The sequence below is a fragment of the Microbulbifer sp. SE14 genome (assembly GCF_059834885.1).
In genome coordinates, this window is the sequence record NZ_JCBAJA010000034.1 from 1 (window position 1) to 52457 (window position 52457).

Sequence of the window (52457 nt, forward strand, 5' to 3'; positions counted from 1 at the left end):
GACCCGGGCCTCGATCCGGTACAGCTTTTTCGGGTCGAAGGGCACCTTTTCCTCGTGGCGCATCGTGACGCCGTCATAAAGGCGCGCCGCGCCGCCGCCGACACTGCTGGAGCCGCCACTGTAATAGCCCTGGCTGCCGCTGCCGCCGACCTTCGGCCAATAGTCGTGGTAATTGGAGTCGGAAAAGTCCTCGAAAAAGGTATTGCGCATCGAGCGGATCTGCGCCCGCTCCACCGCGGTGGCGCCGACGGTGGCGCCGCTCTCCGGTTTTCCGCTGCCGTAGATCTGCCCCCACTCCGCCAGCGATCCGGCCTTCTCGGCCACCTTGTCCAGCAGGGCCTGCTTCTTCACATAGACGTCTTTCCAGTTCGCCTTGAAGATGGTGCGGCTGATGCTGGTGGACAGCGTGGTGTCGTCCCAGGCCGGCGACAGCCCCTGCAGGTAACTGGTCAGCGCCGACAGCGCCGCCTCGTAGTCGGTTTTCTCGGTGACGATGGCGAAGGCGGTGGCGCTGGCGCTGATGCCCGGCTGCTCGTCGACCAGCTGCTCGTACTCGCGGATGGTCTGCGCCTTCTCGCTCTTGTGCAGCACGCTGTCGGCGGAGATGTCGTCCAATTCGGCCTGGGCGTTGGCCGCGTCTGCCGCTGCGGCCGCGGCCGCGTTCTGCGCGTCGGCGAAGTCCTGCTCGGTGCCCAGGGTCAGCGGGTCCACGCCCAGCAGCTGGCCCACGCCCTGGATATTCCAGGCGCTCTTGGCCGTGCCGTAGAGGGCGCGCACGGCGGCGCGGGCGTTGCTCAGGCTGGTGCCGAGGGCGACCGATACGGTGTAGCGGCGCACGTCCGGGCCGACGGTCTCCGGCGCGCGGATGTAGATGGAGGGGTCGTCCGGGTCGGTGCCGTTGATGATCACCACCTCGAAGCCGGTCAGCTGGCCGCCGGGGGCGAACTCGGTATAGGTCCAGGTGACGTCGAGCCATTTTTTCTTTTGCACGATCGGGCGACCGGCAGGCGGGCGGTGGATGCTGTCCCGCCAATCATCCTCGTAGTAGATGCGGTGTCTTTGGACCATAAATTACGTCGGCTTGCTATCGGTGATGCTCATGGTGCAACTGGAGGGCCCTGCGGGCAGGAAACCCACGCCGGTGACGTTGTAGACGTAGGGGGAAACGGCGGCGATATCCTGCTTGCCGCCGCCCCAGACATTCACCGAAACCAGCTTGATGAAAAACTGCTGGCCGACGCGGCTCTGCGGCAGCTTGTAGCGGAAGATCCCCTCATCGAGGCGCACGAACTTGCCGCCGGCGGCGTGGCTGCCGATGGCGGAGCCGTAGCAGCCGCGCTTGAGATTCGACAGATCGTAGCTGTCGAAGCCGGTGAGCGCGGCGCTCTGGTAGGCCAGCAGTTCGCCGTCCACCCAGGCCAGGGTGACCAGGTCGTTTTTGTCGTCGGCGCTGACGGTGGACAGCTCGCCGCCGCCCTCCAGCGCCACCGACAGGGTGTTGGTGGCATCGTCCACGCCGCCGCTCGGCAGGCTGGCGGTGAGGGTTCCGTGGCGCGCGCGGGTGGTGATGGAGCCCACCAGCTTATAACTGGCGTCGTCGGTGGAAATCCACACCTCGCAGCCGCCCCACAATTCCCCGCCGCTGGTGGCGAGCCAGATTTCCGCGTCGCCGCCGGTGAGGATGGCGGGCGGCTCGAAGATCGCCGGCGGGTTGGCGTAGCCCGGGTCGGCATTCACATCCGGGGCGGTGCCGTCGCCGTCCTGGACGTCGAACAGGGCCGCGTGGGCGATGCCGAAAGGCCACTCCTCGGCCTCCACCTCCAGCTCGCCGTCCTCGTCCTCGCGGATTTCCAGGATGCGCACCGGGCGCTTGTCCAGGCCCAGGTTGCTGTCGGTGAGGGTCACCAGGTCCATGGGCTCCAGCAGCGCGTAGCGCCAGCCCAGGCTGAAGGTGTAAATGTTCTTCGTGTAGACGCTGCGCTGCGCGAGGATGCGCGACAGCTGCTGCGCGTGCGCCGCGCGGGTGATCATGCGCAGGCTTTTCTTCGGCGCGCGGCGGCTGCCGAAGAGCTCCACGTCGACCGGGTCCGGCTCTTCCGCGACGTTGGCGTTGTAGTCCTGGGCGCGATCGCTGAACTCGACCGGGACGCTATTGTAGGAGTCGGTGACGGATTTGCGCGTGACCCGCACCGGGTCCTCGTCGCCGCGCACGATAAAGTCGTCGTCGGTGAGGTCGTACAGCGGCGTGACGTTGGGGTTGTAGCTGGCACCGTTGCCGCTCACCGGCTCGTCGCCGTAGGGGCGGATCTTGAGCTTGCCCTGGGACCAGACCACGTCGCTGTTGGTGGCGGTGAGCAGGTCCTCGAGGTGCTCCAGTGCCGGCTTTTGCTCGTCGAAATTCGGCGAGACGAAAAAGCCCATCGCGCGGCAGTAGTTGTCGTAGTCGGACAGGTCGCCGATGCGCGCCGCGTCCCAGCCGGCGCCGTGGTTCGGGTTGCTCAGGAAGTCCGGCACAATTTGCGCGGGGTGAGCGTCGCCGTTGTAGGGACTCTCGGCGAGGAAGGCGGTGACCTCGAAACTGTAATTGGGCAGGGAGCCGGAGGCGCCCAGGTCCAGTTGCGGGTTCGCCAATACCACGGTGCCGGCGTAGCCGACCGCCTTGCTGGGGTGCCTGCTGGTGAGCCAGCTCCAGGGCGCCTGGCTGTGATTGCCGACGAACAGCGACCAGCCGCTGCCGGTGGCGGTGCTGTTGAGCGCGCCGGTCGCCTTATCCACCCAGCACTTGCCAATGCCGTAGCTGGAAATAGGACCGTGGCACAGGGCAAACATTACCGAGGCCTCGTAGGTCCAGGACTCTGCTTTGGTGGTGGTGCTGCCACCGCCGCCCTTGCCGCCGCTGCTCTTCTGTTTTTCGACGTGCTTGATCGCGGTGAAGTCGTCGTGCCATATGAGCGAGGCCGACACGCGGTTTGTGCCGTACAGCAGCGGCAGCGGCTTGCCGTAGGTACTCGTTTGCAGCTGGATGCCGGCGAGTTTCTCGCCCGCCGGTATCGTTATGCTTGTGGATCCGCCCATGTATTACTCAAGGTTGCTGCCAGAAGCTGAACACGCGGTATTCACGCTGGCTCAAATCCAGGTTTGTGGTGGCGTCATCGAGGACGACGCCGAGGTCTATGTAGGCGTGGATGATGGTGGGCCACTGGACCACGATGGCGCCGTGGGCGAAGCAGCGGCCGAACTTCCACACGGCCACGTCACCCGGCTGCGGCGCGCCCTCGACTTTGCGCGCGTGCTCGCGCACATGGCCCAGGTAACGCTCCTCGCCGCGATGCAGGTGCCAGTCGCGCGGGTAGTCTTCCACCGTGCGCGGCGGTATCACGCCGGCCGCGGCGTAGACCTCCAGCAGCAACTGGGCGCAGTCCACGCCGGCGCCTTTGATGCGGCCGGCATGGTGATACGGCGTTCCGAGCCAGGACTGCGCCTCGGCGACGACGGCGGCGCGCTGCGCCTGCTCGTTCACTCGGCGGCCTCGGCGCCGTCGCGGGCCTGTACCCGCTCCAGCCACTGGGGTGGGCGCAGCACATAGCCCAGGTTGTGGCGATCCACATAAAAGCGGCCCTCGGCACTCGCGCAGGCGATCTCCAGTTCGGAGCAGCTGCCGCTGCCGACAATCGCCCCGCCCTCTTCGACCAGGCGACGCAGCAGCGAGGCCGGGTTGTCGATGCCGTCTTTCGGCTTATCCGTCACCGCCAGCACCTCGCTCAAGTCCCCGGCTGCTGCGCGCAGGCCACTGAGCGCACGATGCAAACCGCAACTGCAGCGGGCGTCCGGTCGGTGCACAGTGCAGTCCGCGGAGTGCAGGCGGCCGCGATTTTTATTCAGCCAGTCGATACAGCCGCGCACGGAATCGGCGCTGCTGGACAGTATGCCTTTCTGTTCTGACATGGGTTTCTCCAGGGGAATTTACCGGGCCTGTTCCGGCACCGGAACATAGGGGTAGCCGCGGAAGCGGTCGCTGTTGCTTTTGGCCGCGCAGGCCGCTTTGGTGCGGTAGCAGCCCGGGTAGACGGTGAAGCTATCGCCCGGGTTGGGTTCCACCGGCAGCGGCATGGACAGGGTGAAATTGCCCCCGGCATAGGCGCGCACCGCGCGGCGGGCGCCGGCGGCCGGGCCGCTGGTCATGGCCAGCACACCGAGGTCGAAATATTTGTCGGCCTGGCCGAGGCCGCTGACGATCTGGGTTTTGCTGGTGCCGACGGACACGGTGCCGTTGACCGTCCAGGCGGAGCGCACCAGACCGCAGTTGGCGTCGTACACATGGTTGGCGCAGCCCGGTTTTATCAGGGTCTGCGGCATGGGCACATTGAGCTTGTCCAGCTCGCTCTTCGCGGTGAGCTTCACCTCGTAGCGGCTGGGGTCCACCGCTGCCACCTCGCCCTCGAACAGGTCCAGGGCGCCGGGGCTGGTGTCGCCCCAGGTGGGCATAAACACCCGCTGCAGCAGCACGCGGGCACCGTCGAAGGCGCCGTTGTTGGCCGCGGCCGGGATCTTGACGCCGAGGATCTGCAGGCTGTCGTCGGTCTTGATGGTGATGTCGAGGGTGTCCACCTCCAGGCCGGCTTTCAGCTTGGTGCTGCCGCGTTCCAGGATGGGGCCGTCGCAGGTGAAGGTGTCCGCGCCCAGGGTCAGATCGGTGTCCGCCGAAGTCCAGCGGAACACCTCACCGGTGACCAGGGCAATGGTGAACAGGTCGGCCATCAGGTAGGTGTTGTTGCCATGGAGCAGGGCAATCAACTGGGCAGAAGCTGTCCGCATTTACTTCACCGAAATAAGCTCGAGGGATTTGAGTTCCCAGACGTGAATCAGAAAACGCTCGGTATCCAGGTCGTCGCGCAGGAAGCGCACCCGGCGCTGCACGCCGTCGTAGGGATCGTCGAGCAGGAAAGAATCCCAGCGGCCGTAGTGGTCCTCGAAAAAGGCCACCAGCTGCTGCAGCTCCTGCAGGGGCGGGTCGCTACGCAGGAAGTTAAAGCGCAGCCGGTACTTGTAGCGCGGCTCGCTCTGGAATCGGCCGCGCAGCTCCTTACCGCTGGCCGATTCCTGCACCTTGGTCTTGAATACCGGCGTGCGCCGCACCTTGATGTCGAGGCCCGGCAGGTTGAGCGGGAAAATGGCGTTGCTCATTTACACTGGCCTCAGCATATTTTTCCTGTACATCTTCTGGATGACCTTCTGCAGCTCTTTTTCATGAGCCATGAAGAAGCCACCACCCATACGCTGCGCCTTGAACTCCACCGTCATGCCGCCGCCCTCGCCCTCCTCGCCGAGCTGGCGAATGGTGTTGGCGTGCTCGGCCGGCAGGACCATCTCCTCCTCGTGCAGCTGGGTGACGGGGTTGATACCGGCGGGGATGTCGTAGCCGCCGCGGGCGGATTTGATGCTGCCTTTGAGGCTCATTACCGAGGCCATGATCGCGCCCAGGGCGGCGATCGCCAGGATCGGGCCGATATAAGGGATTGACGCCTGGGACTCGGCCGCACCGGCGCCGGCAACAGCCGCATGGGCGCTGATCTTGGAACCGGCAGCCGAGGCGGTGGTGGCCACGCTCTGTGCCGCCGCCGCGCTCTCCGCCGCCTGCTCGGTCTGCAGAAAGCCCATCTGCATGGCCAGCTTGGTGGACTGTGCCGTGACCCATTTCTTCAGGGGCTCGGTGACCACCGTGGCCAGGAACACCCGCGACATTTCCGCCCAGATGGCATTCATGGCGCCTTTCCAGGTCAGGGTGCCGTTGAGCATCGCCTCCAGACCCTTGTCCCACAGGCTGCTCATCGAGTCGCCGAGCTCTTCCCACAGCGCCATGCTGTCGCGCATGGCCTGGGCGTCGATCTCCACTTTGCGCCGCGCGTGCTGCTCCTGCAGCGCCTCCAGTTCGCCCTGCACGCGGATGATCTCCGCCTGGTTGGCCTCGCTGTCGGTGCGCAGCAGCTCCAGCCGTTCCTCCATCGCCTGGCTGGCGACCTGGTAGCGCTGGTCCTCGAACTCGCGCAGCTTCTGCAGGTATTCCCGCTGGCTGATAAGGCCGAATTCGAGCTCCATCTGCGCGGTCTGCTGTGCGGTTTTGAGGCGCTCGTCGGCGAGTTTCTTCTGCGCCGCCGCCGTGGCGCGGGCGATGGCCAGTTTTTCCCGCGCTGCGCTGGCCGCGTCGTCGACGGTTACCGTCGGCGTTGTGGTCTTGGTGCCGCCACCGGCGGTTGATCCAGTGCCGGTGCCGGGCAGCTCCGGGGCATAGTCGCCGGTGCGCAGCAGGCGGTTGTTGCCGTCTGCGGCGATATCGAAGTTCCCCTGGCCCCATTCCGCCTGCATCTGCGCGCGGGCGCCGGCATTGGTCTTCTGTTCGCCGGCGGCCTGGGCATAGCGGTCGGCGATGCGCTTGCGGCTGGCGGCGATCTCCGCCTCGATCTTGGCGGTGCCGTTGCGCCAGCTCTCGGCCACGCCGGAGAAGTCTCCGGTGAGCGCCTTTTTGGCGATCTCGGCAAAGGTCTGCAGGCGCATCACCAGGCGGCGCAGCGGGCTGGCGAGCTGCTCCATCAGCACGTCCCAGCTGGCCGACATGTCGATCCAGATACTCTCCAGCTCGCTTACCATTTCCATGGTGGCGAACTTGAGGTTGTGCCAGATCAACTGCACCCCGGTGCCGAAGCCGATAAACAGCACCCGCAACCCCTCAAGGAAAACTCCGAGGGGCGTCAGCGCCTGCTCGGTCTCGGTGGCCCCGGCTCCGGCGGCGGCGCCGAGACCGGCGAACACTTCCACGCCGATGTTCAGCAGCTCCTGCAGGGCACGCACCAGCTCGCGCACCACGTCCACCGTCTGGTTGATTACCTGGGCAATGTTCTCGGCGTAGGCCTTGAGCTGGCCCGACTGGCCGGCCTGGTCGAACCAGGTGTTGACGTCATTCAGCGCGCCCTTGATGCCCTCGAGGCCACCTTCGCCACGCACCTCGTCGAGACCATCTTTGACGTTGTCGACAAAGTTGGACCAGCCACCGGACAGCGACGCCATCAGGCCGGCACTGGCCCCGGCATTCATGCGGCCGAGCTCGTCCACCAGGGCGGCGATTACATCGCGGCCCAGGGCGCCCTTTTCGGACAGCTTCTGCAGTTCGGCCGTGCTCTTGCCGGTGACGTTGGCCAGGGCGTCCCATACCGGCACGCCGCGCTCCACCAGCTGCAGGATTTCCTCGCCCTGCAGTTTCTGCTTGGCCCAGGCCTGGCCCAGGGCAAGGGTGATGCCCTCCAGGGTTTGGTAGTCGCCGCCGATCTTGGCCGCGCTGTCCGCCAGCGCCTGCATGGTCCCGTCCATCGGGTCCATGCCGAAGGCCTTGAGGCGCACAAAGGAGTCCGCTACCTGGTCCACCTGGTAGGGGGTGTTCGCGGCAAAATCCTTGATCCAGGCGAAGGCGCGCTCGCCGTCGGCGACGCTGCCCATCACGCCGTTGAGGCGGATTTCCAGCTGCTCGAAGTTGGACATTACGCCCAACGCCTGGCCGCCCAGCAGGGTCAGGCCGCTGCCGATCACCAGGTTGCGCAGGCCGTGCATCTGCCCGGCAAAGCCCTCGAACTGGCGGCGCATGCCCAACAGCGACTGGTTGACCACGGTCTCCGCCCGGCGCATGTCGCCGCGCAGGTCGTCGAGCCTGGTCGTCAGGCGAATTTCAATATCGCTGTCGTTCATTCAGGTTCCTGTCCGGAGGGGCTCTGGTGGTGGGCCTGGTCGTCGGTTGGGATATCGCCCTGTACCTGGAGCATGTCCAGGAGGGCTTCGATACTCTCCTCCTGTGTCTCCGGTTCGGGGCTGGCGCCCTTGTAGCCCACGTAGCCGGCAAACAGCACGTGGTAGGGGGGGAACTTCTTCCAGTAGCGCCCCATCGCCTCGATGTCGGGGAGGGTTACGTTTTCTCGGATGTGGTCCCAGGTCCATCCGAAGCAGGCGCTGAGGTGGGTGTAGAGCTCGCCCCAGTCAAAGGGGCTGCGTCGCCGGCGACCTCCGGCACCGCGTCTTGCTCTTCGAGGGCTTTGCGGCGCAGGCCGGAAACGTCCATCACCGCTCCCATGATTTCCTGCATGTTGCCGATGTCGACCAGCTTTGCGATTTCGTCGCGGGTGATCTCCGGGTAGTTGCGCTCCAGCGCCGCGTGGGCCGCGTCCAGGACCGTGTTGACCGATTCCCGGTCGATGCCGCCGTTGAATTTCTGCAGGCGCTCCTGCATGTCCTCCAGCGTGCCAAGCGCGAGCGGCGGGCAAATGTATAACTGGTCGCCGAGCTCGATTGGAATGCCTTTGAACTTGACCTTGCTGGGGTTCTGTTTTCTCTGGCTCATAGGTTCCTCGATCCAATAAAAAACCCGGCGGCAATAGCCTGCAGCCGGGTTTTACGTTTTTAGGGAAAAGGCTAGTGGTTGGTACTGTTACTTGAAGGAAACCGTGCCGACTGCGCCGGCGCCGTTGGCGTTGGCCTCGAAGCTAAGATCCGGCATGGCGAAGTCGTCCTGCTTGGTGGCGAAGGACAGCTTGTCACTGGTGCAACTGTACAGCGACACGGTCATGGTCTTGCCCTTGTACGACGTGTGCAGGTCCGCGCGGAAGCTGGGCTGGTAGCCCATAAACTGGTTGGTGATCTCGATGGTGCTGCCGCCGGTGGCCACCTTGTAGTGGTAATTGATGTACACCGTCTTACCCTCATCCGCGGTGGCGAAGGTGTATTTGCCCGCGGTGTCCACGCTGTACTGACCGACACTGGGCGAGCTGCCCACGCGCTTCATGGGATCGCCGTTTTCGTCGCGCACACCCATGTCGGCCTCAAAGGTGCCGGAATCAGGCGGGGTTACGGTGATTTCGTGGGGCGTGGCGGGGATCACTGCACCGGTCACATCCTGCACCTGGCTGCTGTAGCCGGCGGCGAGGGTCTGGCCGAAAAATATCGCGTTGAACAGTTCGCCGCTGACGGTGGCCGTGCTGGCCTTGCCGGTGATGCTGCCCTTGCCGCGGCCCACGGCGATGGGGAACTGCTTGTTGCCATAGAGCTTTTTGCTCTCGAAACTGAAATCGAGGGATACGTTCTGCAGCTCGGCAAAGGCCACCGGAGTGGGAGTGGTGATGGGGTTGCCACTGGCGTCCACCAGTGGCGTCGCGGTGAGGGCGCCGGACCCGAAAACAATAGTAGGCATGGGGGTCTCCTGGGAATTAGATCAGGGAGTGGGTAAAGGAAATGCGCACCGGTACCGACACGCCGAAAAATTCGCTGTTTTCACCGGGACCAAACTTGACTGTCTGGAACTCCACCTTGGTCACACGGGGGTGAATATCTGCATCGCGCAGCGCGCGGTAGATGTCGTCCTCCAGCGCATACAGCCGCATGAGATCGGGGGATTTGGTGAAGCCGAACACGATCAGCGGCAGGGAACCCTGCTGGTGTCCGCGGTTGAGCTCGTCCGGCTGTATCACCAGGCTGTCGCCGCTGACTTCACCATTCAGGTACTTGCCTTCGGCGTCGGCCGCAAAACCTGTCTCCACCTCCAGGCCAGCGTCGGTGCGGTAGCCGTTGGCCTGGGTGATCGTCTTCAGGTGCTGTTCCAGCGCGCTGTGGATGTCGCCGATAAAGAGCGGACGCATGGGGTCTCCTTAGATCCGGGCCGCTTCCACGGTGCGCAGGTAGCCGTCGTCATCCACCAGCTCCCCGATGCGATAGCTCTGCTGCAGCTCCGGCACCTCGATGGTGGTGTTGCGCTCGTGCTTGCCGATCACGCTGACCAGGTAAGAGAGCGTCGTCGCGCGGAAGGGGGTGTTGGCCATCTGGTTGACGCCTTCATCCACTACCACGCGGCAGGCGATGTTGTCGGTGCCCGGCTTGTAGATGGCATCCTTGCCGAAGATGCGCACCGACTGCTGGGCGAGGACTAGCTCGTTCATGGACGCTCCGAATAAAAAGCACCCGGCCAGGCCGGGTGAAGCGGTCGAGGAACCACAACGGTTTTCTCGGTAGCTATCGGGTTATTTCCGGGTGAGGTCGCGCTTGATCGCGGCCCGGAATACTTTCTGGATCTGCTGGCGCGCCACGCGCGCGGCGATCTTGCGGAAGGGGAAGCGCGCACTGTAGTTGGGCGGTTGCGACACAAAAATAAATATCGGCTTGGCGCCGCCGTGCTGCAGGTGCGCCACGCGGCTGTCGTCGCCGTAGTTCTTGCGCAGGTAGATGCCCGGCGGCAGCTTGCCGGTCTGGCGCGGCAGCACGAAATATTTCGATCCGCGGCGGGTCTTGGTGCCCTTCCAGCGCCTGGCCAGGCTCTGCTCGGTGGCGTTGGCCTTGTAGCCCTGCTCGCCGAAGCCCTTGATCTGGGAGATCAGCCGCACCAGCTCGCCGCGCGGGAAGTTGCCGTAGCGGTCCAGGGGCGCGTACTTGGAGGGCACCGCGTACATGCCGTCGGGCAGAATGTAGTTGGCCCGCAGTGCCCGCTCGAAGCGCTTCAGCCCACGCGGGCCGCCGCGAATCTGGCTCTGCAGGTACTTGGCCGGCGGCGTGCCTTTGGTGGCCTCGTCGCGCAGGAATACCCGCGCCTCCAGGTGCTGCGGGGTGGCCTTCTCCACCAGCACGCCGCGCTGGGTGAAGGGGGTGGGGCGGTCGAAGATACCCTTCATTTCCCGCTGCAGCACCTCGCGGGTGTTGTAGGCGAGCCAGGTCAGCGCCCTGGCGGCGACCCTGGGGCTGTCCTGGGCGATGCGCCGCATGCGGCGATCGAACCGGCTTTTGTCGATGATCACGGAGTCGGACATCGGGCCTCCGCCGGTTGGGGAATTCGGGCCGCCCCGTGGGCGGCGTTGGGTTAGGCGCGCTCGGCGGTGCGGTACTCGAGCAGGTGGTCGCGGGTCTTGTCACCGGCGTGGAAAGAATCACCGGCCTTGACCTTGAGCTGCTGGCCGGCGGTGACGGTCTTGCCGTTGTGCACCGCCATGTCGATCACCTTCACCTCAAAGCCGGCGCGGGCGCGCAGCTTGGTGAGCTGCGCAGCGGGCTCATCGCCTGCGTCTTCTTCCGGCTGGTCGTCTTCGGGGGGAGCATCGGTTTCGGTGTCCGGCTCGGGACCGACCTCGTCCTCACTAGGGTCTGCAGGATCGCTATCGCCATCAGCAGGTGCATCAGTGTCCTGGTCTTCCGCATCGGAGTCATCGGAGTTTTCCTCCGCGTCCTGCATGGCCTTCTCGGCCTGCTTCTGCTTCAGCAGCGCTTCCAACTGGGCGTTGCTGGTCAGGTCCTCGTACTCGCTTTCCGGCACTTGCAGCGCGGCCAGTGCCTTGATCAGTTTTGCCTTGCTCATCGTCTGTTCCTCGTCTCAGATTGCTTGTGCGGATCCGCCATAGGCGCCCGCGGCTATGCTGCAGCACAGTCGCGGGCATCTATGGATCAGCGCCGGGTTTAGCTGACGGCGCTGGAGCCGGGGAACACCAGGTCTGGGGCGGTGTTGATGATCATGGGGTACTGGGCCACGAAGAGATCCACCCAGCGCGGGCTGGGGAAGTCTTTGTCCGGCACCAGGTAGGAGTACCACTCCTGACCCTGGCGGGCGAGGTCGTCGAAGGTCTCACCCGGGGACAGCACATGCTTGAAGATGCCGGAGCCCTTGCCGGGGAAGAACTTGATGTCGGTCGCGCCCAGGTTGATGCTGGTGCCGTCGTCCGCGCCGAAGTACTCCTTCCAGGTCACACCGGCGAAGCTGACCTCAGTGCCCAAGGTGGCCTCGGTGAGCTTGCCGGCCATCTTGGCGTCGGCGGCGGCCTCATAGCGCTTGTTGAACTCGGGGTTGGCCATCAGGTCGTCCCAGGCCGATTCTCCGCACAGCGCTTTTACCTCGCCGATGTAGCGGCCCTTGGCCTTGCGGCGCATCGGGCGGGTGATCAGGCTCTCGACCTTTTTGCGTAGCTGGAATTCGCTGGTGCCGGCGATATTCAGGAACACGGTCGGCGGCGCGCTGATACCGAATTCGGCGTAGAAGTCGTACACGGTGTTGCCGTTGTGGTCCAACAGCAGGCCGTTGAGCGCACCGAGGCGCATCAGCTCCAGGCGGTTTTCGCACTGGTCCATCAGTCCGCCGGGGCCGGTCTGGCGCGCGGCGATTTCCTTCTGCAGTTCTTCGACGATCATCGCCTCGTTGTCGCCAAACTGGCGCACGAAGGCCAGATCGGAGGCGGTGAGGCGCGCGTGGCGGGCGACGCGCTTGGTCTTGAAGTAGCGCAGCTTGCGGGGCTCGCCGGTGCTGGTGGTGTAGGTATCGCCGCGCTCGTCCAGCGGGGCGATTTCCAGTTTGCCCTCTTTGAACTCGATGGCGATGGTCTCGGTGCGGATGCCCTCCTGCACAAAGACGCCCATGTTCCGGAGCTCGCGCGGCTGGGTGGGGGCGGTGGCAATGGCCGCAGTCATGGATGCCATGGAAAACGCATCGTTTTCCAGAATATTGATGATTTCCATAGTGGATCTCGCAGTGATCGGTGTCGGGGTTCTGCCCCGCCGGGCGGGGCGCGAGGGAGGCGGCCGGATTAGGCGTTGCGGACCTTCTGGCTCGCGGCGCGCAGCTGGCCAATGGCGGTGGCCTTTTGCGGGTCGGTGATCGCCGCCGGCCACACCAGCAGGTTGCCGTCGTAGATGGTGTCGATCTCGTTGATGGTGCCGGACTTGTCGCCGCCGCTGGCGTCCACCGGGGCAAACAGCACGGCCACCGCCACTTCGCTGCCATCGGTCTGGGCCGGGGCCAGTTGGGTGTACTTGCCCGAGGCGGTGATCTTGCCGAGCACGGTGCCGGCCTTGTAGTTGCCGCCGGTGATGGTGACGCCGCTCTCGCGGCTGAACTCGGTGTGCTGCTCGTAAAGAATGTGCGCACCCGGGCGGTTGAGGTTTTCGGTGGTTGTCGGCATGGCTTATTGCCTCCCTGGGAGTTTTTTGTAGACGTTGCTCCAGCTGGCCTGGACCTGCTCGGCGCCGCCTTGGGGTTGCTCGGAATGGTGGTTGCTGCGGATTGCGGTGCTGTGTTGCGTGCCGCGTTTCACGGCCAACAGCATCTTGCCGGCCATGGCCACCGAGACGCCCTCGTCGATCAGTTGGTCGACCAGGTCATCGTCGGCGGGGACCCCGCAGGTCTTCGCCTGGGCGCGGATGGCCTTGACTCGCTCGCGCTCGGCAGTGACGGGGTCCGGCGGATCAGCGGGCGGGCTTCCGCCCTCTCCTTCCCCTTCGCCATCACCCTCGCCGTCTTCCGGCGGGTCTGCCGGAGGATCATCCACGGGCGGGTCATCCGCCGGGGGATCTCCTGCAGGCGGTTCGCCTGCAGGAGGATCGTCCGCCGGAGGATCGTCCGCGGGTGGCGGGTCTGTTTCGCCCTCGGCCTGGGCCTTTATTGGCTCCACCTTGTCCGGGGCTACGCGGTAAGCAACTGCGCCGGGCACGCCTTCCAGCGCGGTTTTTATGGTGGGCGGCAGGAATTGGGCGGAGAGAATGGCCGCGCCCTCGTCTTCGGCGAGGGCGGTGATTGCGGTCTTATTCAGCAGCGCGGTGAACTTCTGCGGCACTATCACCTCGTCCACCATGCCGAGGGTTTTCGCCTCTTCCGGGGTAAGCCAGGTGTCCCGCTTCTCGTCCAGCAACGCCAGAATTTCCTCAGTGGATTTCCCGGTTTTGCGGCTGTAGGCGGTGGCGATGGATTTGTCGGCCTTTTCCAGTTCTTCTGCGGCGTTGAGCATGTCGTGCATGTTGCCGTACACCACCTGGGAGGCACGGTGCAGCATGACCAGCGCGGTCTCGTAGATCTCGACATTGTTGCCGGCGCAGGCCACCACTGTGGCCATGGAGCAGGCGTAGCCCTCGATGCGGATGGTGACGTCGCCGCCGTGGTTGGCCAGTGCGTTATAGATGGCGATGCCGTCTTCGTGGGTGCCACCGCGGCAGTTGATGCGCACGACTACATCCTCGTCGCCAATCTCGGCCAGGCTGCTGAGGATATTTTTCGCGGTGACCGACTCTTCCCAGTAGTAGGTGCCGATTACGTCGTAGATCAGCACCTGGTGGGGTTGGCCGTTCCCGCCCTCTATAAAAAATCGAAACATGGTTTATGTCCCTTGCTGTTGCAGGAGGAGCTTGGCCAGGTCCTGCACCTGGCCGGCGGCGGTGGTCTTGCTGGGGTCGCTGTCGAGGATCAGCCCCATGGCCTGCTCCAGGAGCAGTTGGCTGTTGATTTCGTCGGCATCGAGCGCGCGCTCGGCAATCTTGTTGCCGCGGCTGTTGAAGCCGGCGCGCACTTCCAGGAGGTCGGCCATCACATCCTTGAGCGGATCCACCCAGTCCCACTTCGGCGACTTCCAGGCCGGCAGGAAGGCACCCGGGTCCAGCCAGTAGTTCGTCAGTTCCGCACCAGTGAGCGCGCCGTTGAGTACGGCCACGTCGGCAAACCACTGGGCCACCGGGCGGCACCAGCGGTGAATCAGCAGGTGCAGCTGCAGCTGCTCGATGCGGCGGCGGAATTCCAGCAGGCCGGCGCGGATGGAGGAGTAGTTGAGCCCCTCGAGGTCACCGGTCAGCTGTTCGTAGGTGAGGCCGGCGGCGCGCGCGGCGGCGCGCAGTTCGGTCTTGAGCCATGTGACATAGTTGACACCGTCTACCGAGCTCGGATTGGAGAATGAGATGTCCTCGTCATCCTCCAGATAGTGGATGCCACCGGCGCGGATGCGCTCCAGCTGCTCGCCGTTCTCCCCGGTCTCCTCAGCACCGAGGACACGATTAACCTCACTGCCGCCCTCAACTGGGTATTGCGTTTTCTTAACGATCCAGCCGAACAGCTGCGCGGTCTTTTGCTTGACCAGCGTGGCGTCCTGCATCTCGTCGATTTCGTACAGACGCACGAGGATTGGCGTGAGCTCGGGGATACCGCGCACCTGTCCCGGGCGCAGGCGCCGGTACAGGTGGATGATTTCACCGGCCGGCACCTCGCGGCGCACATTGCCGGTAAGGCCAGTGAGGCCGTCGCCGGGGTGGTCTCGCCACAGGTGGTAGGCAGTGCGCTGACCGAAGTCGTTGAAGCCAACCCCAAGCGCGATGGGGTTGTGCTCGCGCTGGACGCTGTAGCTCTCGTCCAGGTGATCGGCCTCGATCATCTGCAGCTGCAGCGGCACCGTGAGACGGTCCGCGGCGCGGCGGATGCGCTGGCGGGTGAGGACCTCGCCGTCCTGGAACTGGGCACCGGCGGCGAGCATCTGCAGGCCGTAGATGTTGTCGAGGCCGTCGGCGTCGCACTCCAATATCCAGCGGTCCCACAGCCGCTGCAGGGTCTCGTTGGGCCATTTGGCGGTGATGCCATTGCCCACGAGGTTGGTGACGTAGGTCTCCTTGGCGGTGGTGGCATACGGCTGGTTGCGCACCGCGTGGCGCGCGCGCTTGCGCAACGTCGGCAACTTGCCACTGATATCCGCATTAGGACCACCAACGCCAAGGAGTCCTTTATTGCCCAGACGCGGCCCCTGGCTCGCGCCTTCGTAGACCGCACGAATCCGCGCACCGACGTCCATACCGGGGGTACAGCGGATCCTGGGCCGTGTGTCGACGGCTTTGATCTGCATGGTTTAGAGCCCCTTGTCGGTGACGATTTGCGAGTAGCGGCGGCGCTGCGGCTGGACAGCCGAGGCTATGGTTTTGCGCAGGGCGCGCAGTTCCGGCAGCGTCACGTCGGCGTACTTGATCTGGCGGCCGTTGTGACGGAACTCGCCCACGCGCCGCCCCATCGCCATATCCTCGATGGCCTGGTCGATGTTGGTGAGGTCGTCCTGGGTGTAGCTCATACGCCGCCGGTTACTTTCTTGCGTTTTGGTTTGGAGGTTTTTGCCGCGACCGGCTTGACTGCACCGATCACCTCGTCGAGGTTCTTTTTCAGCAGGATCAGGTCGAGTCCAAAGTAGAGTTTTGCCAACCGCAGCATGGCGAGGTTGCCGGCGTAGCAGTCGAGCACCTCGTTGCGGGCGCCGGCAGTTCTGGGCTCGTAGCGGTAGGTCTTCCGGCCCTTCACGTAAACGAGCTTTTTTACTTCGGCGATGGCCTGTTGAAAGAAGCCGCGCGTGCACCAGTCGGCCACTGGCCAGTGGAATTGCCCCGGGCAGGGTTCGTCCGGGCCAATGACGACGCCGTCCTTGTCGGGTTCGGGCAGAACCTTGTAGCGGCCGTAGACCACGTCCTTGGCGCTGTCGGTGCCGATCACGCAACTGCGGGTGCCGTGTTTGTTGAGCTTTTTGTCGTAGAGGACGATCGGCTGCTCGTACTTGTTATCGCCGCGGCAGGCGATGCCGTAGTGCACCGGAAAGCGCTGCACAAAGGCGTGCGCCTGGCTGGTGAAGTGGCCGCCGGTGTCGATGCCGAAACGGCGAATAGTCATATCGAACCCGCCCTCGTGCCGATAACTGGCGGTGCGGATTCTCTGCTCTAGCTGGTCCCATATTTCCGGCTGGTGCAGGTTGCCGTAGAGCACGAAGTAGTCGATGGTCCACGACTCCTCGCCCACGCCCCAGGCGACGACCATGCCTTCGAAGCGGTCGTCCTGGGTGTCGATAAAGCAAGTGAGGTATAGCCCGCCCATTGGGACCGGGGCTTTGTAGACTTCGCGCCTGGTGGAGTAGAGAAGCTCGTGGTCGAACTTCTCGCCGCTCTCGTCTTCCCACAGCTCGCCGAGCACCAGGTTCGCGAAGGCCTTGAGCTTCAGGGGGTCGCCCTGCGCCTCAAGCCATTCGCGCACCAGTTCCACCCAGCCATCGGTCAGGGTTAGCGAGTAGAGCGCGTTGATGAATATGCCGCACTTGCGCGGTGGCTGCACGCGGTTACCGGCACGGTTGTAGAAGACCAGGCCGTCGCGGGTGCTGTACTTTCCGTCGTCGCTGATCCAGCGCGCACCCGGGGAAATTTTGGCGAGGTCGCCGTAGTGGAACTTGCCGTGGCAGCTCTCACATTCATACCAGACGTCGCGGGTGGTGAGCTCGTCCGGGGTTTTACTCTTGTCCCAGTCGATGCCGAAGTCGCAGTCGCGGCCACCCCAGCGCAAGGTCTGCTCGTGCTGGCAGTGCGGGCACGGCAGATACATGCGGAACACCGCAGCGGCGGCGGCCATCAGCCGTTCGATGTGGCTGGCGCCCTTGACTGTGGGCGTGGTGCCGAAGATGGCCTTGGGGAAGGTGGCACCTTTTAGCCGCGTCCAGGCGGCCTTGATCGGGTCGCCCTCTTTGCCGATCTCCAGCGGCCAGCCGTCGATCTCGTCGCCGATCAGGAATTGTTTGGTGATCCGACGAAAGTTGCGCGGGGTCATCGCGCCCAGGATGTCGAGAATCCATCCCAGGCCCTTTTTCTTCTTGACGGTGTTGTTTTTGTTCTCGTTGCGGTGGTCGGGGAAAATCTCCTGAATCACCGGCATCTCTGCGATCGCCGGCTCAATCTCGTCGACCACGAAGCCCTTGGCGTCGTCTTCTGTGGGTTGGTAGATCACACCGCTGCGGCGGCGATGCTCAATGAAATAAAACGTCGCAGCCACCGCGCATTTGGTGTACCCAAGGCGCGCAGACTTCTGCACATCCAGCTCGCGGATGGCGTCGTTGGTCATCATGTTGAGCAGCACAACCTGCAGCGGTTGTGTTACCCATCGGCCGGAAATCTGGCTGGAGCCCTCCGGTAGGTAGAAGTGTTCGTCAGCCCATTCAACGCCACTAATCGGTGGCTTCTTCCTCAGAATCGAGAGCCCACGCGTCGCTGCTCTGCTCGCCGCTTTCAGCGTAATCTGAGAGATCTGGTTCCATATCGGCGAGTTCATTGCTGGCGGCGATAATCTCCCGGTTCATCAGCTCCAGCGCCTCCAGCGGAATATCCGGGCAGGCCTGCTTGACCCGTGGCACCAGTGCTTCCAGCCGCGCATTCACAGCAGTGGCCACAACTTCCACCGCGTGGGTGATCAATCCCAGCGGCGCGTAGCTGCGCTCGAACACCAGACGCTTGGCGCGCTGGGCGGCGATGCGCTCTTCGCGCTCCTGAACCTTGAGCAGCGCCTCGCGCCGCTTTAACGCCTTGTCCTCCTCGTCGCCCTCCATTTCCGGTTCGCTGCCGTCCTCCGGCATGCCCTTCTGGGCGCGTAAATAGCGAATGTAAAACTCGCGCCAGGCGTCGAGGTCGTGGTTGCCGCGCCCCCGTGGTACGGGGGCTCCGGGCACTTTTTGCAGATCTCGGATGGTGCGCTCAGTGAGCAGTAGGTGGGCCGCGACCTCGGTTTGTGTCGCCATAAAAACAACCGGAACCGGAAGTGGGAAAAATCAAAAAAATTTTCTAACGAGCGACCACCTGGGGCCCGAATTACCCCCAGGTGGAGATATGCGCAGGGAGGACCCGCGCGCCACGGTGGCGCGTCGATCATCGCGGCGCAGGCCGCGGGGCGTCTCGCTCATCCCGGCGCGGCCGCCGTGGCCACGCCAGCACCCGTGGGCTGGGCGTCCAGCAGCTGGTAGAGCTGCTCCTCCACCCTGATCAGCTTGGCCTTGTCTGCCTGGATGATCTCCAGCGCATGCATGGCGCTGCGATATCCTGTCTCATTCAGTGCGATCTCTATGATCGTGTGCGCAAGGTCAAGCCCGGACGGCCCAGCCAGCCGCGCCTCCAATTGCTTGATGTGCTCGAAGTTAACGGTGTGCAGGATATGCATGGCTGTACCTATCGCCATCCCGCCGGGCACGCGATGTAGATAAGCTGCGATCACCTTGATCAAGTCGAACCCGGACAGCCTGGCCGGTTGCGTTGTCTTGGCGATACAAACCCACCAGAGCGCACGCCAGGCCGCCTCGAAGCAATAGAAGCGGCCCTTGTCGTTGGCCTTGAACAGCCAGCCCAGCACGCCGAGCCAGTCATACTTCCTGCCCTGCATGTTCTGCAGCCAGCCGCTCAGGTCTCCATAAAACGGGATGCAGATATGCCGGCGCTTGCTCGGGTCGATACCGGACTGGCCGAAGCTGCCGCGGCGCTCGGATGAATCCCACAGCACGCCGTCCACCTCGATGGCGGCGTGGCTGAACGGGGAGCGGGTGACCAGGGTGATCAGCCAGCCGAGGAAGGTCACCGGGTAGAACAGGTAGAGTTTGTTGGCTTTCAAGGGTTAAGCCTCCAGCAGGGCCTTGCCGTGACGGCGGTAGCTGCGCAGGTACTCCTCCGGGGTGCCCTTGCCCAGCGCCGAGTTGTAGTACTTCTTCCAGTAGGCCGCCCTGCCCTCCAGGGATGCAGGGATAGCCTCCGGCACCAGCCGGTATTTCAGGCGGCAGAAGACCATCGACAGCAGTGGGGAGTGCGCCAGGTCGCGCAGCTCCGCCGCCTTTATGTCAACGCCGAACTCCTCCTCGATCAGCTTCGCCACTGCCGGGCTGGTGCGCTGCTGCACATCCTCAAAGCCGATCAGGTCGAACTGGCACAGGCCGACGCCCGCCGTGTGGTTGTGGCGGTCGCGGTACTGGCCCAGCCAGGTTTCCTGGCAGGCCGTCTCTACCAGCAGGTTCACCGCCTTCTCGTTTTTGCCGTGGCCCAACACGTCGCACACGGCCACTGCCATCTGCACCGCATGCTCCGGCCTGGTGAGTCCGTAGAACATATCGCCTCCGTCTGTTAGAGCTTTCCAGTTTCCGCGCGCCGATTTGCCCACTTGGTGGCAAGGTTGCGCACCTGATCCACGCCCAGCAGGCCTACAAAGCCCGCGCCGAAATAACTCCAGCCGCTGGACAAGCCGAAGGCCTCCGCGGTCGCACCGACCACCAGCACCAGCAGGCCGCCCAGGGTGGCCTCGATCAGCCGGCGCAGCGGGCGTGGTTCTTGACCGTCGTACATGATCCGGACATAGGAGAGAACGAAAGCCAGCAGCCCTGCCGCGCCGTGCTCGCGGAGTATTGAAAGCAGGGCAAGCCAAAGCCCTACGTCTTTTTCAGGCATTTGCTTCATCTCTCCAATCTCGGGCACAAAAAAAGCCCCGCCGGCACTGCCGGAGGGGCTTTCTGGTGATTTGAGCAATAAAAAAGGCCGCCGGTGAGGGCAACCTTTAGACACTTATTCCAAGTTAGCGAAACGGTACTAAAAGTGTTGCAGTAGAGTCAACACCCTGTTTGCAACTATTTTTCCCGGGGGAATTCCGGCACCTTGAGCTCGAATCGGTCCGTCGCCTGATCTTCCGCCACTATCATCACCTTCCCGGGCTTCAACGCCTCGGCCGGGATACCCACAGCCTTGCTCACAAAAACTGGGGATAACCGCGGGTAGCTGGACAGCTGCTCCGCGGCTTTCTGGATCTGCTCCTGTAGCTGCGAGCCCGGCTCGATCGGCGCCGCCTGCAGGTGCTTGGCCACCTCCACCAGCACCCGCGCCGCCGCCTCCTGGCGCTGCAGCCGAGCACCGCCGGCGCGGCCACCGTCGGCGATAAACTCCTCAGCCGACAGCGACGCCACGCCGAACACTGAGCCGTGGCGCAGATTGTCCGGGCCATCCGCCTGCGCCAGGTTGTGGACCACCGCCCAGCGCTGCAGCATGGCCGCGCAGATGCTCTCCAGCTCGGCGATACGCGCGCGGGCCTGCAGTAGGACCTCGCGCGCCTTGGTCGCTGCTCCACCCTCCCAGCTGGGTAGGAAGCGTACCTGCAGGTCCTCCATTGCCTTGACGCCCCTCATGATGTCGCCCGGTAACATATCCCCGGGCGGTGCACCGTTCACGGCCGGCGCGACGCGCAGAAGCTCCTCCTCGATCAGCTCCAGCAGGCGTTCGGCATCCTTGCTCGCCTCATAAAAGCCATTGGCCAGCGCCGCCTCGGCCGCCTCCTCGATGGTCTGGCGTACTGTGTGCAGCACCACCGACTCACCGATCCGAGACAGCCTTTCCTCTGCCTGTCCGCCTGGCACCAGCGCTTCAAGGAATTCGACCAGAAGATTATCCCCCGCCAAAGGCTGGTCCGGCCCAACAGGCACTGCGAAGATCCCGCCTTCCTTACGAATAAGCGCATAGAATGGCCTGCCTCCGCTGTTTTTGCGGACCTCTATCCGCCACCCCTCCGGCACCTGCGGGGCATGCCTGCGGCTGTTATAAAGTTTTACGCGACCCCACGCAGAAAGCTCTCCAGTTTCCCCAACTCGTGGAATTCCAGCTTCATCTAGGCAAATATGTAAATTAGACAATTCCATGGAGTCACCATGCACCTGCGGGGTTGGCTGTCCGCTTGCAGCTCGCTGTATCGCAGTGGCAACTGCCGCCTCGCGATCTGTCACTCTCGCAGCGAGTTCAGAGCCTAGAGCTCCCTGGATTCCGTCAGCCCACGCCAACACGTCGTCCAGTTCGATTTCCCGCGCCCCCGCTATGGAGGGGGCGCGACTATTCCAATCGTGAATCACTTCCTTCTGCGTGCCGCGCTTCATAGCGACGCAAAAGGAAGGGCATGTAATGGCCCAAACTGGACGCCCAGAGCTATTAACTCTTTGTGCAGGTTCCGCAGGCCCTCCGCAAAACGGACAAGGTTTAAGCTGGGTCATGTGGCTTCTCCGCTATGGAGGGGGCGGTGGCGAGCTGTGAAACTAGCGATACCAACTCTTCCGCTAGGGGGTTAACGTATGCTGGGCTACCCGGCACATCCGGGTCTACCGCAATATCCACAAGCTCATCAATTATTTCGATTATGCGTCCCTCCGGCACCTGCGGGGATGGCTGGGGTCTGTCATAAAGATAAGTATCGAGAGGAATTCGACCACGTAGATGCTCAATTTCTTGCAGGAATTCATTCCTCCCAGTGGTATGTACTCTTGCCACTGGCTCGCTCTCGGGCTGCCGGGCGACCGGTCGAAACGTGTTATCTTCGTCGTCGAATTTAAGGCCCGAATCCTTTATCGCGCGCACCACGGAATCGACAGCCTCGATGGCGATAGAATACGGCGAGCCATCTCCATCTATCTCGCGACCTAGGATAGCCACCAGCCGATCACAAACATCTTCCGCTAGATTATCCGCCGTGTACTCGTCCGTCTCGCTCTCGGGCTGCTCCCCCACCGGCTCACAAAGATGCCCTACAACCTCGTCCTGCAGGTCCGCGCGCAATCCTTCCTGCTGCAGAACCACCAAGCACTCGCCCAGCAAATCCCGCGTTGTTTTTCCTTCGCTCATAGCAGCTTGTCTCCTTGTTTCGCCTCGCAAGGCTCTCCAGCGGCCTGCAGCTCCCCCAGATGCCCGACCGGCCACCAGCGACAAAAACGGCCCGCATTGTCGCTGCTCTTGAGCACAAATCCGAGCTTCACTAGATTGTCTAGCGCCTTGCGCGTTTCGCTATTGGTAACGCCCAGCGTGCGCGCAATCTCGATAGTGATCACACCGTTGTACTCGCAAAACCTCTGCTCATCCACGTCACCAGCGCGGCGCGCCCAATCACGGGTGTACTCGCTCACGCTGGTTTTGATCGCCGCTAAAATCTGCTCTGTGTCCATCACCATCTCCTTAAAATTCCAACATCGTCGCCCGCCGGCACTCGAAATACTCCCGCGGCACCGTCCACCTGAAATACTGCAACGGCTTGAACAGGTGCACTCTGAGCCCGCCTTTACTCCGCCAATAGAGATCCATCACGCGGCTCCTTCAAAGGGTCAATCCATTTCAGCACCCCGCTTAGAATCGGCTCCCCGCGTAGCACGCGAGAACTCACAGCCAAATACGCGGAGGCGCCCCTCCCGCAGTGCAGGCAGTGCGTATAGGTCCCCGCCCTCCCCTGACTCTCTGGATCCGGTGCAAAATTCTCCGGCCACGCTCCCGCTGTCACTGGCCCGCTGTGGTCCGGCGCCAAGCCGTAGTAGGGGTGGGCGCAGCCTCCGCTGCCGTCGTAGCAGTGGTCGCACCAGCGCGGCCGCCACAGCCAGCCCTGCAGCGCCTGAGACCAGCGCAGTGTCTCGCCACGGCGCTCCAGCTGGCGGCGGCGCCTGCGGTGCCGCACCAAGCGCACCAAGCCAAAATTCAGCTCGAAAACATCAAACATCCCCTGCCGGAAGCTGGTGTACCCAAGCTGCGCTGCCTTCTCAAACATCACACGGCTCCTTCAAATACTCCGCCTTAACCATCTGGCACACGGTATCGCGCACCATGCCCTCGTAGGCCAGGTTGTAGTTCCAAGAGTGGCCCAGGTTCCAGCAGGCCCACACCACCAGCAGCCAGGCGACCGCCAGCAGCGCGTAGCCCAGCCGCTTCACGCCGCGGCCTCCACGCGCACTTGGTGCACCGCCAGGCAGCCCTGAAAGGCCATGGCCAGCTCCACCTCGGCGCAGTCTTTCCGGAGCTGCCAGCCGCCCGCCATCCAACCCACCGCGCCGCGGTGGCCGCGCAGGCGGTCGGCTTTGCCCAGGAACTGCCACTGGTCATCCTGCAGCCCCGCCGCCTCGGCGTTTTCGATGGCCGCCTTTAGGCTTCGGGCGAAGACCCACAGCCTGCCGCGCACCGGTCCGTGCTCGGTGACTATGCGCATGCCGCGACCTCCTCCGTGTGCCAGGCGCCCTGCAGGTGGCCGTGGCCGGCAAAGCCGCCTTGGCCGTCCGGCTCCAGGAACAACTCCGGCAGCTGGCGGCAGCGGGCCAGGGCCCACTCGGCACGGGCGCCGGTGCTGTCGCCCCAGCCGGGCAGGAAGGCGATCGCGTGGGCCGCGCGTACCATGGCCATGTCGATGTCCATGTACTGCTCGTAGCCCAGCCCGTCCGGCAGGATGGCCGGGTTCAGCACCACCGCGCCCTGCTCTTCCAGGTAGGCCGCGGCGGCGTTGAACTGGTCGCGGTTGTAGTTCTCGATCCCGGTCATCGGGCCGCTGACATACACCACCTTGCCGCGCAGGTTCATTTCTCACCCTTTTGCGCTATCTCACTATCAGCCAGCTCTGCAACGGCCAGGCCCAGGCAATAACCGATAAACCCCATCTCCAGCGACCGGTTAGCAAAACCCCCAGCCCGGAAAGGCTCCCCCTTCTTCCGCTTCGCCGGCTCGCGGACGAAATAGTCCTCGTGGTTACCGTCGGAGCCGAATGCGCGGGTAGCGCGCGTCATTTCAATAAATTCGTTCCGCGTCGCCTGTGTTTCCCGAAGTTCTTGGAGCCGTGCGGCTATCTGCTCCTTGTTACCCATCAGCTTTCTCCTTTATGTCATTCAAAATGGAATATCGTCGTCGAAGCTGTTATCGAATCCACCCGGCGGTTGCTGGTACGGGGGAGGATTGTTTGGAGGCGTGCCGCGCATATTCGGCCCCGACGCACTTTGCCCACCGGCCGGCGGTCTTCCGTGACCGCCCTGCGTGGCCGGGCCTCTCGGTTGCTGCGTCCCTGCTGGCTGCGCTTGGTATTCGTTCGCATACTGCTCGCCGTTGGTTCGCGCACCGTCCAGCATTTGCATATTCCCCACCACAATCTCGGTGGTGTAGCGGTCCTGGCCGCTGTCCCTGTCCTGCCACTTGCGCGTGCGCAGGCTGCCCTCGACATAAATCTTTGCGCCCTTGCGCAGGTACTCGCCGGCAATTTCCGCCAGGCGGTTGTAGAACACCAGGCGGTGCCACTCCGTGCGCTCCTGGGGCTGGCCGGTCTGCTTGTCTTTCCAGGTCTCGCTGGTGGCGATGCTGCAGTTGGTCACTGCGCCGCCGCTGGGCATGTAGCGGGTCTCTGGGTCCGCGCCCAGGTGACCGATTAAAATGACTTTATTTATGCCGCGGGCCATGCCGCCTCCTGTACTTTTTCGGGCAGTTCAGCCCCGGAAAATTTCGCCAGCAGCATCTGTTCGCACTCCGCTGCCAACGCCTGAAACTTATTCTCGGGCATCGAGACCGGCTGATGCGGTTGCTCCAGCAGCCCCTCCGCGAACCAGAGCTCCCTCCCAGCCTGAAAGGCTTCGCGGGCACAAGGGCCGTCGACCATGAACCTATCAACACGGGGATCGATCCACAGGCGCCCGCGCTTCTCCAGCTTTTTCAGGCGATACCAAAGCTGCTGCGCACCCACTACCGAGGTCACCTGGGTCCGTTTAGCGCGGGGCGTCTCACTGGCGCTGCGGAACCAGAAATCTGTAGATTCTTTGACCCTGAATGTGCCGCCCACGTAAGTCGTCACCACGCCCCGAGCCACCCGCCGCAGCTGATTCAGCCAAACCAACCGCAGCAACTCGTCATCGGAAATTTTCATCGCCTAAACCCCCACCGTGATAAATTCGCCGCGGTAGCAGTAAGTCACCGCGCCGTCGACGTCGGTAAAGCGCCGGCCCAGAAGGCGCACCTGCAGGCGGCGCCAGAATCCCAGGCCGGCGGCTTTGCTGCCCCAGTCGCGCGGCGCCCTCACAGCAGCACGGCCCTCTCGACGCCCTGACGCATGCGCTCTCGATCCAGCTCCAGCAGCTTGCGTATTTTCCAGCGCAGCTCGTCGGAGGCCTGCGACCTGATTTCCTCAATCAGGCGCGAAATCTCTGCGCCAATCTCCATTTCCCTTTGCGATTTCCTGGCATACCTCTTAAGGGCATTTCTGGTAGCCTTCGACAACTGTTTCGCTGCCCGCTCTAGATCTGATCCCGGTACGGCGCCGATCGAGATAGCCAGCCGTTTCCCCACTTCTTCTCTGTCCGAATCGATCCGCGTTGTGCGTCGATTCCAGATCGACAAAAACTCCCGCATTGGGCGCTGACTACCAAGCCAAACTCCGCAACCCTTGCACTCGACATGCACCCCATCTTTGTTGGTGTCCAATTCAGCCGCCTCACCGCAAAATGGGCAGTCCTTAACCTCTAAAAATTTACTCATCGCATCAGCTCCACTCGCATGCCGCCAGCAACCAGCGGCGATTTTTCCCGGCAGATTTCCAGCAGCTCGTCCACGGTGCGCTCGACGATCTGGGACAGCTCGCAGCGCGGCGTGCGCAGGTCCTTTTTAATTTGCTCTCCATCCTGGCCCTGCGCCCACATCACCACGCGCCAGACGCGGTTCACCAGGCGCTGGCGGCCGACGTTGTGGTACTGGATTGGCGGCAGCTCGCCCTCGACTTTGCTCTCGGCCGTTAGGTCCCAGCTGGCCACAATCACGCCGGCACCTGCTCGCTTTCCGGCCTGAATGTGCCCTGCTGGTTTTTCCTGCAGGTCTCGCAGTCGTCATCAAATTCACACCAACAGCCGCGCGGATGATCGCCGGGGGAAAACTCGATCGCGTCGCAAAAATGGGCCGACATTTCCAGCATTGCGTCATGGCACTCCGGATGCTCTCGCACGGTTACCGGCTCCCCGTCACCAAACCAGCGATAGCGCTTGTACGGCTGGCCGGCATCGATGCGCTGGCCGCACCAGTCACAGCCGTGGCTTTTGCGCGCTGCCCTTATTGATTCCGTTTCGGCCTGCATTAGGCTGCCTCCTGCTCGCGCAGCGCCACACCACAATTGGCCCGCACCAACGCGCGCGCCAGTACCGGGCTCACGCTGTTTCCACACATGCGCGTCTGCGCAGTGGTGGTCAGGGGCTTGCCGTCGTAGGTGGCGTCGATGATGTAGTCATCGGGGAACCCCTGGCCGCGGTAGAGTTCGCGCGGGGTCAGCATGCGCATACCGATATCGGTGATCCGGTAGGGCTCGCCATGGACAGTGACCAGGCCCAGGCGCGACTTAGTGGGGATGGTGTGCATCGGATCGCGCAGATCCTGCCACTGGCCGCCGGTGCTGTAGTACTTGACCAGGAAGGCCTGCACCAGGGAGTGGTGATCCCGCGCCGTGATCGTGCTCACCGGCTGACGCAGGTCTACGCCCGGGCCGGAATAATTACCGCCGTAGTTTTTCGCCAGAAAGGGAAAAATCAGGCAGTGTTCCTGTTTGCTGGTGATCGTCGTCAGCGGCGTATCCGCCCGGTATTGCATCCCATCGCCGCCCCACTTGGTGTGGCCGAGGCGCACGATAAACGGGTCCGGGCTGTCGATCACAAACCGCTGGATGCCGCGGGCAATGCGTCGCAGCGTATTCTCTGCCAGCGGGCGCTTAACACCGACGGCCCTCCCCTGCTCTTTGCTTAGGAAAATGCTGTGGCACGGCAGGGACCAGTCAATGACGTCATTCGCCGCCGAGAGATACGGCTGCAGTCCCTCGCCGTGCACCTGTTCTGGCCACACGACCGGGCGACCGTCACAGCGCGCGATCAGGAACAGGCGCTTGCGGGTAGTGGGCGCGCCATAGTCGCAGGCGCGCAGCTCGCGGTGTTCGACCTGGTAGCCCAGGTTGATCAGCTGCTGTTTCCAGTGCGCGAAGGTGCGCCCGGCGCGGCGCTTGCAAGGGCGGCCATTTTTCTGCAGCGGACCCCAGCCTTTAAATTCCTCCACGTTCTCCAGCATGATCACGCGCGGGCGCACAGTGGCCGCCCAGCGGATCACCACCCAGGCGAGACCGCGGATCTTTTTCTCCACCGGGCGGCCGCCCTTGGCCTTGCTGAAATGCTTGCAGTCAGGGCTGAACCAGGCGAGCCCAACCGGGCGCCCCTGAGTCGCCTCGCGCGGGTCCACATCCCACACGCTCTCGCAGTAATGACGCGTCTGCGGATGGTTCGCCCGGTGCATGGCGATCGCTTCCGGATCGTGATTGATCGCGATATCCACCGGTCGGCCGAAGGCCTGCTCGATGCCCTCGCTGGCACCGCCGCCGCCGGCGAAGTTGTCCACGATCAGCTCGTCGTCGAACTCGAAACCCAGCTGCGGCTGAGCCAGTCGCGCGTTCTTGTTGGCAGCCAAGCGCGCCATCGTTATGCCACCTCAGTCTGGGCGGCAGACTGGCGACCAGCAAAATGGGCTACCGGGGCGTGGCCGACAAAAACGGCGGCTGTTTCCTCGTCCGGGCGCCCCATCTCAACAGAGTAAGCCGGCACTGAGGTTTCGGTTTTTGCCAGCTTCTCAAGGTCACTCGGGAATATGAACGCCGCCGGCTCCGCCTCAACCATCAGGCGCACCCGCTCCACCACCTCGTCGACCTCAAACTCGGCGCCGGAACCGCGCACCAAGGAAACAATGCTGCGGAAGCCGGTCTCCCAACGGTCCTTGCGCACCCGCTCGCCATCGGCGCGGGTCTCGTACTCATCCACCACCGGCACCGGCGCCAGCCCGCGCTCCTCCAGCATCATGCAGAAATTGGCGATATCGACCCAGTTGCCCGGGTTCGATTTCGACAGCACCCCGCGCAGGCCTTCCAGCAGGTCCTCCGCCTGACACTGCTCCGGATCTTCCCAGCCGCCGCGACCCTTCCTGCGCGCGGCGGATAGCTTCAGCTTCATTACGGAAGCAAAGCGATCCACTGCGTAGTCGTCGGCGTGCCTGCCCAGGGAATCAACCTGGACGGGGGCGTTCTTCACCAGCTTGCGGTAACGCCCGTCCAGCCCGGCATAGATCACCAGCTCCAGGTCCGCACCCTCCTCCTGCAACAGCCCCTCCACCACCGCCTGGAGGTGCGCGTTGTCCTCCTGGAAGCCCCAGGTTTTCACATAGGTCCCCAGCTTGTAGCCGTTGTCCTGGCGGAAGCGGTTGAGCACCATCTTGCCGATATAGCGCGCGTACAGGCCGTGGATATCCAGCTGCAGCGCATCCAGCAGAGCACGGAACTGCGGCAGGCAGGGGCGCTCGAAACTCAGGATGCAGGATGCGAAGACCTCGGCCGCGCGGCGGCGGTCCGGATGGACGTGGGCGGGTTTTTCCAGGCCATGCTCGAGACGCTTGGCCGCCAGCGAGATGTTGCCGCCGGCCTCGTCCAGCACCCAGGAAAACAGGAAGCAGGCGATATCCACCGCTTCCAGCTGCGCCTGCCACAGGTCGCACTCATCCTTGGCCCACCACTTCCAGCCCAGGTGGCCGAGCAGTTCGCCGGCCTCGGTCCAGACGGCGCGCTTCCAGTCCAGGCCACGCTCCAGCCAATCGGCGCCGATGTGTTTTTCCTGAAACGCCGCCTGGCGCTGCAACATATCCTCAAGCTGCTGGTGCATAGGTCATGCCTCCGTGAATTCCCGGGAACATCCGGTGGTAGTTGCGGTTGAGCTGGGTTACCTCGGTGGGCGACAGCGCCGGCGGGATGGCCGGCAGCCCGTAGATCTCGTGATAGCGGCGACGCCACCACAGCAGCGTCTCCTCGCACTTCGGCTTGTTGTCGCGGTGCCAGCGCACCCGCGCGCCGTCGCGCGACTGACAGCCGCCGTCGCAGGGGTTCCAGCGGCAGGCCGGGTTGGAGCACTCGGCGCGGTACAGGCCCTCGGCGTTGCGCCGCATGCGCGGGGCAGAGCCGCAGCCAAGACACACGCGCGGGGCGGTCATCAGCCGGCCCTCCGGTACTTGCGGTTGATCTCCTCGACCAGGGGGGAAATCTCGGTCAGGGCGGTGCGCGCCTCGTCGATCAGCTGCTCCACCACCTGGCGGTACACCGGCGCCCAGGTGCGGGAAAAGCTGCTGCGGTCGATGCCCATGCGGCTGGCCACCACCGCCTCGCTGCAGCGGCGGTCCGGGTCGTTGGCCCGGCCGCGCACCTCCTCGAGGACGGCCACGTTCATGATCGTCATGCGCGTGTTTTTGTCGTAGTTGCGGTAGGCCTCCTCGGGCCCCTGTTTCAGCAGCTGTTCCCAGGCGCGCTGGTACAGCTTTTTGCGGGCCTTGAAGGTGAGTTCGTTTTCCGGGCCGTAGGCCCACATGCCGGCGTGGCGCAGCGCGTCCGGCAGCTGCATCACCGCCCGGCGCACCTTGGCCAGCTCCGCCATGCGCACCTCGCGGAAATTGTTCGGGGAGGTGCCCTTCGGCGGCTTCGGGGTGTAGGGGTCCTGGAAGCCCTCGACGGTGGTGAAGGCGTCGTGCCAGGCCTCGGCGACGGATTCAAACAGCGGCATGGCTATCCCCCTGCGTTGAGATCACCCGGCGCGCGCCCTGCTCGTCTGGTGCGCTGATGATGCCGCTCCGCTCCATCGTGTCGATCAGGCGCGCAGCGCGGTTGTAGCCGATGCGCAGCTTGCGCTGCAGGCGGCTGATGCTGGCGGCTTCCAGCTCCTGCACCACCTGCAGCGCCTCCGGGTACAGCTCGTCTCGGGCGTCGCCGGTCGTAAAGGTCGGCGAGGTGGCCCCGGCCGGCAGGCCGATATCCACCAGGTCCGCATCGCTGGTCTTCCAGGTTGCCGGCTCCTGCCCTTCGCGGTAGCCGCCGAAGGCTTCCACCAGGTCGTGCCAGACCGTGTCGAGGACGCCGCCGAACAGGGTCAGCTCCGCATCCAGCAGCGCCGCCTGGTAGGCCAGCGGGTTTTCGGCCTCATCGGCGATGCCCTCGCCTATCTCGACCTCGTAGTCAGACTTGATCGACTTGATCAGCAGCTCGTCGGTCAGACGGAACTCGATGCCGGCCATGTCCGCGTCGGTGGCCAGCGCCAGCGCCGCCACCTTGTAGCCGCCGTCGCGGTAGCCCTGGGCGTTCTCGTCGGTCGGGTCCTCGTTGGTAAGAGTCACCCGACAGCCACTATCCAGCTTGTTGCGGAGTTCAGCGAACAGTCCCAGGCGCAGGCCCTCGGCCATCTCCTCGCCGCGCAGCCACGCCAGCATGGTCATGCCTGGGTCACTGAACACCGCCGGCAGTGCCACCGGCAGGCCCTCCAGCGCGTGGCGCAGCGCCGTCAAAAACTCCTCCGCGGCGTTGTGGCTGCCCGCCTCCACCACCAGCAGCCCCTGGCGCGGGGTGATGTAGGCGCGGGTGCGGCGCTCTTCTGGAAAGGTGTTCGGCAGCAGATCTATCAGGATGTCGTCTTTCAGCTGCTGCTTTTCCTTGCGGAATACTTTGCGGTGCTGGGCCTTCTCGATCTCCGCCACCCGCTCCTGCAGGCGCTTCTGCAGTTCGACCGGCTTCACCTTGCGCACCGCCACCTGCAGGCAGAACAGCCAGCGGCCGCCCACCTGGTGCACGTAGCGCGGGTTCTCCACGTCAGCCGGGCCCAGCGGCGGCACAAAGCCGGCGCTGCCTGCCTGCCGGGGCTCCGGCGGCCGGTAGGGGTGCTGCGCCAGGCGCTCGCCGACCTCCAGCGCGGTCAGCGGTAGCGGCTTGCAGAATCGGTAGATGACTGCGCTCTTGAACATCAGGCCCCCTCTGAGGATTCGGCGCCATCTGCGCCGCGAAGAAAATTCACGATCTTTTGCCACTGAAACAGGTGTTGCTCGTAGCGTGGGTTCCTGAGCCACCAGACCCCATCCCGTTCAAACATTTCTGACTCCACCTCCTCGCGTGTCAGAACCCAAGCTGGATGCACGGGACAATCGGCCCATATATCCCTATCCGCAGTCTTTGGGCGATTGAACCGGGCCTCAATCAGCAGCGGGCTACCTGTCACAACGAGGAGATCGAATACCGGCTTTAATCTCAGCTTGATTCGACCCCTGTTGCCATGCGGGCCACCCCTGTGCTTAACCTGTATTCGGCAGCTCCTGCTGGACAGTGGGTCCGTTGCCTCGAGATCCCAGCCCGGCATGGTTCTGGGGCAAACACCTACAACAAGGTTGTGGTTCAGCATCAGATGAGAAGCGACGAGCAGCTCCGCCCCTTCACCGTGGATTGACGCCACAATCTTCTCGGCCAAACCATTCAGCAAGACTCTTTGCTCCGTTTACCTAAGGTGGGGGCCGCGGTCCCCACCCTTTGGTTTGGGTGGGGACCGCGGCCCCCACCCTGTTGAATCTGAAAAAATCGCGGGGCGAACCCCGCGCAAAGACCTTGGGGGAGAGAAATTACTCAGTGCCGATGCGCTGGTTCAGCATCGCCACCAACTGCCGGCGCCCCATCACGCCGGTACCGGTTTGTATGTTCAGCAGTTCCTGGGAGGCTTTTTCGATTAGGTCCAGCAGCTGGCCCGCGTACTCGCGCAGGTCCTCGGCCTCATCGCGCGTATCAAGCATGCCGTCCTGGGCCGGCTTGCTCGCCGCCACCACTTCGGAGAATTCGCGCATCAGGCAGGACAGTTTGGAAGCGGTGGGTACCCGCTCCTCGTGGCCAGACGGCAGCGGCAGGTGGAAGGAACCATTCAGTGCCATCAGATCCTGCCGGCAACGCTTCTGGTAGGGCTCAGGCAGGCAGTTCACCCACACCCACTTCCACGCCAGCGGGATGTTCTGTTTGCTGGTGAGCATCATGCCGATCATCTTTCGCCGCGAGTCGAACCAGCGCTCGTAGTTCTCCACGATGCTTGGCTCTTCGCTCACCAGCTCCGCACGACCCAGGGCCGGCAGCAGGTGGCTACGCGCAAAGGCTTTGGTGCTTACCCCCCTATCCGTCAGCCACTCGATGGTGTGGCGGATCAGGATCTGGTCCTCTGAGATATCCCGAAGTTGCATTCTTGTTGGCTTTCCCGCCCTGGAAATTGCTGTTTCAGGTGATTTTGCTAATTTCAGAAAATCCTGTCAACCGAATTTCTGAAATTCGATTTCTCGGAAACAGGGAAGGCTGCGAAAATTGAGTTACGAATTTCGCAGAAATCAATGGATGGAGTCCGTTATGAAGATAAGAACAGCCGTCGCGGGGATTCTTTGGGCCTTAACGTTGACCGCCTGCGTCAGCGCCGGCAATCACTTTGATTGGGCCACGGTTCGGCAGGTGGAGGAGGGCATGACTTCCTCCGAGCTGGAAACGCTGATGGGGAAACCCTCTCGGATCGCCACGCAAGGCGACAATGAGGTGTGGGTTTGGGCGTGGGTTGGCTCGGGCTGGGACCTTTCCAGCAAGAGCAAGACGGTATCTTTCGTGCTGCGCGACGGCGTGGTGGTCGAGGTTCCCAAGCTCCCGGAGTCATTCCAGTAATGAGACTCGATATCGGCGGCGTGCTGCGCCGCCTTCGCATTGAAGAAAAACACCTGACCCTGCACGAGCTAAGCGACGCCCTGCATGGCGATATCGCGCCCACCCGTCTTTTCCGGATGGAGTCAGAGAACAGAACCATTGACCCCGTGCAAATCAAGCGCCTCGCGGACTTCTACGGCGTGACCGTTACCGACATTGTCCGCGAGGCTGAAGGTGGGGCTTTAGCCGACCCTACTGTTTCTGGTGCGCGAAGAGTTCCACTGCTGCACTGGGAAGACATTCAAGCCTGGTTGAACGACTCTCAACGTCCAGACCTACGCAGGAATAGGGAGGCCCTTGTCGGCCTGCCTCCCGTGAACGACAGTGGGTTTGCCCTGACTGTAAAGGGCGACAGTATGCAAAGCGATACCGGTTTCTGCTTTCCTGAAGGCTCCACTGTGTTTGTAGACCCTGCCCGCCAAGCCTCCCTTGGAGACTTCGTCATCGTCCTCAACGCTGACGGCCGAGCCATGTTCCGCCAGTTAATTGTCGAGGGGCCTGACACCTACCTAAAGCCTCTGAACAGGGATTACCGTCCAACCCTTATGACCGAAGCTGAGCGAATTGCCGGCGTCGTGACAGAAATGCGCTGGCATATTTAACCGCCCTTCTGAAAATCAATTTGCGTAATTCAGAAAATGCCCGCTATTATGGCTGCAAGGAACACGCTTGCGGCCCCTTTCCGGTGCGCTATAGACGCGGAATCCCTCCCGGGTTAGGATCAGAGTTCTAACAAATGTAATATTGGTTAAATTTTGATCTAGAAATTTGGCTTAGGAGAGACCGCCATGTAACCGCGACGACGGATACAGAACAAACGGCCAATAAAAAACCCGGCGCGCCAACACCGGGTTTTTGGGGGAGCCAATAAAAATCGCCTGGGTAAGCAATCTCTACACGACTCAAATCTGAAATTCGAGTGTAGAGAAGCACCCAGGCAGTTGCAAGCGTTTTAGCCAAAAAAACGCCAGCTTTTGCTTGGAGACCTAAAAAGTGCACTCAGCACCGCCAAAAAATCGGGTGCCACTGGGGGAGTGGTACCAGGAAAGATTCCAGTCCGACCCCTACGCCCTGCTGGAACATTTCGCCAGCGACATCGCCCACATCGCCGCTCAGTTCGACATCGACTGGGATGCCACCTACAGCAAGATCCGGCTATCCACCGGCAAGGGCAAAGCCTCTAAAGTCCACGGCAAGAGCCTCCGCTTCCTGCAGCAGAAGTCGCCCTATCGGGGGCGGGTGGGCTGCTATGCGGAAGAGCACAGCGTGGACCACGGCGAGTACAAGCTGCGGATCCCCTTTATCAGTTTCGGCGCCAAGGGCCACGGCGGCGAGAGTGACTCCTGGAACGGCTACCACGCCCTGCGCGAACTCTACGAGCGCGAGGTCGACCAGATCATCAGCGCGGAAGAGCGCGCCGCCATTGATGCGCGCCTCGCGGAGAAGCAGCGCAAGCGCCAGGAGCGGCTGGCCAGGCTGGAGGCCGAGCAGCAGGCCAAGGAGCAGGCCCAGCGCGAGAGTGTGGAGCGCGACCTCAAGCTGCACGAAACACTGGCGCCGGCAAATCAGGGGGTGGCGGCCGCGGTCCCCACCCCCCGAAAATCAGATCAAGGGGGTGGCGGCCGCGGTCCCCACCCCGCCAAACCTCACCGCTACGCCATTAGGAAGCAGATTGCCGAAGTGCTCGGCGACGCCGATGTGCGCCTGGGCAGCGACCGCCGCGGCCGCTTCCTGTCCGTTCTTGCCTGCGGCATCGACGGCACCGAGCGCGGCCTACAGAAGATCTACGAGGAGAAGTTCAGGCCGAACCCGGACGCCGACCCCACCGACAAGCTGTTCACCTGGGGCGCCGATATGGACGGCGCCCACCGCGTTATCGGCGACCTGCAGGCGGCGCTGAAAAGCGGCGAGCCGATCCGGTTTGTCGAAGGCTTCGCCACCGGCGGCACTATCCGCCTAGCCACCGGCCACTGCGTGGTTGTCTGCTTCAACGCCGGAAACCTGAAAACGGTGGTCTCACTCTTCTGCCGCTACTATCCCAACGCGCCGAAGGTCATCGACGCGGACAACGACTGCTGGAAGGCTGCGGAAGGGAAGGGCAACGCCGGCCTGCTGGCCGCCCTGGAATGCGCCAAGGAGCACCCGGGCGTTAAGGTCACCTTCCCCACCTTCGACGACATGGACACCGACAGCCGGCCCACCGACTGGAACGACGTCCACTGCCTGCACCCGCACGGCCTCAAGGCGGTGCGGCGCAAGCTGCGCAGCGCCGCCTGCAAGCTCAAAGCAGAGAGCAAGAATTTCGATTACCGCCTGCAGCGGCTGGCGCTGGTCAATAAGGACCGCGCCCAGGACGAGGCCCTGCAGGCGATCAACGCCGGCCTGGCCCTGGTGCCCTTTGTGTACAGTGCGACCGAGGTGATAAAGATGGTCAAGGCCGCGCTGCCGCCGGCGGTGGCCCTCCCAGCCGACAAGCTGGCCAGCCTGAAACGCCGCGCCCAGTGGCTAATGCAGCAGAAAATGAAGCGCGCCCAGGGCTTCCGCAATTTCACGACCGACACCCGGGCCAAGCCAAACGTGACCTACGAACTGGTGGAGCCGATGCACAGCGCCGAGGGCCACCCGCTGCTGCCACCGAAGGTTTTGCGCAAGGTGCAGGCCCTGGACGGCGTGATCATCGTGCGCTCGCCAATGGCCAGCGGCAAGACCAAACACCTGCTGGCGCCGCTGATGCGCAACAGCCGCCGCGGCGCCTACCTGGCGCACCGGGTCAGCCTGATCGCCGACGCCTGCAACCGGCTGGCCGAGCGCGACGACTACGGCCACCTGCGGATACGGGTGGACAACTACCAGGACATCGCCGCGCCGATGGTGCCGATGATCGAGCGCATGGGCTGCTGTATCAACTCGATCACGCACCCCAAGTTCGAGCCGTTTTTTGCCGCGGTCGAGGACCTGCTGATCGACGAGGCCAGCCAGACCCTGCGCCATATTGCAGACGGCACCATCGACAACCCGGTGCTGGTGCTGGAAAAACTGGCAGAGATGATGCGCAACGCTGACCGCACCGTCATGTGTGACGCCGACGCCAGTGACGCCCTGGTCGAGTTCGCCGAGAAGGCCTGCCCGGGGCAGCCGATCCACATTATCGAAATGGCCACCGACTGCTCCGATATCGAGATCCTGCACACCACCGACCTGATGGCCCACCAGCAGGTCATGGATGCGGTGCGCCGCGGCGAGACGGTGCTGGTGGCGGACGACTCGGCGAAGGACGGGGAGGCACTGGCGAAGCGGCTGCAAACCGAATGCGAAGGCGTGCGGGTGCTGCACGTGCAGAAGGACTCGAAAGGCGAGGAGGACGTGGAGGCCTTCCTCGCCGATCCCAACGGGCAGGCGCGCAACTGGCAGGTGATCATTTACAGCCCTGCTATCAGCTCCGGGGTCTCGATCGAGACGCCACATTTCAAAAACCACGTGGGGATTTTCTTCGGCGCCGTGGCGCCCTCGGACGCGGTGCAGATGCTGCGCCGAGACCGCACCGCGCGGCGCTATATCGTCGGCTTCCATATCACCGAACACCGGCGCGAGACCGACCGCGAGCGCATCTTCCGGGGCCGGGTGGCCGCGGACCGGCGCGCCCTGATGGACGCCAGCGGCCGCGAGCCGGACTGGGAAGAGACCGACGAGGCCTTCGTGGCCCGCTGGCCCAAGACCACCTTCGACGACGTCTGGCTCACCGCCACCGCCGCCGAGCGCGAGGCCCGCGCCGACTTCGCCAACAACATGCTGCTGATCCTGCACGGCGACGGCTACCGGGTAGGCCGCCTGACCGCCAACCCCCTGGACGAAGAGCAGGCCCGCGAGGGCAAGCGGGTAGCCAAGGCCGCGGTGACCGCCGCGCGCCACGAGCTGATCCACAGCGTCGAGACGCCCGGCATCGAGGAGGCGCAGCGGCTGATGCGCCGCGACGTGATGAGCCGCGAGGAAGCGGCCCAGCTGACCCGCTACCACATCGAGACACAGTTGTGCGCGCCGCTGGTGGAGCAGCGGGACATTGAATTCTGGGAGGACCGGGGGCCAAAACGGCTGGCCGGCTTCGAGGCCCTGCGCGCCGATACCGCCACCTGCCAGGCATTCGACAACCACCTGGCGGAGAGGGGGGTCACCACCACCCGCCGCCTGCTCAAGACCGCCACCCACCGCATACTGCGCCAGGTGTTCGACGGCCTCGGCATCGATATCGCCACCGGCGCCGGCGAGTTCACGGCCCAGCAGGCCCAGCAGACGATGGCCGCGGTGCTCAGTACCGAGGCCGCCATCGAGGAGTACAACGAGCTGCCCATCGGCCCCTATGTGCACCCCAAGTCGAAACCCAAGTGCGCCACCAGCTGGGCCAAGGCGGTGCTGGAGAGGCTCGGCCTCAAGGTCCGCGCCACCCGCCGTGGCAAGGCCAAGAAGCGAGTCCACTTCGTTGACCCTGACACCTGGGCGCAGCTCAACGACTACTACCAGCGCCGCCAGGCCGCCGGTGTCTCCAGCCTGACCATCCACGACGAGGACGACGACCAGTCACCCGCCCAACTGCCCGCCACCCCAACAGGGCCCGCGCAGGAAGCTGGCGGGGGTACGATCGGAGATCCGGTGGGTGGACCACCTTCGCAGCGTGTAGATAAAGACCTGGATACAAAGGTGGTCCACCCCCTGAGCGTTGAACTCGCGGAGAAATACCCGGCGGCACTGGAGCTTGTGGAAAGGGTTTGCCGGAAATCGGAAATTTTCTACCTCGAGGAGGTGCTGGGCTGGCTGCAGGCGGAGGACAGGGAGGCCCGGAAGCGCGGGGAGATGAGCGAGTGGGAGGCCCTGGAACGCGGGGAGATGAGCGAGTGGGGCCTGAGCTGGCGGCTCGAGCACCTGGCGCAGCGGCTGCGGCGGGCAGGGGGTGCGGCGTGACGCCCCACGCGGCACCGCCCACGCCGGAGCAGGTGCGCGAGGCGCTGTTGGGCCTGGCCGCCCAGCTGCCGGCCGAGGCCGCAAGCCAGGCCCGCCAGCTGGCCGCCGGGATCACCAGCGCGCCCTGGTACCAGTGGGAAAAGCTGCAGCGCAGCAAGGAGGCGCGGGCGATCGACCTGGAAGAGGCGCGCGGGATTATCAGCCCGCGGGAGGCCTGCAGGCGGCGCATCGCGCTGCTGATTGCCAGCGAGGGCAGGGGATGAACGGGCTTCGGTACCGGATAGACGCGGCCGACTATGCCTCAAGGATGCGAGCGGCCGCCATAGTTGCAGCCGGCTATGCCACCAGGTGTGCAAACGGCGGATCCACCATAGACACCACCGGCTGATCGCGCAGGCCTGCATAGTCAGGGAAGGCTAGGGCGGCCGCTCGGCACCCCACTCCAGCACATAAGAAACCCGCCAGCTGGTGGGCTTATAAAATCACAAATATCCTTCCATTTTCTTATATATTTACTTATAATTACTCCCATGAACGATATCAGCTGGACAAGAAAAGCCCTAAAGCAGCTGCGCAGAATCCAAAGCGCCCAGGTGGCGGCCATCCGCGCCGGCGTCCAGCAACTGCGGGAGTTCCCTGGTTGCAACAATGTAAAGCGGCTGGTCAACCACAAGTACGGCTACCGCCTGCGGGTGGGCAACTACCGGGTGTTCTTTGACTTCGACGGCGAGGTCAAGGTGGTCAGTATCGAGGAGGTGAGAAAACGCGATGAACGTACCTACTGATGTGCAAATTATCGAGCAGGGTGGCAAGCCGGCCTTTGCCGTGGTGCCCTACGATGAATGGCTGGAACTGATCGGCGAACGGGATGAAGAGATACATTTCCCGGACGAGGTGGTGGGTTACCACTTCGAGGAAGGCTTATCTCTGATTGCCGCATGGAGAAAGTATAAAAAGCTGAGCCAACAGGAACTGGCGGACAAACTCGGCATAAGCCAGCCGGCAATGGCGCAGATTGAAAAGCCCGACAGCAAGCCGCAGAGAAAAACGCTACACAGGGTGGCCGCGGCCTTGGGGTTGACTGTGGAACAGCTGACCCTGGACGACTAACCCCCACCCCCATCGGGCCGCGTGCTGAGTAGGTGATTGATCAGCGACACCTCGCGGCCCACATCCTGAATTGCCCGCAGTGCCAGCACTGCGGCGATTTCATACCGGTCCAGCGGCAACCCGTCCAGGACTGGTCCCCCCCCCTTGAACGGCTCCAGCGGCCCGGCCCACCGGTTGTTGATAATCCGGTCCAGGGCGGCCGTCTGCTCCTGCTCAGGAAGCTGTCGCAGGTGCCGCAGTAACGCTATGTGCAGCCGATGTAACGGCACCCGATTAACGGCCTGGACATCGTCAGCTTGCTCTGGGGTATCGGTCATGTCGCTCACTATAGACACCTGGGTAGACAGCGGCAGTCCAGGTTTGCCGTACATCAAGTAGCGCTCGGAGATTTCACATCGTGCGCAGATGGCCAGGCGCAACCGGGGTGGAATGGGGGCACCGGACCGGTAGCGGGTAACAGTCCGCTCGCTAACTTGGCACAAGTGTGCCAGTTCTGAACGCTTGCACCCAGAGGCGGCCATGGCCGTGACCAGCCGCAACCCTCGAGCAGTGTCCAGGTCAGCGTCGCTTTCGCTGTCCACCGCAATGTCCATGTCTACGCCGTCCAGCAATTGTCCAGCCTGTCACCAACCGAGTAAGATTCGAGATTCTATCAATAAGTATTTGATTTTACTAAATAAATTGGAAGAAAAAATTTAGTATTACTAAATTATCCAGGGAGACACGATGGCAAAAGTGGACGCCGCGCGAGGTGAGCGACTGTGCGCGGCGATGGACCAGCGGGGCGTGAACAACCTGGACCTGGCCAGGCGCGCCGGCGTGTCTCCCTCGACTGTCACCTTGTGGCGGCAGGGGGCAGAGATACGCTGTGAGCACCTGGCCGCGATCTGTCCATACCTGGACATCACCATCGATCACCTAGTGGCTGGACAGCCGGCCCCGGACCCGCGGGAGCTGCGTCTGCTGCGCTGTTTCCGGGCCCTGGAGCCAAGGATCGGCACAGCGGTATTGCGGCTCGCGGAGGAGTTGGCGGCGACCGAGTGATGGAAGTCACATTTTGTCGCCCAATGTCGCCCAGTTTTACTTGTATGACGAATCCGAATTGGTACTTTTAGGAAGCAAGAACAAAAAAATCGCAGTAGGAATCGCCATGGAATTAGGGATAGAGCCTGGGGTGTTGGTGGATTTGTTTCAGCGGGCCGACAGCAGGGTGCGGCGTGCCGGGTCAACGATTAGTCTGCTGATCAGTGCGGCCAGCGAGCAGCAGCTGGCGCCGGAATGGGAGGATACGCTGGCGCTCCTGCAGGAGGAGCTGGCCAGCGCGCGGGACCTGCAGCGGCAGATCAAGGGGGCGCTGCTGGGCACCCCCAGTGAGGCGGCTTAGGCCTCGGCCTCGATCGTCTCCTGGTATTCCTGCCAGGCTACGCGCGCGGCCATATCGCGGTCGGAGTCCAGGGCGTGGCTTACCTCCTCGCCGTCCAGCAGTACCGAAACTCGCCAGCGTTCGCCCACCTTGTCGTAGGTGATGCGCGGTTTGGCGGGTTTTGGTGGAGTGGGCTGCGCCTCCTTTTCCACCTCTTCGGTTCCTTCCTGCGGTTCAGCCTCTTCGGCTTCCTCCTCGGGCACCTCGATCTCCACCAGCACTTCGGGCTCGCTCTCTTCCACCGGCTTCCAGCGGTTCCCTTGTTTTTCCAGGCCCAGGGCCTCGGCGCAGAGTTCCATGTAGCGCTTGGCTAGGTCGCGGGACGTGGTTGGCTTTTCGGTTTCCAGCAGGCGCTGGGCGATCTTCCGGTTCGGGTCCTCCTGCAGCAGCCGCTTCACCTTGTTGTGCAGCCTCACCGCCGCGTCACCGTTGGCGAAGTCCGGCATTAAGTCGTCGTACTCGGCCAGCCGTTCCAGGCGACTCTTTACGGCTTTGATTTCCGGCTCAAATTCCGGATCGCAGTCGTGCACCTTGAACTGCTTGTAGTGCATCTGCGTGGTCTCGTCGTCGTGGCCCAGCAGCTCGGCGAAGAAGACATCCTCGTCGGCCTTCTCCCAGCGCGGGTCGCGGTTGAACCAGAGCAGGTAACAGATCCGCGCATAGATAGCGCGGGTGTCTTTCAGGGTGCGCTTTTTGTCGGCGAAAAACTGCTTTGCGTGATCGTTCAGCGGCGGTGCCACCCGGCCGTTGATCTTGGCATTCAGGCTGCGGGTGTCGTTCTCCACGCCCTCGGAATACGGCAGCGAGGCCACCTGAGGTAGGGCGCGCAGGTGTTTCATCGCGGACAGCACCGTCTCAGCCGGTGCCAGGGTGTAGATGGTGCGCAGCTCCTCCGAGTCGCCGTCGCGCTTCTTCGCCTGGCCACTGAACTGCAGGCGGTGCGGATCCACTTTGCCGCCGCCCAGCTTGAGGGGGTAAAACTCCCCCTGCACCAGGACCTCGATTGGCCGGCGCCCGGTGGCGGCGCAGAGCGCGAAGGTTAGCGGCGCGATGCCGGCCATGGTGCCGTCACTGGTGGCGGTGGAGGGGTTGGCCAGGAGGCTGGTTATCGCCTGGATGTAGTGGGGGTAGTGGATGGCGACCGCCGTGCGCTTCTTCACCCCCAGCTTTTTTTGTTTGGTCTCGGTGTGGGTTTTGCGAAGGCCCTTTTCCATTCGCAGCGCGTACATGATCTCGTGGTTGACCTTGAGATCATGCAGGTCCTCGAGGAGAGGCTCCACCTCGTCCAGTGTCTTAAACAAGACGGCCTGGACGGCCTGCGGATCGTCGCCCAGCAGCCCCTCCAGCAGCTCACTGTATGCCGGGTTGGCCTTGCGCAAATTGTCCACGGCGCGTTTTGCCGACGGCCTGGAAAAGTCCAGCTTGGCCAGCTTCTGGCGCATTTCGGAGGCCTCGCGCAGCTGCTCTTCCAGGGCTTTTTTGGCCAGTCGCGTTTCCTTCGGCGGCAATCCCTCCAGCTGGCTGATGGCGTCGGCGTGGTGCGGGTAGCGCTTCCCCAGCCACTCCAGGTTGCGGTCCAGCAGGTGGTGCCGCAGCCCCATCTCTTCAAAGACTTTGCGCGCCCTGGACAGGTAGGCGTTGTAGGTGTTGAGGCTGATGCGCCGGTCTTTACGGTCGCCGCCATACCGCCGCTTGTCGCCGAAGATAAGGTGGCGGAACTTCTCGCCTGCGGCTTTGAATTTCCTGGTCTTCTCCTTGATAGGGGCGTCACTTTGTTCGATGGCCATTACCTCGGCCTTCAGCTCAGCCACGAATTTCCGGAAGTCTATTTTCACCTCTGGCATGAGGAACCCTCCTGGTTGGCGTTGTAAAACATACTCAAAATAAACATAACATACTCAAAAGTCAATTCACAACTAAAAAACATACGCAGGACATTAAAACATACACGGGAATAAAATACAATTTATCTATGCCCCGTGTATGTTTTTATACCCAAAATCTAATTATAGGCGCCTATAATTAGAATTTGAGTATGAGTATTATATAATTTGAGTATGTTTGTATTTATGTTTGCGTATGTTTGAGTATTATATTTGAGTATGTTTTTAATTTTGGGTATGTTTTGCGCAGGCGCCCCGCCCAGTCAAAAGAAATTTGAACGGGTGTCTCGTTTACAAAAAGGCTTTTCGTATAAAAGGGGTAAATATCGAACGACCGCAAGCAGGACCCGCCACTGCCGGCTCCCGCGTCTATTGGCCCGCAACCCGCATAAATAAAGGGGTTTCGCCAAAGGGCAACCGGAAGCCAGCCGAGGGAGAGCAAGAAAGGCCGCACAGGCGCTCCCCCGGCGCCCCACTCGCACCAATAGGCGCCAGCAACCAGCGCATAGCACGTCACCCTATTTGGCGCATATTTTTCTACTGGTTTCGACAAACTTAAAAAGTTTGCATTTTTTACGCTACTTGTTGTAAATTTTGACAACCGAACCAATAAGGAGAACAGCATGGACCTGAAACAAACCCTCGAGGTCGCCATCCGCAACAGCCGGGATCTCGCCCGAAACATTGCCACCGCACAGTTTGGCGACGACTCCCCAGAAGCCCGCACCATCACCCGCCGCTGGACCATCACCGACGCCGCCGCGCTGATGGGGGTGTCGACGCAATCCATCCGCAAGGCAGAGGAAGCTGGACGCCTGCCGGCGCCGGACGTGATCGAAAAGGAAGACTGTAACGGCAAGCGGATCACCCGCCGCATGGGCTACACGATCTATCAGATTGACCAGATGCGCGACGTCTTCGGCACCCGCCCCGTTCCGGAGCAGCCGCTGCCGCAGATAATCAGCGTCGCCGGCCACAAGGGCGGCTCGCTGAAAACTTCCACCGCGGTGCACTTCGCGCAGTGGGCATCGATGGCCGGGATGCGCGTGCTGTTCCTGGACATGGACCCACAGGCCACCGGCAGCCTCTACTTCGGCTACGTGGCCGACGTCACCACCCACGCCGGCGACACCGCCCTGCCGTTCCTGCTGGGCGAGCGCGGCGACCTCAGCTACTGCGTCAAGCCAACCTGCTGGCCAAACCTGGACATCATCCCCAGCTGCCTGGCTATGCAGCGTATCGAGTCGGAAATGGAGCGCCGCGCCGAGGCCGGCGAGCTGGAATACGACCCGCACATGATGCTGCGCGCCGGCCTCGAGACGGTGTTCGACAGCTATGACCTGGTGATCATCGACGGCAGCCCGAACCTGGGCATGGGCACGATCAACATGATCTGCGCCGCCGACGCGATCATCACCCCGGCGCCTGCCGACCTGAATGACTACATGAGCACAGCGCAGTTTTTCGAGGGCGCCCGCGACCTGCTGGCCGGCGTCGACCTCGGCGGCTTCGAGCCGGACCTGCGCGTACTGATCACCAAGTACAGCCATCAGACCGGCAGCGGATCCGCCTGGATGGCGGAGCAGATCCGCAAGACCTGGGGCGGCATGGTGCTCAACAATATGGTCAGCCTCACCGACGAGGTGAGCAAAGGGCAGATCCGCATGCGCACCATCTACGAACAGAGCAGCGAGCAGCGCTCCACGCCCTCCGCCTGGGCCAAGGCCCAGAGCATTTGGAACCCGATATTCGAGGAAATCATGACCCGCGTGATCAAGCCGCGCTGGGAAGCCGCAGAGGAGGCCGCCTGATGAAAAACGCCCCTAGCCTGGATAACAGCCAGCCCGCCCCCGAAAGCAAGGCCAGCGAAGCCACGGCGCCCGCGGTGCGCAAAGTAGTCACCCGTACCCCCGTCGCCAAAGCCAAGGTCGGCGACACCTATGAGCACACAGTGCTGGGCCGCAAAGTCACCTTTAAGCTGGTCATCGTCCCCGCCGCCGAGGTCGCCGAGCGCGTCTCGGTCTGGAAGAACAACGAGCGCCTGCAGGAGTTCCTCAACGAGTCCTCCCTCTCCGACATACTCCCCGGCATGCGCGCCGAGGGGCAGGACGTGCCCGCCTTTGGCCGCCCGCTCCCTGGGGGTGGCGTCGAGGCCGCCGACGGCAGTCGCCGGCGCATGGCCGCGATCCTGGCGCCCTGTGACTACCTGATCTGGACGGCGGATCTCACCGACGCGGAAATGGATCATTTCACCCGCGTGGGTAACGAGTACCTGCCGCCCTCCGCCTATGAGCGCGGCAAGCGCTTCCAGCGCCTGGTGGACGAGGGGTGGAGCCTGCGCAAGCTGGCCCAGGAGGAGCGCCTGGACCGCAAGGTGATACAGCGCTGCATCGATACCGCCACGCTGCCGGAAGAGATCCTGCGGCTGTTCCCGCGCATCAACGAGGTCAGCGGCCGCGCCGGCCAGCGGCTGGCCCAGAACCGCACGCCGCAGATGATCGAGTACGCCAAGACCCTCTCCCCCTCGAAAGACGAGGAGCACACAAAGCACCTGATCGACAAGTTGGTGGCCGCCGCCACGCCGCCTAAGCCGGCCGCGCCGCGGCAGTGGAAGGACGACCACTGGTCGATCGGCTACGAATCCGGCAAGGGCCTGCTGATCGAGGTCGGCGAGGAGATACCGGAAAAGGTGCGCGAGAAAATTGAAAAGTGGGTGAAGAAACAACTGGCGGCTGAAGAAGCCTAGGAGGGGAGAATGGAAACAATTCCAGCCAATTTCCACAAGGAAATCTTCGATAGGCTTTCCTTGGTGGTGGCCGACCCGTCCAGCGCCATGGCCTGGATAAAGGATTTTGCTAATACCAACCCTTACAGTTTTGGCGAGGTCGCTCTGACCTACATCGGGCTGGCAGAGGTGGGGGCGGAGCCCGTCTCGGAAAACTTGCAAGTGCTCGCGGACGCAGCCCGCGACCTGCACTCACCACTTTACGCCATCGCGCAACCGATCATCGCCTCTCTGGCTCGCGGCCACCCCTCCAAAGAAGACGCTATGCAGCTGATGAGCTGGGGGCTACCGAACAATGCGCTAGAAGTCGCAGCCGGCACCGACATTGAAAAACTGTTTTCTGACATTGAGACCGGCGATATATCGCCAGCGGTCACCGAAGCGCTGCTCAAGGAAATGAAGCGGAGGTTTTCAAGATGAAATGCAAACACGGCACGATCTTGTACGGCACCCACTGCTTTAACTGCGAGCGCGAGACAGCCGAGACCCACTGGGTGATCAACGTCGGCGGCGGCTACGGCGCCTTCCTGCTGGAGGGCACCGAAGCCGAGGCCGAGGAGATGCGCCGCCACAAGGCCAACTGGGAGCAAGCGGTCGCGCTCAAACGACCGGCCGACGCGGCCGAGGTCGATTCCGATACCCCGTCGCAGTGCTGGAACCACCCGCTCTTCCCTCACCGGGCGAAGGGCTACCGCTACAGCTGCGACTGCGGCGATGCCGACTGTGCGCGCCTACAGGAGGGCGACTGATGCCCAGCAACGAAGAATTTGAGCGGGAAAATCTGGATAGATGGATTGCCGCCTGCCAGTCCGAAACGAACCCGGAAATCCTGAAAAAAATGCGGGAAAAGGTCGAGTATATCCGCCGCTTCGCTGAGGACCTCGGAGACCAGGAGCACGCGGCCGCCCGCAAGCCCTATGTCGAAGCCGCCGAAAATGCCTTGGACAAGCTGGAACCTGCTTGGCGGGCAGAGCTTGAGGCCAAGAGACAGGCAGAACTCGAAGCCGAGGAAAATGCAGCGCGGAAAGCTGTGGAGAGACGCGCAAAAGAGTCCGCCAATTGGGACTGGGATATCCCATTCTAAACCCGCAAATAAAAACGGCGGGGCAACCACCCCGCCGCTGATTGGCGCGCCTTTCCTTTAGTTTACCGTTGACTTAATAGTTAAGTTTTCGTATTCTATCCCCGTGGTTGAGGCAAGGACCACGCAAAAACCAACTCTCGATTAGATAGGAGATGCACTAATGAAAACAGTAACCATTTACCAAGTCACCTGCGACGAAGCCTTCTCCGCCCACGAAACCGGCACCGGCTACAGTCTGGAACCTTGGGGCAGCGACACCGACTACTACAAAGGCAGCGATAACGGCGGCCGGATCTACGTGCTGCCTGAAGGTTACAAAGTCGCCGCCACCACAATGGGTGAAAAGGCCATCTACGATCCCGCTGGCAACCACTGCGAGATCCTCATCCACAGTTCTGGTAATCCCCAACTGGTCAGCGGCGCCCAGCAAATGCCGGTCCTGCAGCTCGCAAAACCTGAATTCGATAGGCTCCACTCTCTGCTGCACACCGGTGACATGGAATCCGGAATCCCCGAAGACAAGTAAACCCACGCGCCCCGCTCCGGCGGGGCGACTCTCGACTCGACAGGAAATATCAAAATGCGACCCCTGGACCACCTCCACACCGCCGGGGCCCTCTACCCCGGCGCCTGGGCGCGCGTGGATGATCTGCGCGCGAGCCGCGGTGTAGATCTGCCAAAGTGGCCCGCCTGGTGCTTTCTCCCGATCGCCGGTTGGTACAGCATCGTCAGCGCCGAACTGCAGGTGCCGCGCCTGTCCGCCGCCACCGTGCAGGACGTGGCGCGCCTCGCGGCCGTGGGTACCTGGCGCTACACGAAAGGGATTTATCGCTTCGACGAGGCCGCCGGCGTGGCCCTGGCCGACACCCTGGTACACGGCGAGATGCCGGTGGAGGTGCTGCTGCGCCTGCCCGAGTGGTGCGTGTACATAGAGACCCCGGGGCGCAACTGGCTGGGCGGCGACCTGCACGGCTTTTTCGCGCACCTGGAGTGGGATCCCAACGACGGGCGCCGCGAGCTGCGCCTGCTGATGGACTCAGAGAGCCTGGGCCTGGTGGCGCAAATACTGCACATAGGACCCTGGACGGTCACCGAGGCCGTGGACCGCTCCCTGGGCGAGACCCGCCGCCAGGCGCAACTGCATGGGCTGGGGGGGATGCTGCCGGCGGATATGACCGATGCGGTGCAGGAGATGGCTGCGAACCTGCACCCGCTGCTGTCCATGCTGCTGTACCTGTGCAGTGAGGCTCCGGAGATAGAGGACCGCGCCGAGCCGGAGGCTCGCCCTGAAAATCCGCAGCCAAAGCGCACCAGAAAATACGGCTGGCGCCTGTTCGAGGCCAGGCGCCCGCGCATCTGGACGGTGGGCGCCGGCATCGGCGAGGCACTGCGGCGTGCGGATCCAGGCGCGCCCGGCGGCCGCCGTGTCTCCCCTCATGTGCGCCGCGCTCACTGGCACGGCTACTGGACTGGCCCCCGCAATGGCGAGCGGCGGTTTATCTACAAATGGCTGCCGCCGACGGTGGTGGCCGCGGCGGAATAGGGGGAATTTCTCCTGATTTACTGTTGACTTAATAATTAAGTTTTTGTATTCTGCTCCCGTGGTTGAGATTAGGGCCACGCAAAAATTCACGACCAGATAGGTGAAACATGAAAGAGCAGAAAATCCCCGCCACCCGCAACGAATCCTGGGGCTTCTGGGGCACGATGGGCGAGCAGGCCGAGGCCGCCTGGCCGCTGGCCATGGCCGCCATTTCCGAAGCCACCAGACAGCCCTACGAGGTGGTGCGCATCTTCCTCGACAGCCGCCACGGCCGCCACTTCGCGGGCGACGTACTGAACCACGGCAACCGCCCGCTGCCCGACGCCATCGACCTCGCCACCGAGCAGTGGATGGCCTGGCGCATCAGCGCAGGCATCGCCCGCAATTCCGGCATTCCCCGCGGCCTGCCCTACCTCACCGGTTTTGTCACCCACGTCGGACTCCAGGCAGAGGCCGAATAAGCAACCAATCGCCGCCCCTCGGGGCGGCTCAGGAGAATCTATGACAACCATGAAAGCCTGGCGCAATCGCATGGGCTGGAACCAACGCGAGGCCGCCGAAGCCTTGGGTGTGACCCTGGCCACCTACCAGAGCTGGGAAAAGGAGCAGCGCTGGCGCGACGGCGCGCACCTGCCGCCGCCGCGCACCGCCCTGCTGGCCGCCGCCGCACTGGAGGCAGGTCTGGCACCCCTGGACGAACACGACGCGGCCTAAGCCCGCCGCTCCAGGCCCACCACCGCACCAGGTGCCTGCGGGCCTGCGAGCTCGCGTAGCGCGTCCTCGGCCTCGATGCGCAGGTAGCGCAGGTGCGCCGCCTCGTGCGGGTACGCCTCCGCCGCCTTGCTGGCCAGGAACCCCAGGGCGCTGCTCACCTTGTCGACCTTGCTTACTTCCATGAATCCATCCTCTTCTTGCTTCTTGTGACATAGCGCCGGCATCCACTCCAATCTGCCTGAACCGGGGCGGCGGGAAAAGCGACGGAATGTGACCAATTGTGGCGCTTGTCCGGCGTTTGCCGGACTACTGTATATTTATACAGTAGTCCGGGCGGTCGTGCACCTGTCGGGAGTGCCCTGCAGCATAGCCGCCCCCGGCTATGCCACCAGGCCACCGGATCCACCATAGCCACCGCCGGCTAGGCTGCAGGCACCTCCTCCGCACTCTCCGCCACCTGCCGCCGCAGCCGCGCGCAGGCCTGGGCGTACTCCTCCTCCCCCAGCTCGCAGCCGATCAGGCGCCGCCCCAGGCGCTCTGCGGCCAGCGCCGTGGAGCCGCTGCCGAGGAAGGTGTCCAGCACCAGGTCGCCGGGTTTGCTGCTGGCGGAGAGGATGTGCTCCATCAGCGCGGCCGGCTTCTCGCAGGGGTGCTTGCCCGGGTAGGCCTGCACCACCGGGAAATCCCACACGTCGGTGTAGGGCACGTGCTTGGTCACCGTGAAGGTGCGCCCGCGGCCCTGGGGGCCGCAGCGGTGGCGGGCGCGGATGGCGTCGTACTCGGCCTTTAAATCGGCATAGGGTTTGAGGCCGGGCACCAGCTGCTGCAGGGTGGCGTAGTGCCTGGCGCTCGGCAGGCTCCACTGGCTGCGGCCGAACCAGTGGCCGCTCATCTGGGTGCCGGTGGCCTTGTCCACGTCCTTGCTGGTCAGCCCGGCGCCGCGCACCGTGTCGTCCAGGTATTTGCGCAGGGGTTCGTAGTGGAAGGGGCGCTTTTGCGGCGGCAGCCGCTTGGCGCTCTCGGCGAAAATGATGCGCTCGGTCTGCGGGAAATACTTGGTCAGGCTCTCCTTGTTGCAGCCGTTCCAGCGGCCGTTGGGCTTGCGCCACACGATGTGGTTCAGCACCTTGAAATATTCCCCCAGTAGCAGCTCGGTCTCGGCGGCCAAGTAGGGGCCGCAGAAGAGGTAGATGCTGCCGCTGGGTTTCAGCACGCGCTGCTATTCGGTCAGCACCTGGCGCAACCAGGCGATGAAATCAGCTTTGGTTTTCCACTGGCGGTCCCAGGCGGCGTCGACCACGCGGAAGTACGGCGGGTCGACGGCGATCAGGTCGATGCAGTCGTCAGGCAGCTGGCGCAGCAGTGCCAGGCAGTCGGATTTGATCAGTCGGATGTTGTTGAGGTCTAGCTCCATCGGTTGCTCCAATCGCAGACGCTCGGCGGCGTTCGATCGGGGCACTCGCGGTGCTCGGGGATAGGGTGTTCACCCGCTTACAGCGCGGGCATTTGATTTCCAGGTGGGTGGCCACATAGCGGGCCAGCAGGCGGTTGCAGGCGCGACAGCGGAAGTCGCGCGCGGCGGGTTCTGTCATGGAGTCGTTTCTCACAAATGCTCAATGTGATAGCCTCCGCGCCGCTGTGATCACAGCAGTGGGGCCTCGGCGGACTCGCATGGGTAACTCATGCGGGAAAGCGCGCGGCCGGTGTTCGCAGCACCGGGCGCGCGCCTCACTTCTAGGGGTCAGGCAAAAACGCCGAAACAGTCCGGCGGGGTATAGGTGTACTGGCCGCCCTCGCCGTCCGGCAGGGTCTGCGGGCTGCGGTCGTAGACGCTGTCGTAAATCGCCAGGGCCTCGGCATCGGCGAAGAGCACGTCGAAGGCGGCCTGGGGGTTGCCCGGGTCCACCGGTGCGCTGGCCAGCACCTGTAGGGACTGCACGGATTCCAGCAGCGCCAGGTCGTGCACCCGCAGCAGCGCGAGGGACTGGCCGGCGGCGCTCTTGATGGTGGGGGTTTTGGTGACCAGGAACTCGACTTCTCCGGTTCCTTCATCCACGCTGACATAGTCCGGCAGCGCCGCCTGCAGCTCGCTGGCGAGTACGGAGACGTCCGGGCAGTAGGTTATTGCGTCGTGCATAGCCACCTCCATTACAGCAGCATCACTTCGGTTGCGGTCAACTGCACATCGTAAATGCGAAAATCCTCGATGTGCCCGGACCAGGGTTGACCGGCAACACCTGAGCCAATTTTCAATGTTTGCGGATTTCCCGTGTTACTCGACGGAGCCTGCGTGCCTGAACCGCCCAGCTCTCCATCTTTATACAGAGCCACCTCATCGCCATTCACCGTAACAACCGCAGTAAATGGTACCAAGTCTTCGATAGGCGAAAGGCCTATAGTATTAACGCCACCACCATTCCTGTAGTAAGTGAGATGGTCAGTATCTCCGTTGTTCCGCAACAGTGAGTAGGTGAAATCTGACTCTTCAAAACCTATCAATCCCACGGATAGTTTTGGTTGGCCGAGCCTGTCTGCCCTTACTGAGTATGAAAAAGTGTCTATCCTCCTAGTGAGGTCCGGATGATTGCCGACAAACGGCAGGGACAGATCATCCGAAGACCTGGTGACCGTCGTTGCCACTGTTGGAATATAACTGCTGGCAAAAGGAAGCTCCTCAAGCTGTGCCCCCCATATGTAGGTGTACGACAGCCCGTCACCAACATAGGACTGCACAGAGCCGTCGGAACTGCGGTGCACTATTGGCCTAACTCCTCTGGTTTCTCCTGTCAGGGTGCCAGTCACACTCCACCTGTACCAGCCATTGGCAAGCGGTATAAAACTGTATGCTCCGTTAGCGCCTGTTACCACGCCGTTGTCCAGGTCTACGTCGATTGTCGCATCCGCCGAAATGCCAAGGCGGATATAGCGCTTGTTACCCTTCTTAACAAAACCTGAAGCCGTATAGGTATTCCCGACCGTGAAGGTGTAAACAGTCTGGATAAGATGTTCCCCATCCGAGGTGCTTTCCGTGAATTTTTCGGCCGTGCTTAATCCGTCCGGCGCCATGGTGTCATCTGCGGTTATCGCTCCTCCCGACTTAATCCAGTAGCTAGAATCGATCTCCTCGCTGCGCAAAACCAAATTTGTGCTGCTGCCCTCCATCAGCAGCCCCTGCTTCTCGAAGCGCGGCTCGTCGATAGCCGCGGTCTTCAGCACGCCATAGCGATCGATGTAGGTGGCCGTAGTCGAGCGACTAAAGGTCAAGGCCCCCTGGTAGATGCCATCAAGAGAGTTCTTCAGGCGCAGGTGCACTAATGGTTTGGTCAGCCGCCCGATCGCCCCCGCCAGCGGCTCTACGGCAATCTGCGCCGCATTGGCCTCGTGGGTGGCGGCGGCGCTGGCGCTGCTGGAGGCCAGGCTGGCATAGCCGGCGGCACCATCGCGGTCTGTAGCAGCGGCATCCGCCGCGGCCTTGGCCTGCAGCATCATGGATTCCACGATACCCGCCAGCGGGTTGCCGGGCTGGTAGTCGAGGATCAGCAGGTCATTCAGCGTCGCGTCGGCGCCGTCCTCGATGAGGACGTGGCCGATCAGGGACGAGGCGCCGCCGTAGGTCAGGCGCACGGCGTAGTAGCCGTTGGCCAGGGTTTTGTCGTAGGCGCCGCTCGCGTCGGTGGTGAAGGTGCTGCTGGCGGTCTTGACCACGGTGCCGGCGTCGTTGCGCACCGCGGTCAGTTCCACTGTGGCCGATCCCAGGGCGGTGCCGTCTGGCTGGGTCAGGGTGCCGGTAATGCGTCTGCTCATGAGGTCTCCGGAATTTGTGTTACTGCCGAGGCGCTCAGGCGCCCATCCATTTGCGCAGCACGGCACTGGCTCCGCCTAGGTCCGGCACCGGCTGGCCGGTGGCGGCGGCATAGCGGGAGTGCTTTTCCTTGGTGCGCAGGCCGAAGTAGGCGCGCAGCAGGACTGTCGGCAACGCCAGCAGGGTGCCCACTAGCGGCCAGCTGTTGCTGAGTTCCTTCAGCGGGTCGCT

General features: G+C 63.2%; 68 protein-coding genes and 2 pseudogenes (1 of these 70 running past the window's edge). 17 read left to right on the forward strand and 53 right to left on the reverse strand.

Annotated elements, in window-relative coordinates; all coding sequences use genetic code 11:
- The 44 genes and pseudogenes from AC6R19_RS19170 to AC6R19_RS19385 all read right to left on the reverse strand — a co-directional run.
- A pseudogene (locus AC6R19_RS19170) lies at nucleotides 1–1068 on the reverse strand (hypothetical protein); the annotation flags it as partial.
- A 3-nt stretch (nucleotides 1069–1071) separates the two neighbouring features.
- Nucleotides 1072–3075: a phage tail protein gene (locus AC6R19_RS19175; protein ID WP_500581464.1), complete on the reverse strand. Its 2004-nt coding sequence runs from the start codon at nucleotides 3073–3075 to the stop codon at nucleotides 1072–1074.
- Between the two features lie 7 nt (nucleotides 3076–3082).
- Nucleotides 3083–3565 carry an NlpC/P60 family protein gene (locus AC6R19_RS19180; protein ID WP_500581465.1) on the reverse strand — a complete coding sequence of 161 codons (483 nt, stop codon included), beginning with the start codon at nucleotides 3563–3565 and terminating at the stop codon, nucleotides 3083–3085.
- The gene (locus AC6R19_RS19185) at nucleotides 3517–3945 is read right to left on the reverse strand and encodes a hypothetical protein (RefSeq protein WP_500581466.1); all 429 of its coding nucleotides are present in this window, start codon (nucleotides 3943–3945) and stop codon (nucleotides 3517–3519) included. Before AC6R19_RS19185 ends, AC6R19_RS19180 begins: the two co-directional genes overlap by 49 nt.
- Nucleotides 3946–3963: 18 nt before the next feature.
- A complete protein-coding gene (locus AC6R19_RS19190; protein ID WP_500581467.1) occupies nucleotides 3964–4815 on the reverse strand; it encodes a phage/gene transfer agent baseplate hub protein in 852 nt (283 codons plus the stop codon).
- Nucleotides 4816–5184: a DUF2460 domain-containing protein gene (locus AC6R19_RS19195; RefSeq protein ID WP_500581468.1), complete on the reverse strand. Its 369-nt coding sequence runs from the start codon at nucleotides 5182–5184 to the stop codon at nucleotides 4816–4818.
- A complete protein-coding gene (locus AC6R19_RS19200; RefSeq protein WP_500581469.1) occupies nucleotides 5185–7734 on the reverse strand; it encodes a tape measure protein in 2550 nt (849 codons plus the stop codon).
- Entirely contained in the window at nucleotides 7731–7928 is a 198-nt protein-coding gene (locus tag AC6R19_RS19205; RefSeq protein WP_500581470.1) for a hypothetical protein, read from the reverse strand. The genes AC6R19_RS19200 and AC6R19_RS19205 overlap by 4 nt, the downstream gene beginning before the upstream one ends.
- A gap of 20 nt (nucleotides 7929–7948) precedes the next feature.
- Nucleotides 7949–8380 carry a hypothetical protein gene (locus tag AC6R19_RS19210; RefSeq protein ID WP_500581471.1) on the reverse strand — a complete coding sequence of 144 codons (432 nt, stop codon included), beginning with the start codon at nucleotides 8378–8380 and terminating at the stop codon, nucleotides 7949–7951.
- Between the two features lie 87 nt (nucleotides 8381–8467).
- Nucleotides 8468–9226 carry a hypothetical protein gene (locus AC6R19_RS19215; protein ID WP_500581472.1) on the reverse strand — a complete coding sequence of 253 codons (759 nt, stop codon included), beginning with the start codon at nucleotides 9224–9226 and terminating at the stop codon, nucleotides 8468–8470.
- 16 nt (nucleotides 9227–9242) lie between these two features.
- Nucleotides 9243–9671 (reverse strand): hypothetical protein, encoded by a 429-nt coding sequence (locus AC6R19_RS19220; protein WP_500581473.1) that lies wholly within the window; start codon nucleotides 9669–9671, stop codon nucleotides 9243–9245.
- Between the two features lie 9 nt (nucleotides 9672–9680).
- A complete protein-coding gene (locus tag AC6R19_RS19225) occupies nucleotides 9681–9968 on the reverse strand; it encodes a hypothetical protein (RefSeq protein WP_500581474.1) in 288 nt (95 codons plus the stop codon).
- Nucleotides 9969–10049: 81 nt separating this feature from the next.
- Nucleotides 10050–10829, reverse strand: coding sequence for a hypothetical protein (locus AC6R19_RS19230; protein WP_500581475.1), 780 nt, complete (start codon nucleotides 10827–10829; stop codon nucleotides 10050–10052).
- Between the two features lie 50 nt (nucleotides 10830–10879).
- Nucleotides 10880–11371: a hypothetical protein gene (locus AC6R19_RS19235; RefSeq protein WP_500581476.1), complete on the reverse strand. Its 492-nt coding sequence runs from the start codon at nucleotides 11369–11371 to the stop codon at nucleotides 10880–10882.
- Nucleotides 11372–11469: 98 nt separating this feature from the next.
- Entirely contained in the window at nucleotides 11470–12519 is a 1050-nt protein-coding gene (locus AC6R19_RS19240; protein ID WP_500581477.1) for a major capsid protein, read from the reverse strand.
- A gap of 68 nt (nucleotides 12520–12587) precedes the next feature.
- Nucleotides 12588–12962, reverse strand: a complete 375-nt coding sequence (locus tag AC6R19_RS19245; protein WP_500581478.1) for a head decoration protein — start codon at nucleotides 12960–12962, stop codon at nucleotides 12588–12590.
- A 3-nt stretch (nucleotides 12963–12965) separates the two neighbouring features.
- Complete coding sequence (locus AC6R19_RS19250) at nucleotides 12966–14147, reverse strand: head maturation protease, ClpP-related (RefSeq protein ID WP_500581479.1); 1182 nt, start codon at nucleotides 14145–14147, stop codon at nucleotides 12966–12968.
- Nucleotides 14148–14150: 3 nt separating this feature from the next.
- On the reverse strand, nucleotides 14151–15653 hold the full coding sequence (locus AC6R19_RS19255) for a phage portal protein (RefSeq protein WP_500581480.1): 1503 nt from the start codon (nucleotides 15651–15653) through the stop codon (nucleotides 14151–14153).
- A gap of 3 nt (nucleotides 15654–15656) precedes the next feature.
- Nucleotides 15657–15872 carry a hypothetical protein gene (locus AC6R19_RS19260; protein WP_500581481.1) on the reverse strand — a complete coding sequence of 72 codons (216 nt, stop codon included), beginning with the start codon at nucleotides 15870–15872 and terminating at the stop codon, nucleotides 15657–15659.
- The gene (locus tag AC6R19_RS19265; protein ID WP_500581482.1) at nucleotides 15869–17878 is read right to left on the reverse strand and encodes a terminase gpA endonuclease subunit; all 2010 of its coding nucleotides are present in this window, start codon (nucleotides 17876–17878) and stop codon (nucleotides 15869–15871) included. The genes AC6R19_RS19260 and AC6R19_RS19265 overlap by 4 nt, the downstream gene beginning before the upstream one ends.
- Nucleotides 17775–18341 (reverse strand): hypothetical protein, encoded by a 567-nt coding sequence (locus tag AC6R19_RS19270; protein WP_500581483.1) that lies wholly within the window; start codon nucleotides 18339–18341, stop codon nucleotides 17775–17777. Before AC6R19_RS19270 ends, AC6R19_RS19265 begins: the two co-directional genes overlap by 104 nt.
- Nucleotides 18342–18499: 158 nt before the next feature.
- Nucleotides 18500–19201, reverse strand: a complete 702-nt coding sequence (locus AC6R19_RS19275) for a hypothetical protein (protein ID WP_500581484.1) — start codon at nucleotides 19199–19201, stop codon at nucleotides 18500–18502.
- 3 nt (nucleotides 19202–19204) lie between these two features.
- On the reverse strand, nucleotides 19205–19690 hold the full coding sequence (locus tag AC6R19_RS19280) for a hypothetical protein (RefSeq protein ID WP_500581485.1): 486 nt from the start codon (nucleotides 19688–19690) through the stop codon (nucleotides 19205–19207).
- A 14-nt stretch (nucleotides 19691–19704) separates the two neighbouring features.
- Nucleotides 19705–20025, reverse strand: a complete 321-nt coding sequence (locus tag AC6R19_RS19285; protein WP_500581486.1) for a phage holin, lambda family — start codon at nucleotides 20023–20025, stop codon at nucleotides 19705–19707.
- Nucleotides 20026–20201: 176 nt separating this feature from the next.
- Nucleotides 20202–20930: a hypothetical protein gene (locus AC6R19_RS19290; protein WP_500581533.1), complete on the reverse strand. Its 729-nt coding sequence runs from the start codon at nucleotides 20928–20930 to the stop codon at nucleotides 20202–20204.
- 570 nt (nucleotides 20931–21500) lie between these two features.
- Nucleotides 21501–21605: pseudogene (locus AC6R19_RS19295) on the reverse strand (hypothetical protein); the annotation flags it as partial.
- Nucleotides 21592–22230: a hypothetical protein gene (locus AC6R19_RS19300; RefSeq protein ID WP_500581488.1), complete on the reverse strand. Its 639-nt coding sequence runs from the start codon at nucleotides 22228–22230 to the stop codon at nucleotides 21592–21594. The gene AC6R19_RS19300 and the pseudogene AC6R19_RS19295, both read right to left, overlap by 14 nt.
- On the reverse strand, nucleotides 22227–22547 hold the full coding sequence (locus AC6R19_RS19305; protein WP_500581489.1) for a hypothetical protein: 321 nt from the start codon (nucleotides 22545–22547) through the stop codon (nucleotides 22227–22229). Before AC6R19_RS19305 ends, AC6R19_RS19300 begins: the two co-directional genes overlap by 4 nt.
- A 582-nt stretch (nucleotides 22548–23129) precedes the next feature.
- Entirely contained in the window at nucleotides 23130–23300 is a 171-nt protein-coding gene (locus tag AC6R19_RS19310; protein ID WP_500581490.1) for a hypothetical protein, read from the reverse strand.
- Nucleotides 23297–23572: a hypothetical protein gene (locus AC6R19_RS19315; protein WP_500581491.1), complete on the reverse strand. Its 276-nt coding sequence runs from the start codon at nucleotides 23570–23572 to the stop codon at nucleotides 23297–23299. Before AC6R19_RS19315 ends, AC6R19_RS19310 begins: the two co-directional genes overlap by 4 nt.
- Nucleotides 23563–23937, reverse strand: a complete 375-nt coding sequence (locus AC6R19_RS19320) for a DUF4406 domain-containing protein (RefSeq protein ID WP_500581492.1) — start codon at nucleotides 23935–23937, stop codon at nucleotides 23563–23565. The genes AC6R19_RS19315 and AC6R19_RS19320 overlap by 10 nt, the downstream gene beginning before the upstream one ends.
- Complete coding sequence (locus AC6R19_RS19325) at nucleotides 23934–24218, reverse strand: hypothetical protein (protein ID WP_500581493.1); 285 nt, start codon at nucleotides 24216–24218, stop codon at nucleotides 23934–23936. The genes AC6R19_RS19320 and AC6R19_RS19325 overlap by 4 nt, the downstream gene beginning before the upstream one ends.
- A 21-nt stretch (nucleotides 24219–24239) precedes the next feature.
- On the reverse strand, nucleotides 24240–24800 hold the full coding sequence (ssb, locus tag AC6R19_RS19330; protein ID WP_500581494.1) for a single-stranded DNA-binding protein: 561 nt from the start codon (nucleotides 24798–24800) through the stop codon (nucleotides 24240–24242).
- Entirely contained in the window at nucleotides 24785–25261 is a 477-nt protein-coding gene (locus AC6R19_RS19335) for a hypothetical protein (protein ID WP_500581495.1), read from the reverse strand. The genes ssb and AC6R19_RS19335 overlap by 16 nt, the downstream gene beginning before the upstream one ends.
- Nucleotides 25262–25264: 3 nt before the next feature.
- Nucleotides 25265–25414, reverse strand: coding sequence for a hypothetical protein (locus tag AC6R19_RS19340; protein WP_500581496.1), 150 nt, complete (start codon nucleotides 25412–25414; stop codon nucleotides 25265–25267).
- Nucleotides 25411–25869 (reverse strand): Lar family restriction alleviation protein, encoded by a 459-nt coding sequence (locus AC6R19_RS19345; RefSeq protein WP_500581497.1) that lies wholly within the window; start codon nucleotides 25867–25869, stop codon nucleotides 25411–25413. The genes AC6R19_RS19340 and AC6R19_RS19345 overlap by 4 nt, the downstream gene beginning before the upstream one ends.
- Nucleotides 25866–26147, reverse strand: coding sequence for a hypothetical protein (locus tag AC6R19_RS19350; protein WP_500581498.1), 282 nt, complete (start codon nucleotides 26145–26147; stop codon nucleotides 25866–25868). Before AC6R19_RS19350 ends, AC6R19_RS19345 begins: the two co-directional genes overlap by 4 nt.
- The gene (locus AC6R19_RS19355; protein ID WP_500581499.1) at nucleotides 26144–26458 is read right to left on the reverse strand and encodes a hypothetical protein; all 315 of its coding nucleotides are present in this window, start codon (nucleotides 26456–26458) and stop codon (nucleotides 26144–26146) included. The genes AC6R19_RS19350 and AC6R19_RS19355 overlap by 4 nt, the downstream gene beginning before the upstream one ends.
- Nucleotides 26458–27834 (reverse strand): DNA cytosine methyltransferase, encoded by a 1377-nt coding sequence (locus AC6R19_RS19360; protein ID WP_500581500.1) that lies wholly within the window; start codon nucleotides 27832–27834, stop codon nucleotides 26458–26460. Before AC6R19_RS19360 ends, AC6R19_RS19355 begins: the two co-directional genes overlap by 1 nt.
- A gap of 2 nt (nucleotides 27835–27836) precedes the next feature.
- A complete protein-coding gene (locus AC6R19_RS19365) occupies nucleotides 27837–29063 on the reverse strand; it encodes a dUTP diphosphatase (protein ID WP_500581501.1) in 1227 nt (408 codons plus the stop codon).
- Nucleotides 29047–29388, reverse strand: a complete 342-nt coding sequence (locus AC6R19_RS19370) for a hypothetical protein (RefSeq protein ID WP_500581502.1) — start codon at nucleotides 29386–29388, stop codon at nucleotides 29047–29049. The genes AC6R19_RS19365 and AC6R19_RS19370 overlap by 17 nt, the downstream gene beginning before the upstream one ends.
- Nucleotides 29388–29951, reverse strand: coding sequence for a bacteriophage antitermination protein Q (locus AC6R19_RS19375; protein WP_500581503.1), 564 nt, complete (start codon nucleotides 29949–29951; stop codon nucleotides 29388–29390). Before AC6R19_RS19375 ends, AC6R19_RS19370 begins: the two co-directional genes overlap by 1 nt.
- On the reverse strand, nucleotides 29938–31179 hold the full coding sequence (gene rdgC, locus AC6R19_RS19380; protein ID WP_500581504.1) for a recombination-associated protein RdgC: 1242 nt from the start codon (nucleotides 31177–31179) through the stop codon (nucleotides 29938–29940). The genes AC6R19_RS19375 and rdgC overlap by 14 nt, the downstream gene beginning before the upstream one ends.
- Before the next feature lie 645 nt (nucleotides 31180–31824).
- On the reverse strand, nucleotides 31825–32427 hold the full coding sequence (locus tag AC6R19_RS19385; RefSeq protein ID WP_500581505.1) for a hypothetical protein: 603 nt from the start codon (nucleotides 32425–32427) through the stop codon (nucleotides 31825–31827).
- Between the two features lie 160 nt (nucleotides 32428–32587).
- On the opposite strand from AC6R19_RS19385, the gene AC6R19_RS19390 reads away from it, so the two are divergent.
- The 6 genes from AC6R19_RS19390 (at nucleotide 32588) to AC6R19_RS19415 (ending at nucleotide 38992) form a co-directional block, all read left to right on the forward strand.
- Nucleotides 32588–32890 (forward strand): hypothetical protein, encoded by a 303-nt coding sequence (locus tag AC6R19_RS19390; protein WP_500581506.1) that lies wholly within the window; start codon nucleotides 32588–32590, stop codon nucleotides 32888–32890.
- Nucleotides 32890–33531, forward strand: a complete 642-nt coding sequence (locus AC6R19_RS19395; protein ID WP_500581507.1) for a helix-turn-helix domain-containing protein — start codon at nucleotides 32890–32892, stop codon at nucleotides 33529–33531. The genes AC6R19_RS19390 and AC6R19_RS19395 overlap by 1 nt, the downstream gene beginning before the upstream one ends.
- Nucleotides 33532–33922: 391 nt before the next feature.
- The gene (locus AC6R19_RS19400; RefSeq protein WP_500581508.1) at nucleotides 33923–37882 is read left to right on the forward strand and encodes a plasmid replication protein, CyRepA1 family; all 3960 of its coding nucleotides are present in this window, start codon (nucleotides 33923–33925) and stop codon (nucleotides 37880–37882) included.
- A complete protein-coding gene (locus AC6R19_RS19405) occupies nucleotides 37879–38145 on the forward strand; it encodes a hypothetical protein (RefSeq protein WP_500581509.1) in 267 nt (88 codons plus the stop codon). Before AC6R19_RS19400 ends, AC6R19_RS19405 begins: the two co-directional genes overlap by 4 nt.
- Before the next feature lie 267 nt (nucleotides 38146–38412).
- Nucleotides 38413–38667 (forward strand): type II toxin-antitoxin system RelE family toxin, encoded by a 255-nt coding sequence (locus tag AC6R19_RS19410; RefSeq protein ID WP_500581510.1) that lies wholly within the window; start codon nucleotides 38413–38415, stop codon nucleotides 38665–38667.
- Nucleotides 38651–38992: a helix-turn-helix domain-containing protein gene (locus AC6R19_RS19415; RefSeq protein ID WP_500581511.1), complete on the forward strand. Its 342-nt coding sequence runs from the start codon at nucleotides 38651–38653 to the stop codon at nucleotides 38990–38992. The genes AC6R19_RS19410 and AC6R19_RS19415 overlap by 17 nt, the downstream gene beginning before the upstream one ends.
- Here AC6R19_RS19415 and AC6R19_RS19420 read toward each other — a convergent pair.
- Nucleotides 38989–39318: a hypothetical protein gene (locus AC6R19_RS19420; protein WP_500581512.1), complete on the reverse strand. Its 330-nt coding sequence runs from the start codon at nucleotides 39316–39318 to the stop codon at nucleotides 38989–38991. The two genes, AC6R19_RS19415 and AC6R19_RS19420, sit on opposite strands and share 4 nt — an antisense overlap.
- A 400-nt stretch (nucleotides 39319–39718) precedes the next feature.
- On the opposite strand from AC6R19_RS19420, the gene AC6R19_RS19425 reads away from it, so the two are divergent.
- Together AC6R19_RS19425 and AC6R19_RS19430 are read left to right on the forward strand one after the other, a co-directional pair.
- The gene (locus AC6R19_RS19425) at nucleotides 39719–40036 is read left to right on the forward strand and encodes a helix-turn-helix domain-containing protein (RefSeq protein WP_500581513.1); all 318 of its coding nucleotides are present in this window, start codon (nucleotides 39719–39721) and stop codon (nucleotides 40034–40036) included.
- Between the two features lie 106 nt (nucleotides 40037–40142).
- Nucleotides 40143–40376, forward strand: a complete 234-nt coding sequence (locus AC6R19_RS19430) for a hypothetical protein (RefSeq protein ID WP_500581514.1) — start codon at nucleotides 40143–40145, stop codon at nucleotides 40374–40376.
- Here AC6R19_RS19430 and AC6R19_RS19435 read toward each other — a convergent pair.
- The gene (locus tag AC6R19_RS19435) at nucleotides 40373–42259 is read right to left on the reverse strand and encodes a protelomerase family protein (RefSeq protein ID WP_500581515.1); all 1887 of its coding nucleotides are present in this window, start codon (nucleotides 42257–42259) and stop codon (nucleotides 40373–40375) included. The two genes, AC6R19_RS19430 and AC6R19_RS19435, sit on opposite strands and share 4 nt — an antisense overlap.
- A 662-nt stretch (nucleotides 42260–42921) precedes the next feature.
- On the opposite strand from AC6R19_RS19435, the gene AC6R19_RS19440 reads away from it, so the two are divergent.
- The 9 genes from AC6R19_RS19440 to AC6R19_RS19480 all read left to right on the forward strand — a co-directional run bounded on the left by AC6R19_RS19440 (nucleotide 42922) and on the right by AC6R19_RS19480 (nucleotide 48424).
- Nucleotides 42922–44109 (forward strand): AAA family ATPase, encoded by a 1188-nt coding sequence (locus AC6R19_RS19440; protein ID WP_500581516.1) that lies wholly within the window; start codon nucleotides 42922–42924, stop codon nucleotides 44107–44109.
- A complete protein-coding gene (locus AC6R19_RS19445) occupies nucleotides 44109–45044 on the forward strand; it encodes a ParB/RepB/Spo0J family partition protein (RefSeq protein ID WP_500581517.1) in 936 nt (311 codons plus the stop codon). Before AC6R19_RS19440 ends, AC6R19_RS19445 begins: the two co-directional genes overlap by 1 nt.
- Nucleotides 45045–45053: 9 nt before the next feature.
- The gene (locus AC6R19_RS19450) at nucleotides 45054–45503 is read left to right on the forward strand and encodes a hypothetical protein (protein WP_500581518.1); all 450 of its coding nucleotides are present in this window, start codon (nucleotides 45054–45056) and stop codon (nucleotides 45501–45503) included.
- Nucleotides 45500–45832 (forward strand): hypothetical protein, encoded by a 333-nt coding sequence (locus AC6R19_RS19455; protein ID WP_500581519.1) that lies wholly within the window; start codon nucleotides 45500–45502, stop codon nucleotides 45830–45832. Before AC6R19_RS19450 ends, AC6R19_RS19455 begins: the two co-directional genes overlap by 4 nt.
- On the forward strand, nucleotides 45832–46167 hold the full coding sequence (locus tag AC6R19_RS19460) for a hypothetical protein (RefSeq protein WP_500581520.1): 336 nt from the start codon (nucleotides 45832–45834) through the stop codon (nucleotides 46165–46167). Before AC6R19_RS19455 ends, AC6R19_RS19460 begins: the two co-directional genes overlap by 1 nt.
- Before the next feature lie 160 nt (nucleotides 46168–46327).
- Nucleotides 46328–46693, forward strand: a complete 366-nt coding sequence (locus AC6R19_RS19465; protein WP_500581521.1) for a hypothetical protein — start codon at nucleotides 46328–46330, stop codon at nucleotides 46691–46693.
- 54 nt (nucleotides 46694–46747) lie between these two features.
- The gene (locus tag AC6R19_RS19470) at nucleotides 46748–47710 is read left to right on the forward strand and encodes an AcrVA2 family anti-CRISPR protein (protein WP_500581522.1); all 963 of its coding nucleotides are present in this window, start codon (nucleotides 46748–46750) and stop codon (nucleotides 47708–47710) included.
- Between the two features lie 107 nt (nucleotides 47711–47817).
- Nucleotides 47818–48171, forward strand: a complete 354-nt coding sequence (locus AC6R19_RS19475) for a hypothetical protein (RefSeq protein ID WP_500581523.1) — start codon at nucleotides 47818–47820, stop codon at nucleotides 48169–48171.
- Between the two features lie 40 nt (nucleotides 48172–48211).
- A complete protein-coding gene (locus AC6R19_RS19480) occupies nucleotides 48212–48424 on the forward strand; it encodes a helix-turn-helix domain-containing protein (RefSeq protein ID WP_500581524.1) in 213 nt (70 codons plus the stop codon).
- On the opposite strand, the gene AC6R19_RS19485 is transcribed toward AC6R19_RS19480, so the two are convergent.
- From AC6R19_RS19485 to AC6R19_RS19515, 7 genes are all read right to left on the reverse strand, one after another.
- A complete protein-coding gene (locus AC6R19_RS19485; RefSeq protein ID WP_500581525.1) occupies nucleotides 48421–48648 on the reverse strand; it encodes a hypothetical protein in 228 nt (75 codons plus the stop codon). The genes AC6R19_RS19480 and AC6R19_RS19485 overlap by 4 nt on opposite strands.
- Before the next feature lie 197 nt (nucleotides 48649–48845).
- Nucleotides 48846–49637: a DNA-methyltransferase gene (locus AC6R19_RS19490; protein WP_500581526.1), complete on the reverse strand. Its 792-nt coding sequence runs from the start codon at nucleotides 49635–49637 to the stop codon at nucleotides 48846–48848.
- Nucleotides 49638–49643: 6 nt separating this feature from the next.
- Nucleotides 49644–49838 (reverse strand): hypothetical protein, encoded by a 195-nt coding sequence (locus AC6R19_RS19495; RefSeq protein ID WP_500581527.1) that lies wholly within the window; start codon nucleotides 49836–49838, stop codon nucleotides 49644–49646.
- Entirely contained in the window at nucleotides 49768–50016 is a 249-nt protein-coding gene (locus AC6R19_RS19500; RefSeq protein ID WP_500581528.1) for a Com family DNA-binding transcriptional regulator, read from the reverse strand. Before AC6R19_RS19500 ends, AC6R19_RS19495 begins: the two co-directional genes overlap by 71 nt.
- A gap of 149 nt (nucleotides 50017–50165) precedes the next feature.
- Nucleotides 50166–50561, reverse strand: coding sequence for a hypothetical protein (locus tag AC6R19_RS19505; protein WP_500581529.1), 396 nt, complete (start codon nucleotides 50559–50561; stop codon nucleotides 50166–50168).
- Between the two features lie 11 nt (nucleotides 50562–50572).
- Nucleotides 50573–52228, reverse strand: a complete 1656-nt coding sequence (locus AC6R19_RS19510; protein WP_500581530.1) for a phage head spike fiber domain-containing protein — start codon at nucleotides 52226–52228, stop codon at nucleotides 50573–50575.
- Between the two features lie 34 nt (nucleotides 52229–52262).
- Nucleotides 52263–52457: the 3' end of a hypothetical protein gene (locus AC6R19_RS19515; protein WP_500581531.1), read on the reverse strand. 387 nt of this gene lie beyond the right edge of the window; only the last 195 of its 582 coding nucleotides appear in the window; its start codon lies beyond the right edge, outside the window; its stop codon occupies nucleotides 52263–52265.

What these genes read in the sequence shown, in the direction of transcription:
- AC6R19_RS19485 (WP_500581525.1), bottom strand. Translation starts at nt 48,648, where the DNA reads ATGCCGGCGCTATGTCACAAGAAGCAAGAAGAGGATGGATTCATGGAA.
- AC6R19_RS19475 (WP_500581523.1), top strand. Translation starts at nt 47,818, where the DNA reads ATGAAAGAGCAGAAAATCCCCGCCACCCGCAACGAATCCTGGGGCTTC.
- AC6R19_RS19395 (WP_500581507.1), top strand. Translation starts at nt 32,890, where the DNA reads ATGAGACTCGATATCGGCGGCGTGCTGCGCCGCCTTCGCATTGAAGAA.
- AC6R19_RS19450 (WP_500581518.1), top strand. Translation starts at nt 45,054, where the DNA reads ATGGAAACAATTCCAGCCAATTTCCACAAGGAAATCTTCGATAGGCTT.
- AC6R19_RS19235 (WP_500581476.1), bottom strand. Translation starts at nt 11,371, where the DNA reads ATGAGCAAGGCAAAACTGATCAAGGCACTGGCCGCGCTGCAAGTGCCG.
- AC6R19_RS19470 (WP_500581522.1), top strand. Translation starts at nt 46,748, where the DNA reads ATGCGACCCCTGGACCACCTCCACACCGCCGGGGCCCTCTACCCCGGC.
- AC6R19_RS19220 (WP_500581473.1), bottom strand. Translation starts at nt 9,671, where the DNA reads ATGCGTCCGCTCTTTATCGGCGACATCCACAGCGCGCTGGAACAGCAC.
- AC6R19_RS19445 (WP_500581517.1), top strand. Translation starts at nt 44,109, where the DNA reads ATGAAAAACGCCCCTAGCCTGGATAACAGCCAGCCCGCCCCCGAAAGC.
- AC6R19_RS19260 (WP_500581481.1), bottom strand. Translation starts at nt 15,872, where the DNA reads ATGAGCTACACCCAGGACGACCTCACCAACATCGACCAGGCCATCGAG.
- AC6R19_RS19495 (WP_500581527.1), bottom strand. Translation starts at nt 49,838, where the DNA reads ATGGAGCTAGACCTCAACAACATCCGACTGATCAAATCCGACTGCCTG.
- AC6R19_RS19175 (WP_500581464.1), bottom strand. Translation starts at nt 3,075, where the DNA reads ATGGGCGGATCCACAAGCATAACGATACCGGCGGGCGAGAAACTCGCC.
- AC6R19_RS19360 (WP_500581500.1), bottom strand. Translation starts at nt 27,834, where the DNA reads ATGGCGCGCTTGGCTGCCAACAAGAACGCGCGACTGGCTCAGCCGCAG.
- AC6R19_RS19190 (WP_500581467.1), bottom strand. Translation starts at nt 4,815, where the DNA reads ATGCGGACAGCTTCTGCCCAGTTGATTGCCCTGCTCCATGGCAACAAC.
- AC6R19_RS19435 (WP_500581515.1), bottom strand. Translation starts at nt 42,259, where the DNA reads ATGCCAGAGGTGAAAATAGACTTCCGGAAATTCGTGGCTGAGCTGAAG.
- AC6R19_RS19345 (WP_500581497.1), bottom strand. Translation starts at nt 25,869, where the DNA reads ATGAGTAAATTTTTAGAGGTTAAGGACTGCCCATTTTGCGGTGAGGCG.
- AC6R19_RS19300 (WP_500581488.1), bottom strand. Translation starts at nt 22,230, where the DNA reads ATGAGCGAAGGAAAAACAACGCGGGATTTGCTGGGCGAGTGCTTGGTG.
- ssb (WP_500581494.1), bottom strand. Translation starts at nt 24,800, where the DNA reads ATGGCCCGCGGCATAAATAAAGTCATTTTAATCGGTCACCTGGGCGCG.
- AC6R19_RS19240 (WP_500581477.1), bottom strand. Translation starts at nt 12,519, where the DNA reads ATGGAAATCATCAATATTCTGGAAAACGATGCGTTTTCCATGGCATCC.
- AC6R19_RS19200 (WP_500581469.1), bottom strand. Translation starts at nt 7,734, where the DNA reads ATGAACGACAGCGATATTGAAATTCGCCTGACGACCAGGCTCGACGAC.
- AC6R19_RS19455 (WP_500581519.1), top strand. Translation starts at nt 45,500, where the DNA reads ATGAAATGCAAACACGGCACGATCTTGTACGGCACCCACTGCTTTAAC.
- AC6R19_RS19280 (WP_500581485.1), bottom strand. Translation starts at nt 19,690, where the DNA reads ATGTTCTACGGACTCACCAGGCCGGAGCATGCGGTGCAGATGGCAGTG.
- AC6R19_RS19205 (WP_500581470.1), bottom strand. Translation starts at nt 7,928, where the DNA reads ATGGGGCGCTACTGGAAGAAGTTCCCCCCCTACCACGTGCTGTTTGCC.
- AC6R19_RS19465 (WP_500581521.1), top strand. Translation starts at nt 46,328, where the DNA reads ATGAAAACAGTAACCATTTACCAAGTCACCTGCGACGAAGCCTTCTCC.
- AC6R19_RS19230 (WP_500581475.1), bottom strand. Translation starts at nt 10,829, where the DNA reads ATGTCCGACTCCGTGATCATCGACAAAAGCCGGTTCGATCGCCGCATG.
- AC6R19_RS19385 (WP_500581505.1), bottom strand. Translation starts at nt 32,427, where the DNA reads ATGCAACTTCGGGATATCTCAGAGGACCAGATCCTGATCCGCCACACC.
- AC6R19_RS19225 (WP_500581474.1), bottom strand. Translation starts at nt 9,968, where the DNA reads ATGAACGAGCTAGTCCTCGCCCAGCAGTCGGTGCGCATCTTCGGCAAG.
- AC6R19_RS19430 (WP_500581514.1), top strand. Translation starts at nt 40,143, where the DNA reads ATGGAATTAGGGATAGAGCCTGGGGTGTTGGTGGATTTGTTTCAGCGG.
- AC6R19_RS19415 (WP_500581511.1), top strand. Translation starts at nt 38,651, where the DNA reads ATGAACGTACCTACTGATGTGCAAATTATCGAGCAGGGTGGCAAGCCG.
- AC6R19_RS19210 (WP_500581471.1), bottom strand. Translation starts at nt 8,380, where the DNA reads ATGAGCCAGAGAAAACAGAACCCCAGCAAGGTCAAGTTCAAAGGCATT.
- AC6R19_RS19505 (WP_500581529.1), bottom strand. Translation starts at nt 50,561, where the DNA reads ATGCACGACGCAATAACCTACTGCCCGGACGTCTCCGTACTCGCCAGC.
- AC6R19_RS19390 (WP_500581506.1), top strand. Translation starts at nt 32,588, where the DNA reads ATGAAGATAAGAACAGCCGTCGCGGGGATTCTTTGGGCCTTAACGTTG.
- AC6R19_RS19265 (WP_500581482.1), bottom strand. Translation starts at nt 17,878, where the DNA reads ATGAACTCGCCGATATGGAACCAGATCTCTCAGATTACGCTGAAAGCG.
- AC6R19_RS19215 (WP_500581472.1), bottom strand. Translation starts at nt 9,226, where the DNA reads ATGCCTACTATTGTTTTCGGGTCCGGCGCCCTCACCGCGACGCCACTG.
- AC6R19_RS19305 (WP_500581489.1), bottom strand. Translation starts at nt 22,547, where the DNA reads ATGGACACAGAGCAGATTTTAGCGGCGATCAAAACCAGCGTGAGCGAG.
- AC6R19_RS19370 (WP_500581502.1), bottom strand. Translation starts at nt 29,388, where the DNA reads ATGACCGCCCCGCGCGTGTGTCTTGGCTGCGGCTCTGCCCCGCGCATG.
- rdgC (WP_500581504.1), bottom strand. Translation starts at nt 31,179, where the DNA reads ATGTTCAAGAGCGCAGTCATCTACCGATTCTGCAAGCCGCTACCGCTG.
- AC6R19_RS19425 (WP_500581513.1), top strand. Translation starts at nt 39,719, where the DNA reads ATGGCAAAAGTGGACGCCGCGCGAGGTGAGCGACTGTGCGCGGCGATG.
- AC6R19_RS19440 (WP_500581516.1), top strand. Translation starts at nt 42,922, where the DNA reads ATGGACCTGAAACAAACCCTCGAGGTCGCCATCCGCAACAGCCGGGAT.
- AC6R19_RS19250 (WP_500581479.1), bottom strand. Translation starts at nt 14,147, where the DNA reads ATGTTTCGATTTTTTATAGAGGGCGGGAACGGCCAACCCCACCAGGTG.
- AC6R19_RS19315 (WP_500581491.1), bottom strand. Translation starts at nt 23,572, where the DNA reads ATGCGCATAGTCACCGAGCACGGACCGGTGCGCGGCAGGCTGTGGGTC.
- AC6R19_RS19500 (WP_500581528.1), bottom strand. Translation starts at nt 50,016, where the DNA reads ATGACAGAACCCGCCGCGCGCGACTTCCGCTGTCGCGCCTGCAACCGC.
- AC6R19_RS19325 (WP_500581493.1), bottom strand. Translation starts at nt 24,218, where the DNA reads ATGGGTAACAAGGAGCAGATAGCCGCACGGCTCCAAGAACTTCGGGAA.
- AC6R19_RS19335 (WP_500581495.1), bottom strand. Translation starts at nt 25,261, where the DNA reads ATGAAAATTTCCGATGACGAGTTGCTGCGGTTGGTTTGGCTGAATCAG.
- AC6R19_RS19255 (WP_500581480.1), bottom strand. Translation starts at nt 15,653, where the DNA reads ATGCAGATCAAAGCCGTCGACACACGGCCCAGGATCCGCTGTACCCCC.
- AC6R19_RS19285 (WP_500581486.1), bottom strand. Translation starts at nt 20,025, where the DNA reads ATGCCTGAAAAAGACGTAGGGCTTTGGCTTGCCCTGCTTTCAATACTC.
- AC6R19_RS19320 (WP_500581492.1), bottom strand. Translation starts at nt 23,937, where the DNA reads ATGAACCTGCGCGGCAAGGTGGTGTATGTCAGCGGCCCGATGACCGGG.
- AC6R19_RS19365 (WP_500581501.1), bottom strand. Translation starts at nt 29,063, where the DNA reads ATGCACCAGCAGCTTGAGGATATGTTGCAGCGCCAGGCGGCGTTTCAG.
- AC6R19_RS19245 (WP_500581478.1), bottom strand. Translation starts at nt 12,962, where the DNA reads ATGCCGACAACCACCGAAAACCTCAACCGCCCGGGTGCGCACATTCTT.
- AC6R19_RS19355 (WP_500581499.1), bottom strand. Translation starts at nt 26,458, where the DNA reads ATGCAGGCCGAAACGGAATCAATAAGGGCAGCGCGCAAAAGCCACGGC.
- AC6R19_RS19480 (WP_500581524.1), top strand. Translation starts at nt 48,212, where the DNA reads ATGACAACCATGAAAGCCTGGCGCAATCGCATGGGCTGGAACCAACGC.
- AC6R19_RS19270 (WP_500581483.1), bottom strand. Translation starts at nt 18,341, where the DNA reads ATGGCGACACAAACCGAGGTCGCGGCCCACCTACTGCTCACTGAGCGC.
- AC6R19_RS19185 (WP_500581466.1), bottom strand. Translation starts at nt 3,945, where the DNA reads ATGTCAGAACAGAAAGGCATACTGTCCAGCAGCGCCGATTCCGTGCGC.
- AC6R19_RS19195 (WP_500581468.1), bottom strand. Translation starts at nt 5,184, where the DNA reads ATGAGCAACGCCATTTTCCCGCTCAACCTGCCGGGCCTCGACATCAAG.
- AC6R19_RS19510 (WP_500581530.1), bottom strand. Translation starts at nt 52,228, where the DNA reads ATGAGCAGACGCATTACCGGCACCCTGACCCAGCCAGACGGCACCGCC.
- AC6R19_RS19460 (WP_500581520.1), top strand. Translation starts at nt 45,832, where the DNA reads ATGCCCAGCAACGAAGAATTTGAGCGGGAAAATCTGGATAGATGGATT.
- AC6R19_RS19375 (WP_500581503.1), bottom strand. Translation starts at nt 29,951, where the DNA reads ATGCCGCTGTTTGAATCCGTCGCCGAGGCCTGGCACGACGCCTTCACC.
- AC6R19_RS19410 (WP_500581510.1), top strand. Translation starts at nt 38,413, where the DNA reads ATGAACGATATCAGCTGGACAAGAAAAGCCCTAAAGCAGCTGCGCAGA.